This window comes from Cyanobium sp. Maggiore-St4-Cus, assembly GCF_024345615.1.
Lineage (GTDB): Bacteria > Cyanobacteriota > Cyanobacteriia > PCC-6307 > Cyanobiaceae > Cyanobium_A > Cyanobium_A usitatum.
In genome coordinates this window covers 1-57,671 of sequence record NZ_JAGQBL010000008.1, presented here as the reverse complement: position 1 = coordinate 57,671, position 57,671 = coordinate 1, and the positions used below count along the sequence as shown (strand labels likewise).

51 protein-coding genes, 1 tRNA gene and 1 pseudogene (1 of these 53 running past the window's edge) are annotated in these 57,671 nt (G+C 61.4%); 25 read left to right on the top strand and 28 right to left on the bottom strand.

The window, feature by feature from the left end; genetic code table 11:
* Positions 1–831, top strand: partial view of a pyridoxal-phosphate-dependent aminotransferase family protein gene (locus tag KBY99_RS09105; RefSeq protein ID WP_254998789.1) — the 3' portion only. It extends 324 nt beyond the left edge of the window; the window shows 831 of its 1,155 coding nt (coding positions 325–1,155); the start codon falls outside the window, past its left edge; the stop codon is at positions 829–831.
* 70 nt (positions 832–901) lie between these two features.
* Positions 902–973: transfer RNA gene (locus tag KBY99_RS09100), tRNA-Gly, on the top strand.
* A gap of 84 nt (positions 974–1,057) precedes the next feature.
* Here KBY99_RS09100 and KBY99_RS09095 read toward each other — a convergent pair.
* Positions 1,058–1,321, bottom strand: coding sequence for a hypothetical protein (locus KBY99_RS09095; protein ID WP_254998688.1), 264 nt, complete (start codon positions 1,319–1,321; stop codon positions 1,058–1,060).
* Positions 1,322–1,754: 433 nt separating this feature from the next.
* Positions 1,755–2,111 (bottom strand): hypothetical protein, encoded by a 357-nt coding sequence (locus KBY99_RS09090; protein ID WP_315857978.1) that lies wholly within the window; start codon positions 2,109–2,111, stop codon positions 1,755–1,757.
* A gap of 99 nt (positions 2,112–2,210) precedes the next feature.
* Between KBY99_RS09090 and KBY99_RS09085 the strand changes: the two genes are divergently transcribed.
* Both KBY99_RS09085 and KBY99_RS09080 read left to right on the top strand, forming a co-directional pair.
* Complete coding sequence (locus KBY99_RS09085; RefSeq protein ID WP_254998686.1) at positions 2,211–2,636, top strand: DUF6554 family protein; 426 nt, start codon at positions 2,211–2,213, stop codon at positions 2,634–2,636.
* A gap of 58 nt (positions 2,637–2,694) precedes the next feature.
* On the top strand, positions 2,695–3,129 hold the full coding sequence (locus KBY99_RS09080; protein WP_254998684.1) for a hypothetical protein: 435 nt from the start codon (positions 2,695–2,697) through the stop codon (positions 3,127–3,129).
* A gap of 6 nt (positions 3,130–3,135) precedes the next feature.
* Here KBY99_RS09080 and KBY99_RS09075 read toward each other — a convergent pair whose 3' ends face one another.
* Positions 3,136–4,725 (bottom strand): DEAD/DEAH box helicase, encoded by a 1,590-nt coding sequence (locus KBY99_RS09075; RefSeq protein ID WP_254998783.1) that lies wholly within the window; start codon positions 4,723–4,725, stop codon positions 3,136–3,138.
* 74 nt (positions 4,726–4,799) lie between these two features.
* Between KBY99_RS09075 and KBY99_RS09070 the strand changes: the two genes are divergently transcribed.
* Positions 4,800–5,222 carry an HNH endonuclease gene (locus KBY99_RS09070; RefSeq protein ID WP_106632498.1) on the top strand — a complete coding sequence of 141 codons (423 nt, stop codon included), beginning with the start codon at positions 4,800–4,802 and terminating at the stop codon, positions 5,220–5,222.
* Here KBY99_RS09070 and KBY99_RS09065 read toward each other — a convergent pair.
* On the bottom strand, positions 5,168–5,380 hold the full coding sequence (locus KBY99_RS09065; protein ID WP_254998682.1) for a hypothetical protein: 213 nt from the start codon (positions 5,378–5,380) through the stop codon (positions 5,168–5,170). The genes KBY99_RS09070 and KBY99_RS09065 overlap by 55 nt on opposite strands.
* 153 nt (positions 5,381–5,533) lie before the next feature.
* Here KBY99_RS09065 and KBY99_RS09060 point away from each other — a divergent pair, with 153 nt between their 5' ends.
* Both KBY99_RS09060 and pdxA read left to right on the top strand, forming a co-directional pair.
* The gene (locus tag KBY99_RS09060) at positions 5,534–6,460 is read left to right on the top strand and encodes an SDR family oxidoreductase (RefSeq protein ID WP_254998681.1); all 927 of its coding nucleotides are present in this window, start codon (positions 5,534–5,536) and stop codon (positions 6,458–6,460) included.
* A 108-nt stretch (positions 6,461–6,568) separates the two neighbouring features.
* Entirely contained in the window at positions 6,569–7,594 is a 1,026-nt protein-coding gene (gene pdxA / locus KBY99_RS09055; protein ID WP_254998780.1) for a 4-hydroxythreonine-4-phosphate dehydrogenase PdxA, read from the top strand.
* A gap of 18 nt (positions 7,595–7,612) precedes the next feature.
* On the opposite strand, the gene accB is transcribed toward pdxA, so the two are convergent.
* Positions 7,613–8,092: an acetyl-CoA carboxylase biotin carboxyl carrier protein gene (gene accB, locus KBY99_RS09050; RefSeq protein WP_254998680.1), complete on the bottom strand. Its 480-nt coding sequence runs from the start codon at positions 8,090–8,092 to the stop codon at positions 7,613–7,615.
* Between the two features lie 5 nt (positions 8,093–8,097).
* Positions 8,098–8,658, bottom strand: a complete 561-nt coding sequence (efp, locus tag KBY99_RS09045) for an elongation factor P (protein WP_106632504.1) — start codon at positions 8,656–8,658, stop codon at positions 8,098–8,100.
* 186 nt (positions 8,659–8,844) lie between these two features.
* Between efp and KBY99_RS09040 the strand changes: the two genes are divergently transcribed.
* Positions 8,845–9,876 carry a peptidylprolyl isomerase gene (locus KBY99_RS09040; RefSeq protein ID WP_254998679.1) on the top strand — a complete coding sequence of 344 codons (1,032 nt, stop codon included), beginning with the start codon at positions 8,845–8,847 and terminating at the stop codon, positions 9,874–9,876.
* A gap of 65 nt (positions 9,877–9,941) precedes the next feature.
* On the opposite strand, the gene gap is transcribed toward KBY99_RS09040, so the two are convergent.
* A complete protein-coding gene (gene gap / locus KBY99_RS09035; RefSeq protein ID WP_106632506.1) occupies positions 9,942–10,964 on the bottom strand; it encodes a type I glyceraldehyde-3-phosphate dehydrogenase in 1,023 nt (340 codons plus the stop codon).
* Positions 10,965–11,155: 191 nt separating this feature from the next.
* Here gap and murC point away from each other — a divergent pair, with 191 nt between their 5' ends.
* Genes murC through KBY99_RS09020 form a run of 3 tightly spaced genes read left to right on the top strand, consistent with a single transcriptional unit; the run spans position 11,156 to position 13,910 of the window.
* The gene (murC, locus tag KBY99_RS09030) at positions 11,156–12,616 is read left to right on the top strand and encodes a UDP-N-acetylmuramate--L-alanine ligase (protein ID WP_254998779.1); all 1,461 of its coding nucleotides are present in this window, start codon (positions 11,156–11,158) and stop codon (positions 12,614–12,616) included.
* A 5-nt stretch (positions 12,617–12,621) separates the two neighbouring features.
* Positions 12,622–13,533 carry a UDP-N-acetylmuramate dehydrogenase gene (gene murB, locus KBY99_RS09025; protein WP_254998677.1) on the top strand — a complete coding sequence of 304 codons (912 nt, stop codon included), beginning with the start codon at positions 12,622–12,624 and terminating at the stop codon, positions 13,531–13,533.
* A gap of 35 nt (positions 13,534–13,568) precedes the next feature.
* On the top strand, positions 13,569–13,910 hold the full coding sequence (locus KBY99_RS09020) for a YbaB/EbfC family nucleoid-associated protein (protein ID WP_254998675.1): 342 nt from the start codon (positions 13,569–13,571) through the stop codon (positions 13,908–13,910).
* Here KBY99_RS09020 and rsgA read toward each other — a convergent pair.
* From rsgA to grpE, 4 genes are read right to left on the bottom strand one after another with little or no spacing between them, the layout of a single operon-like run.
* On the bottom strand, positions 13,885–14,982 hold the full coding sequence (rsgA, locus tag KBY99_RS09015; protein ID WP_254960572.1) for a ribosome small subunit-dependent GTPase A: 1,098 nt from the start codon (positions 14,980–14,982) through the stop codon (positions 13,885–13,887). The two genes, KBY99_RS09020 and rsgA, sit on opposite strands and share 26 nt — an antisense overlap.
* Positions 14,972–15,232, bottom strand: a complete 261-nt coding sequence (locus tag KBY99_RS09010; RefSeq protein ID WP_254998673.1) for a sulfurtransferase TusA family protein — start codon at positions 15,230–15,232, stop codon at positions 14,972–14,974. Before KBY99_RS09010 ends, rsgA begins: the two co-directional genes overlap by 11 nt.
* Positions 15,229–16,344: a molecular chaperone DnaJ gene (gene dnaJ, locus KBY99_RS09005; RefSeq protein ID WP_106632511.1), complete on the bottom strand. Its 1,116-nt coding sequence runs from the start codon at positions 16,342–16,344 to the stop codon at positions 15,229–15,231. Before dnaJ ends, KBY99_RS09010 begins: the two co-directional genes overlap by 4 nt.
* Positions 16,344–17,018, bottom strand: a complete 675-nt coding sequence (gene grpE / locus KBY99_RS09000; RefSeq protein WP_254941689.1) for a nucleotide exchange factor GrpE — start codon at positions 17,016–17,018, stop codon at positions 16,344–16,346. The genes dnaJ and grpE overlap by 1 nt, the downstream gene beginning before the upstream one ends.
* Before the next feature lie 88 nt (positions 17,019–17,106).
* Between grpE and KBY99_RS08995 the strand changes: the two genes are divergently transcribed.
* Genes KBY99_RS08995 through KBY99_RS08985 form a run of 3 tightly spaced genes read left to right on the top strand, consistent with a single transcriptional unit; the run spans position 17,107 to position 21,307 of the window.
* Positions 17,107–18,936, top strand: a complete 1,830-nt coding sequence (locus KBY99_RS08995) for a GspE/PulE family protein (protein WP_254998671.1) — start codon at positions 17,107–17,109, stop codon at positions 18,934–18,936.
* A gap of 7 nt (positions 18,937–18,943) precedes the next feature.
* Positions 18,944–20,023: a type IV pilus twitching motility protein PilT gene (locus KBY99_RS08990; RefSeq protein ID WP_254941691.1), complete on the top strand. Its 1,080-nt coding sequence runs from the start codon at positions 18,944–18,946 to the stop codon at positions 20,021–20,023.
* Between the two features lie 24 nt (positions 20,024–20,047).
* Positions 20,048–21,307, top strand: coding sequence for a type II secretion system F family protein (locus tag KBY99_RS08985; RefSeq protein WP_254941692.1), 1,260 nt, complete (start codon positions 20,048–20,050; stop codon positions 21,305–21,307).
* Here KBY99_RS08985 and KBY99_RS08980 read toward each other — a convergent pair.
* Entirely contained in the window at positions 21,295–22,563 is a 1,269-nt protein-coding gene (locus tag KBY99_RS08980) for an NAD(P)/FAD-dependent oxidoreductase (protein ID WP_254998670.1), read from the bottom strand. The genes KBY99_RS08985 and KBY99_RS08980 overlap by 13 nt on opposite strands.
* On the opposite strand from KBY99_RS08980, the gene dusA reads away from it, so the two are divergent.
* Entirely contained in the window at positions 22,549–23,595 is a 1,047-nt protein-coding gene (dusA, locus tag KBY99_RS08975; protein ID WP_254998667.1) for a tRNA dihydrouridine(20/20a) synthase DusA, read from the top strand. The two genes, KBY99_RS08980 and dusA, sit on opposite strands and share 15 nt — an antisense overlap.
* Here the strand turns inward: dusA and KBY99_RS08970 are convergent.
* The 7 genes from KBY99_RS08970 to KBY99_RS08940 all read right to left on the bottom strand — a co-directional run bounded on the left by KBY99_RS08970 (position 23,592) and on the right by KBY99_RS08940 (position 30,727).
* Positions 23,592–24,158 carry an RNA recognition motif domain-containing protein gene (locus tag KBY99_RS08970; protein WP_254998666.1) on the bottom strand — a complete coding sequence of 189 codons (567 nt, stop codon included), beginning with the start codon at positions 24,156–24,158 and terminating at the stop codon, positions 23,592–23,594. The two genes, dusA and KBY99_RS08970, sit on opposite strands and share 4 nt — an antisense overlap.
* A gap of 90 nt (positions 24,159–24,248) precedes the next feature.
* Entirely contained in the window at positions 24,249–25,643 is a 1,395-nt protein-coding gene (gene argH, locus KBY99_RS08965) for an argininosuccinate lyase (RefSeq protein ID WP_254998663.1), read from the bottom strand.
* Positions 25,644–25,675: 32 nt separating this feature from the next.
* Positions 25,676–27,067, bottom strand: a complete 1,392-nt coding sequence (locus KBY99_RS08960) for a PP2C family protein-serine/threonine phosphatase (protein WP_254998661.1) — start codon at positions 27,065–27,067, stop codon at positions 25,676–25,678.
* An 84-nt stretch (positions 27,068–27,151) separates the two neighbouring features.
* The gene (ftsY, locus tag KBY99_RS08955; RefSeq protein WP_254998660.1) at positions 27,152–28,633 is read right to left on the bottom strand and encodes a signal recognition particle-docking protein FtsY; all 1,482 of its coding nucleotides are present in this window, start codon (positions 28,631–28,633) and stop codon (positions 27,152–27,154) included.
* A 7-nt stretch (positions 28,634–28,640) separates the two neighbouring features.
* Positions 28,641–29,279: a transcription antitermination factor NusB gene (gene nusB / locus KBY99_RS08950; RefSeq protein ID WP_106632520.1), complete on the bottom strand. Its 639-nt coding sequence runs from the start codon at positions 29,277–29,279 to the stop codon at positions 28,641–28,643.
* 15 nt (positions 29,280–29,294) lie between these two features.
* Positions 29,295–30,020, bottom strand: coding sequence for a DUF502 domain-containing protein (locus KBY99_RS08945; protein WP_106632521.1), 726 nt, complete (start codon positions 30,018–30,020; stop codon positions 29,295–29,297).
* A 56-nt stretch (positions 30,021–30,076) separates the two neighbouring features.
* Positions 30,077–30,727 (bottom strand): HpsJ family protein, encoded by a 651-nt coding sequence (locus KBY99_RS08940; RefSeq protein WP_106632522.1) that lies wholly within the window; start codon positions 30,725–30,727, stop codon positions 30,077–30,079.
* Positions 30,728–30,774: 47 nt separating this feature from the next.
* On the opposite strand from KBY99_RS08940, the gene queG reads away from it, so the two are divergent.
* From queG to KBY99_RS08925, 3 genes are all read left to right on the top strand, one after another.
* A complete protein-coding gene (gene queG, locus KBY99_RS08935) occupies positions 30,775–31,722 on the top strand; it encodes a tRNA epoxyqueuosine(34) reductase QueG (RefSeq protein WP_254998658.1) in 948 nt (315 codons plus the stop codon).
* 24 nt (positions 31,723–31,746) lie between these two features.
* On the top strand, positions 31,747–32,655 hold the full coding sequence (locus KBY99_RS08930) for a tetratricopeptide repeat protein (RefSeq protein WP_254998657.1): 909 nt from the start codon (positions 31,747–31,749) through the stop codon (positions 32,653–32,655).
* Between the two features lie 65 nt (positions 32,656–32,720).
* Entirely contained in the window at positions 32,721–35,249 is a 2,529-nt protein-coding gene (locus KBY99_RS08925; RefSeq protein WP_254998656.1) for a DNA topoisomerase (ATP-hydrolyzing) subunit A, read from the top strand.
* 38 nt (positions 35,250–35,287) lie between these two features.
* Here the strand turns inward: KBY99_RS08925 and purF are convergent, their stop codons facing one another.
* The 7 genes from purF to KBY99_RS08890 form a co-directional block, all read right to left on the bottom strand.
* The gene (gene purF / locus KBY99_RS08920) at positions 35,288–36,748 is read right to left on the bottom strand and encodes an amidophosphoribosyltransferase (protein ID WP_254998654.1); all 1,461 of its coding nucleotides are present in this window, start codon (positions 36,746–36,748) and stop codon (positions 35,288–35,290) included.
* 36 nt (positions 36,749–36,784) lie between these two features.
* Positions 36,785–39,139, bottom strand: coding sequence for a phosphoribosylformylglycinamidine synthase subunit PurL (gene purL, locus KBY99_RS08915; protein WP_254998651.1), 2,355 nt, complete (start codon positions 39,137–39,139; stop codon positions 36,785–36,787).
* A gap of 72 nt (positions 39,140–39,211) precedes the next feature.
* Positions 39,212–39,922 (bottom strand): RNA methyltransferase, encoded by a 711-nt coding sequence (locus KBY99_RS08910; RefSeq protein ID WP_254998649.1) that lies wholly within the window; start codon positions 39,920–39,922, stop codon positions 39,212–39,214.
* Between the two features lie 2 nt (positions 39,923–39,924).
* Positions 39,925–41,070 (bottom strand): DNA polymerase III subunit beta, encoded by a 1,146-nt coding sequence (gene dnaN, locus KBY99_RS08905; RefSeq protein ID WP_254935320.1) that lies wholly within the window; start codon positions 41,068–41,070, stop codon positions 39,925–39,927.
* A 425-nt stretch (positions 41,071–41,495) separates the two neighbouring features.
* Complete coding sequence (gene thrC / locus KBY99_RS08900) at positions 41,496–42,554, bottom strand: threonine synthase (protein WP_106632543.1); 1,059 nt, start codon at positions 42,552–42,554, stop codon at positions 41,496–41,498.
* Positions 42,555–42,639: 85 nt separating this feature from the next.
* Positions 42,640–43,245: an alpha/beta hydrolase gene (locus tag KBY99_RS08895; RefSeq protein ID WP_254998646.1), complete on the bottom strand. Its 606-nt coding sequence runs from the start codon at positions 43,243–43,245 to the stop codon at positions 42,640–42,642.
* A gap of 31 nt (positions 43,246–43,276) precedes the next feature.
* Positions 43,277–45,151: an ABC1 kinase family protein gene (locus KBY99_RS08890; protein ID WP_254942307.1), complete on the bottom strand. Its 1,875-nt coding sequence runs from the start codon at positions 45,149–45,151 to the stop codon at positions 43,277–43,279.
* A 108-nt stretch (positions 45,152–45,259) separates the two neighbouring features.
* On the opposite strand from KBY99_RS08890, the gene recN reads away from it, so the two are divergent.
* From recN to KBY99_RS08865, 5 genes are all read left to right on the top strand, one after another.
* Positions 45,260–46,948, top strand: coding sequence for a DNA repair protein RecN (recN, locus tag KBY99_RS08885; protein WP_254998777.1), 1,689 nt, complete (start codon positions 45,260–45,262; stop codon positions 46,946–46,948).
* A complete protein-coding gene (locus tag KBY99_RS08880) occupies positions 46,945–47,655 on the top strand; it encodes a hypothetical protein (RefSeq protein WP_254998645.1) in 711 nt (236 codons plus the stop codon). The genes recN and KBY99_RS08880 overlap by 4 nt, the downstream gene beginning before the upstream one ends.
* A gap of 49 nt (positions 47,656–47,704) precedes the next feature.
* On the top strand, positions 47,705–50,731 hold the full coding sequence (gene uvrA, locus KBY99_RS08875; protein WP_254998644.1) for an excinuclease ABC subunit UvrA: 3,027 nt from the start codon (positions 47,705–47,707) through the stop codon (positions 50,729–50,731).
* Between the two features lie 143 nt (positions 50,732–50,874).
* On the top strand, positions 50,875–51,069 hold the full coding sequence (locus tag KBY99_RS08870) for a hypothetical protein (RefSeq protein ID WP_254998642.1): 195 nt from the start codon (positions 50,875–50,877) through the stop codon (positions 51,067–51,069).
* Positions 51,066–52,958: an autotransporter outer membrane beta-barrel domain-containing protein gene (locus tag KBY99_RS08865; RefSeq protein ID WP_254998640.1), complete on the top strand. Its 1,893-nt coding sequence runs from the start codon at positions 51,066–51,068 to the stop codon at positions 52,956–52,958. Before KBY99_RS08870 ends, KBY99_RS08865 begins: the two co-directional genes overlap by 4 nt.
* A 15-nt stretch (positions 52,959–52,973) precedes the next feature.
* On the opposite strand, the gene KBY99_RS08860 is transcribed toward KBY99_RS08865, so the two are convergent.
* On the bottom strand, positions 52,974–53,168 hold the full coding sequence (locus KBY99_RS08860; protein WP_254998639.1) for a hypothetical protein: 195 nt from the start codon (positions 53,166–53,168) through the stop codon (positions 52,974–52,976).
* A gap of 227 nt (positions 53,169–53,395) precedes the next feature.
* On the opposite strand from KBY99_RS08860, the gene KBY99_RS08855 reads away from it, so the two are divergent.
* On the top strand, positions 53,396–53,566 hold the full coding sequence (locus KBY99_RS08855) for a hypothetical protein (protein WP_254998636.1): 171 nt from the start codon (positions 53,396–53,398) through the stop codon (positions 53,564–53,566).
* A gap of 867 nt (positions 53,567–54,433) precedes the next feature.
* Here KBY99_RS08855 and KBY99_RS14940 read toward each other — a convergent pair.
* Positions 54,434–54,769, bottom strand: a pseudogene (locus KBY99_RS14940) (hypothetical protein); the annotation flags it as partial.
* Positions 54,770–55,120: 351 nt separating this feature from the next.
* On the opposite strand from KBY99_RS14940, the gene KBY99_RS08845 reads away from it, so the two are divergent.
* Positions 55,121–57,671, top strand: a 2,551-nt coding sequence (locus tag KBY99_RS08845) for a calcium-binding protein (protein ID WP_315857977.1), incomplete at its 3' end; no start/stop codon positions are given.

The window sequence follows — 57,671 nt, the reverse complement described above, 5'->3', positions numbered from 1 at the left end:
GCCGAATGGGGCCAGCCCCTGGACCCCGAGGCCTTCCGCGTCGCCCTTGAAGCCGACACGGCCAAAGCGATCAAGGCCGTGATCCTCACCCACTCGGAAACCTCCACTGGGGTAATCAACGATTTGCAGACCATCGCCTCGCACGTCAAGGCCCACGGCACCGCCCTCTGCATCGCCGACTGCGTCACCAGCCTGGGTGCCTGCAATGTGCCCATGGAGGAATGGGGCATCGACGTGATCGGCTCCGGCTCCCAGAAGGGCTACATGATGCCGCCGGGGTTGGCTTTCGTGGCCATGAGCGACCGGGCCTGGGAAGCCTGCAAGCACTCCGATCTGCCGAAGTTTTATCTGGATCTGGCCAAATACCGCAAATCGGCCCATGCCGACAGCAACCCCTTCACCCCGGCCATCAACCTCTACTTCGCCCTCGAAGCAGCCCTGGAAATGATGCAGGCAGAAGGTCTTGAAAAGATCTTCGCCCGCCATGCCCGTCACCGGGCCGCGGCCCAAGCAGGTATGAAGGCGATTGGTCTGCCCCTCTATGCCGCGGAGGGCTGTGGCAGCCCAGCCATCACCGCCGTGGCGCCAGAAGGCATCGACGCCGAAGCGATGCGCAAAGCCGTGAAAGAAAAGTTCGACATCCTGCTGGCTGGCGGCCAGGATCACCTCAAGGGCAAGGTGTTCCGCATCGGCCACCTGGGCTTTGTTTGTGATCGCGACGTGCTCACAGCCGTAGCTGCAATCGAAGCAACCCTGCAGGATCTGGGCTTACACAAAGGCAGCGCCGGTGCTGGCGTAGCCGCCTGTGCAGCAGCCCTAGCCAAGGGCTGAGCAAGCGTCCGGGGAGAGCAGGCTTTGCGCCGTTCTCCCCAAGACTCTGCTAATTTAATTTATACACCTTGCGGGTGTAATTCAGTGGTAGAATGTCAGCTTCCCAAGCTGAACGTCGCCGGTTCGAGTCCGGTCACCCGCTTTATTCTCAGGCCATCAGATTGGGCAAGAGACGAATTGGCCCAGCAGACGAATTAGCGAATTAGGCCAGCGGAATTAGCCTGATTCAGCCCCGAGGCTTGATCAGCTGCAAAACCTGAGGGCCGGTGGCCGCCATCCGGCGCTCGCCATCCAAAGCTGCAATGATGAAGCGTGCGGCTTGGGGCAAATCTCCTTGCTCAGCAGCAAGGCGCGCCCGAGCCTCATCGGCCCGAATCGAAACAAGGAATTGTTCGCGCGCGTCAGCCGAGGGTGCGGCCAATGAAGAAGTACGCGCAGGACTAGTAAAAATGGCAGTCATCTCAACGGTATCTGAACGGGAATGGCCCATGCAAAATCGGCTTTAACCATCCTGGAAAGGGTTGATATATCCCTTGCAAGATTAAAGCATTCATTTTGATCATACGCCAGGCTGAACATACCCAGTGAAAACATCACCTAGCTCACCCAGGCCCCCGCTCATCATGTTCCTGGCTCTTCCCGATTGCCACCCAACGCGGCAATTTGATCACGCAAAGACTGGGATCTCTGTTCATCACCCCGGGTGAGAGCCACTGCAAGTGCAAACTCCAGCTTCTCCAACTGATGCTCCCCCTCTCCAGAGGTAGGTGGGTAGCCGCTGCGGCCAGAAGGAGCCTGGTTGGTAACTGACGGGGCTAAGCCCGAGGCTTGCGAGCAGCGATTGGTGGAACCGTTTTGGGAGGGAGTGGGGTATGCCATAACTACTTTCTTCCCATTCTGACACCGCTGACCAGCCCCCGGGATCAGGCCGCTGCCGCCATTTCATCGTTTTGGTCGTTGAGCTCGTTTTGGTCGGTGAGCTCATCTTGATCAGTGAGCTCGTTGTTGTCGGTGATCTCGAGCAAGGCGCGACAGTCGACCAGCAGTCGTTCAACGTTGTCGAGACTGGTGATCTCCTGGGGATCATGCTCTCCCTGGCGATCAAGTTGCAGCTCCGTGGCTTCCAAACGCTGCTCCAGCCTCACCAACCGCTGGGAGAGGGCGTGCACGGTTTGGGCCAAATCTTCAGCATTACGGCTGATGCGGAAGGAAACCGACTCGTAAGCCATGGCAATCAGGGCATGGGAGCCGATCACAACACACAAACCAGCACCAGCCAAGGCCAGAGCTCTTCCCTGCCCCAGACTCGACTTAGGCCAAAGAGATCGATACGTTGGGCCCCGGTATCCCCGTTGACGCCCCAGGCCATGGCACTAAAAATGACTTTGCGGCAGATTCCCGGGCTGCGCCGTGCCCTGCTGGTCCTTGTTGGCAGCGCTGCTGGATTCGGCCTCGCCCTACCCGGCCAGGCCCAGACAGCTGAGGCCAATACCGCCGCCGCCAACGCCGGCTCAGGGGGCAAGGGGGCTCAGATCTATTGCTTTATGCGCAGCAGCGGCAACAGCCACCAGGTGAGCTGGGATGCCGCCTACGCGGTGATCAAACGCCAAAACGACAAACTGTTCAAGACCTCCCCGGAACACGCCGCGGTGATGATCACAGAAGCTGTGGTGCAGAACCCCAGCGTGTTTCCCGACTGCGGCCGCTACCTAGGTGACCTGTTCGCAAAACCCGAAGCCAAGCCAGAAGCCAGCACCAGCTCAGCGCCTAGTGGCGCCTCCCGCAGTGAGCGGCTGGGTCAATAGGGCTCGCCAATATTTATGCCGAGCCGGCTGCCGAAGCGGCTGCCGAGCGGGGGGCAGCTTGGCCGCCCTGGCAGGGCTGCTGCTGCTTGCCGGTGGCTGCGCTGAAGAGCCCTTACCCCAGCGCCAGGTACGCAGCGACGACTGCCTGCAAACCGTGCAGCTCGACCAGCTAACGGAACAGATCGGCCGCTGCGACGCCGTAGTGGCGGCATTTCCAACCAACCCAAGCCCTCTCAACGATCGCTACCTGCTGCACAGCCTGGCGGGCAACGAGGCAGCTGCCTGCGCTGATATCAACCGGGCTGCAGACCTTGCCCGCTCTAAACCACCAGCCAGCCTGGATCCCCAACTGCGCACCGATCTGAACCTGCGTCAACAGCTCTGCAGGGAAGGCAGTGGCAAAGCTATGGGCAGTGGCAAAGCCATGGGCAGTGGCAAAGCCATGGGCAGTGGCAAAGGCATGGGCGCAAACCAAGGCCGCCCCCAACCCTGAGCAGCCTCACCAGCGACCCATCAGGTCTCTCATCATGGCCGGCAAACTGCGGCGCTCCAGCAGCTGGGAGCGCCGCTGCAACAACACGGCGATGCGCTCGGCCTTACTGGCCAGTAAGCCGTCCACCAACTGGTCGGCAACGCCCAGCTGCAGCCAATGGCTGGTCAAGCAGGCCCCCATACCGATGCGGTGACAGCGATCTTCTGCCTGTTCCGCATCCCCTGGAGTCCAGGGGCGCTCAACTAGCACCACATGCCGCGCCCGGTGCAGGGTGAAGCCCAAGCCCCCGGTGCCATAGGTAGCGATCAGCAGGGAATGCTCACCGCGCTGAAACGCATCAACCTGCGCCTGGCGCTGGGCCGGCGGCAGGGCGCCGGTGAGAACACAACTGTCTTCAAAACTGCGGTGCAACATCTCAGCCGTAGCCACGAAGGCCGTAAACACAACCACCGCCTCGCCCTTGGCCAGCAACGGAGCCACCAAGGCCCGGGTGGCTGGGAGTTTGTAATCGGAGCCGATCTGGCGCAGGGCCGTGAGCACTGCCAGCACCTCGGCATCGCGGCGCACCTCACCGAGGGCAGCCCGACGGCGATAGTCGTCGACCTTGAGCTGAAGGCGGTGCTGAAAACCGCGGGCCGAGGGCTCGTCCAGCTCAACTGGCCACAGCTGGCGCAGCTTGGGGGGCAGGTCGAGGCAATCCTGCTTACGGCGATGCAGCACCAGGGGCCGCACCAGCCGCTGCAGGTCTTCCAGATGGCTGGCCCCATTCGCCTGCCAGAGGCGCCGTCCGCCCTGCTCGCGCCAATGGCCCTGGCAGAAGAGTTCCTCAAAGGCCCGTTGGTCGCGGGCGAGGGGGTGGCCGATCGCCGCCAGCAGGGGAAATAACTGGGCTGGGCGGCCATTTTTCATCGGCGTGCCGGTCAGTAGCCAGATGGCTCGCAGCCGGGGGTGGCGGGCCAGGCGCAGCAGCCCCTGGCTGCGGCGGGTATGGCCGTTTTGGGCGAAGTGGGCCTCATCGGCGATCAGCACGGTGCCGGCGGGCGGCAAGGCGTCGGGCAACCGGGCCCAGCTATGCAGCTCCAGATGCAGGCCAAGGCTGGCCGCCTCACCCTGCCAATGGTCGTGCAGACCAACCGGAGCAATCACCAAGATGCGGCAATCGGCTTGGCGCACCATGGCCCGAGCCGCCATCAGGGCTGTGAGCGTCTTACCCAACCCCATGGCATCCGCGAGCACGGCACCGCGGCGGGCCAGTAGCCAGCGCACTGCGGCCCGCTGATGGGCAAACAGGCGGCGGCCATCCAGCAGGGGCTGCTCCAAATCTGCCGACGCCACCAACTGCCGATGGGGGGGCAGGGGGGGCAGGGGCTGCTCCAGCCAGGCGAGCCACTGGGCCAGCTCGGGCTGCACAGGAAACCGGCCTGCCAGGGCTTGCTGCAAGGCGGCGGCAGCTTCTAGGGGAAATGACCAGCAACGCTGCCGACCCGACCAACTCCCCCGGGGGCGGATCGCCCGCAACTGGGCCTGGGTGACCGCGTCGTAGGGGCTAACTACCTCAATCAAACCCGTCGCCCCCAGCCGCAGCAGACAGCGCATCCGCGGAAGTGCAATCGTCGACACATTGACACCCCAGGTGGTGGGGGCAAACTTTGCTCAACCGAGTCGCGCTGATGCAGGCCAGGGATGGGGTGTTCCTTGAGGATCTCTGTCCCAAATTGCGCGTCAGACGCTGGCGCCAATCCCTTCATCTAATCACCGACCAACACTGCATTTATTGCGGTGAGCGCTCGGAATCAATCGACCACGTGCATCCCCAGAGCCGGGGCGGGCTAAGTGTCACCGAGAACTGCGTGCCCGCCTGTCTGGCCTGTAATGGCGACAAGGGAGATGCGGATGCCTTTGCCTGGTACCGGCGACAGCCCTTCTACGACCCCCGCCGCTCCATGGCGATTCGTGCCTGGACCGATGGAGACCTGCGTCTAGCAATGCGGCTGCTGCAGTGGGTACATCCCGGCCAATTGGAAGAACTGGTGGAACCTCACCAGACCCGGCAGGCCTCGGCGCCGTTGTGGCGCTGGCAGATGGCCTCCTGAACCTGGGGTCCCTCGGGGGCAACCACCAAAGCCAGCAGCAGCAGCACCCCCGCCAACACCGCCGGCACGGTGATCTCATGACCACTGGAGCGGGACCGCTGCCTTGAAGAGACCGGCGTCTTAGAAATTGGTACCGGGAAGTCAAAAGCCGCCCGCAAGCCTGGCGCAATGGAGCTTGAAACACGGGAACCAGTAACAGGAAAGGCTGAGACCGGCAAGGCTGAGACAGTGAAAACTGGGACCGCGAAAACTGGGACCGTGAAAACTGAGACCGTCATGGCGATCAATTCAGGGGTAATACAGGTGTACTCATGATCCAGGCACTTGTCAAGCCCGCCCGCCAGCTGCTGGTGATCGGCGGCGGCTTCACGGGCTTGCGGCTTGCCCAGGCCGCCCAACGCAGCGGCATGGCGGTTCGCCTCACCAGCCGCCAAACACGCTCCAGCGGCGAGGGCCTGGAATGGCTCCCCTTCAACAGCTCTCCAGACGGCGCCTCCCTGCCAGCCCCTGGCGCCCTGGCTGGCATCACGGATGTGGTGGTATGCGTGCCCCCGGATCCAAGCCAGGGCGATCCGGCGCTGCGCTTACTAGGACCAAGCCTGCGAGAGCTGCCCCTGCAATGGCTGGGCTATCTCTCCACCACCGGCGTCTATGGCGACACCTCTGGGGCCTGGGTTGACGAAACCGCCCCAACCCCAGCCCGAGCCGGCCGCAGCCAGGCCCGGGTTGCGGCGGAGCAGGCGTGGCTAGCCACAGGACTACCCGTGCAGATTTTCCGGCTGCCAGCCATCTACGGACCCAACCGCTCGCCATTTGCGGCCCTGCAAGCGGGGCAAAGCCGTCTCATCCACAAGCCTGGCCAGATGTTTTGCCGAGTACACGTCGACGACATCGTCGGTTGCCTGCTGCACTGCCTGGCCCGGCCGCAGCAGGAGCGCCCGACCGTGGTCAATGTGACAGACAACTGCCCCTGCCCCTCCAGCGAGACCCTGGGCTATGCGGCCCACCTGCTGGGGCACAAACTGCCACCAATGGAGCACTACGCCGAGGTCGCCGGCAGCATGAGCCCCATGGCCCGCAGCTTCTGGAGCGAAAACCGGCGGGTCAGCAACCAGCTGCTGACCCAACAGCTGGGCTACAAGCTGCGCTATCCCAACTACCGGGAGGGCTACCGGGCCTGCTTAGCGGAGGAGCTAGGTGGCGGGCAGTCCCGCAGATCCCCGGGATCAACCACGTAGGGCAGGCCCAAATCAGCCAGCAAGCGCCCCCAACGCAACTCGATCCAGCCCTTGCTGAGCCCCGTGCCCAGACCCAGCAACAGACCCCCCAGCAACAACCAGCGCAACATGGGCTCCACCAAAAGCGGCCAAGCCCCATCCAACCCCACCCCAGCCCGGCTTGCCATTGCCCTAGGGGATCCTGCCGGCATAGGCGCTGAGGTAACTCTCAAGGCCCTGGCCAGGGCGGAATGGCGCTCACAGCAGCCCCTGCTGGTGGGTTGCCGCCGCTGGCTGGAAACCAGCTACCAAATGCTCAAGCCCAGCAGCGGCGAACGGCTGCGGGATCCGGCAGAGCTGGAGATTCTCGATCAGCCCTTAGTGGAGAGCTGCCAGCCAGGACGCAGCACCCCGGCCTGCGGAGCAGCAAGCTTCAACTGGCTCACCGCCGCCGTCGAGCTGGTACAAAGCGGCCGCTGCCGGGCCCTGGTGACAGCGCCAATCGCCAAGGCCAGCTGGCACGCTGCCGGCCACCCCTACCCAGGCCAAACAGAGCGGCTGGCGGAACTCAGCGGCAGCCCCGAAGCCTCGATGCTGTTTACCGCGCTAGCACCCGCGGGCCACTGGCGCCTCAACACCCTGCTGGCCACCACCCACATTCCCCTGGCCGCGGTACCCCAACATCTCAATGGAGCCTTGGTGCAACGCAAGCTGGATACGCTCCTGGCCTTCTGCCAGCGCTTCAACCCAGCCCCCCACCTAGTGGTGGCAGGACTCAATCCCCATGCCGGCGAGGCGGGGCGCCTGGGGCAGGAGGAGAGCACCTGGTTGGAAGCAACCCTGGAGGCCTGGCGCCGGCAGCATCCAGAGGTGCAGCTCGAAGGCCCATTGCCGCCGGACACCTGCTGGCTAAGCGCGGCCGCCGCCTGGCCGGGCCCCAGACCAGGCCCCGATGGCTACCTGGCGCTGTATCACGACCAGGGACTAATCCCGGTGAAATTGCTGGCCTTTGATGCCGCAGTCAACACCACCTTGGGGTTGCCGTTTATGCGCACCTCACCAGATCACGGCACAGGCTTCGCGATCGCTGGCCAAGGCCTAGCCAGGGCCGACAGCATGGCGGCTGCCCTAATTACTGCAACGGATCTGGGCTGAGGATTCCAGCGCAACCGCTCAGGCCGGCCGCACCCGCATCAACACCTGACCGAATTCCACGGGGGTGCCGTTTTCCACCAGGATTTCAACCACCTCACCGCCCACCTCAGACTCCAGCTCATTCATCAGCTTCATCGCCTCAAGAATGCAAACGGTCTGGCCGACTTTGATGCGGGCACCCACTTCCACAAAGGGGGCTTCGCCCGGAGCTGCAGCTCGATAGAAGGTGGCGACCATGGGTGCTGTGACCTCAAGCAGGTCGCCGCGGCTGGCAGCAGCCGGTGGCGGTGGAGCCGAGGGGGCAACGGGCAGGGGGGCCGCTGCCTGCAGCATCTGGGCCGGAGCGGCACTGGCCTGGAAAACAGTTGTAGGAGCTGCACTGGGAAGGTTGCGACGCACCTCCAAGCGGAAGTCGTCTCCTTCGAGCTTCAACTCCTGGATGTCGCTCTCGCCAAGCAGGGCGAGAAGGTGCTGAAGCTGGTCGTGGTTGAGCTGCATGGCGATCAGTTCTCCCTGCCCAAATAGCTGTCGGTACGAGTATCTATCTTGATTTTCTCGCCAATCGACAGGAACAGGGGCACCATCACCTGGGCTCCCGTTTCAACGATCGCAGGCTTGGTGCCGCCAGTGGCCGTATCGCCCTTGACGCCCGGATCGGTCTGGGTGATCGCCAGCACCACCGAGTTGGGTAGTTCCACCTCCAAGGGTTTGCCGTTCCAGGCCACCACGTTCACCTCCATGCCCTCCTTGAGGTACTTGCGGCTGTCACCAATCTGTTTGGCCGTCAGCCGGGTTTCCTCGTAGCTGCCCATATCCATGAACACGTAGTCGTCACCCTCCATGTAGGTGTGCTGGAGGGTGCTCTTTTCGAGAATGGCTTGGGGCAGCATCTCGCCTGCCCGAAAGGTCTTCTCCACGACGTTGCCGCTCTGCACCGCCTTGAGCTTGGTGCGCACGAACGCCGATCCCTTGCCGGGCTTGACGTGCAAAAACTCAACGACCCTCCAGACCTGGCCATCCAGCTCAATTGAGGTACCGGTTCGAAAGTCGTTGCTGGAGATCATTCCGGCGGTTCAGATCTGGGGGATTGTAAGGCTGGCTACCGGAACGGGCCTCTGGGGGGTCATTCCGGAGGCCCTGAAGTTGTGCCAAAGTCCGCTCAACGACAGGGTGTTGCCATGGCACGGGGCCAATCCAGCTGGGCGAATCGCTCAACGTGGGCGCGCTGGTTTGCTGGCGTAACCAGCTTGATGCTGGTTGTACTGCTAGCTGCCCCCACCGCCTGGGCTGCCCTGCCCCAGGGCAATGCCGTCACCGACCCTGCAGCGCTGCTGCGCAATGCCTTGCCAATCAAGGCCCCCGACCTGCAGGAACTTCAGCATCGCCTCGAGGCCACCAGCGACGACCTGCGCGCTAAGCGCTGGCCAGCCCTAGCCAGCTCCGTGCGGCGTTGCATTTCCTTACTGGGCAGCCGCAATGCAGCCATGCTCGAAGGCTTCGATGCCCCAGCGAAAACCGAGGCTGCAACTCTGCTGGACCAGGTGGGAGAGCAACTGCAAGTGCTCGCCGCCGCCGCCGAAGGCCAGGAGCGCGACCCCTTCCTGGCAGCCCGCCGTGAGGCCCTCAACAGCATCGGCAAAGCCGAAGACCTGCTGGTGGGGCCGTTCCCCTATCAAATTCCGGCTGAATTTGCCGATTTGCCCAGGCTGCTGGGCCGGGCGACCGTGCAGCTCACCACCACTAAAGGCGACCTAACTGCGGTTGTAGACGGTTACAACGCGCCCCTCACTGCCGGCGCCTTTGTTGATCTGGTGCAACGCGGCTTCTACGACGGACTGCCCTTCATTCGAGCCGAAGATTTTTACGTGCTGCAAACCGGCGATCCGGAAGGCCCAAATGATGGATACATCGACCCGAAAACCAAAACGGAGCGCAAGGTGCCGCTAGAGATCAAGGTGCCAGGCCAGAGCGAGCCCTTCTACAACCAAACCTTCGAAGACCTCGGCATGTTCAAGGCCGCACCAGAACTACCCTTCTCCACCAAGGGCACCCTGGGCTGGGCCCACTCCGATGAAGTGCTAGACGACGGCTCCTCCCAGTTCTTCCTCTTCCTGTTCGAACCTGAACTGACCCCTGCCGGCCTAAACCTGATCGACGGCCGCTACGCCGCTTTCGGTTATGTGGTGGATGGCTTCGATGTTCTCGAAGAACTCACCGCTGACGACGGCATCGTCAAAGCACGAGTGCTTTCGGGATCCGAAAATCTCCAACCCCACAGCTGAATTTCTAAAGTAAGCATTAAAAAGCCGCCCTTCAGGGCGGCTTAAAAGTTGGCGATTAGCTCAGCTTATTTCCATTGCTTGGCAACAATTTCAGCCAAATCAACAACGCGCTGGCTGTAGCCCCACTCGTTGTCGTACCAAGCGATAACCTTCAACATGTTGCCACCCATCACCAAGGTGAGCTCCGAATCAATGATCGTCGATTCGTCGGTGCCGGCATGATCGCTGGAAACCAAAGGTAGATCGCAATACTTGATGATGCCCTTCATGGCATTCTCAGATGAGGCCTTGAGCAAGGCATTCACCTCTTCCTTGGTGGTGTCGCGACTGATATCAAGCACCATATCAACCACCGAGACATTCGGTGTGGGCACTCGCATAGCGATACCGCTGAGCTTGCCCTTCATCGGCGGATAGACCAACGCCACAGCCTGGGCAGCTCCGGTGCTGGTGGGAACAATGTTTACCGCAGCGGCCCTGGCACGGCGCAGGTCGCGGTGGGCCGCATCCAAGATTCGCTGGTCACCGGTGTAGCTGTGGGTGGTCGTCATCGTGCCCTTGACGATGCCGAATGCTTGATCCAGCACCTTCACCACAGGAGCCATGCAATTGGTGGTGCAGCTGGCGTTGCTGAGAATGTCCCAATCTTCGTGGCGGTACTGATCGGCGTTAACGCCCACCACAAAAGTGCCAACCTTCGCGCCCTTGCCAGGTGCCGTGAGAATTACCTTTTTGGCACCAGCTTCAAAGTGCTTGCTGGCACCCACATCGTCGTTGAACACTCCGGTGGATTCGATCACCAGATCGACGCCCCATTCCTTCCAGGGAAGGTTGGCGGGATTGCGGTCGTAGAAGGTTTTGATCGTCTTGCCGTTGAGGACGATCGTGTCCTCGGTGGTGGTGACGTCCACGCCCCGCAGGGGGCCGAGCATGGAGTCGTACTTGAGCAGGTGGGCCATGGTGTTGGTGTCACCGGAGCCATTGATGCCCACTAGTTCGATGCCAGTGTTGGCCCCACGGCTCAGCCAGCAGCGGGTGAAGTTGCGACCAATCCGGCCAAATCCATTGATCGCAACGCGCAAAGTCATGGCCGATTGCGGCAAAAGCCGCTAGCGAAGGTGGTTTTGGCTGCCGATCATACAGAAATTGATCCGGTCTCCCCTCTTGCAGGAAGGGCGCACGCCGAGGACCATGCGCAAACGCGCAGCAACTCGTAAAGGTTTTCGGGCTGTTGTCAGCTTAATTTTGTGCTCACCTGAACCCTGATTTGGAGTTGCGTTTGGCGCCCCTGCTCGATCGTCACCAGCCACTCCACTTCATTGGCGTTGGCGGCATCGGCATGTCTGCCCTGGCAGGGATCCTGGCGGAACGGGGCTACGCGGTAAGTGGCTCCGACCCCCGGGACAACGCCGTGCTCAACCGCTTACGGCGGCTGGGGGTGCGGGTGTTTTTGGAGCAGAACGCCGCCACGGTTGCTGCTATCCGCAGCGGCACCTCGGTCTCACCTCAAGTAGTGATCAGCTCCGCGGTGCCAGAGACCAACCCGGAGCTACTGGAGGCCCGTCGCATGGGTCTGGCGATCTGCCACCGCTCCGACGTGCTGGCCGCCTTGATCAATAGCCAGGACTCCATCGCCGTAGCCGGGAGCCATGGCAAAACCACTACCAGCACCCTGATCGCCACCCTGCTGGCTGCTACCAAACACGACCCCACCGCAGTGATTGGCGGCATCGTGCCCGCCTTTGGCAGCAACGGTCGCCATGGCGAAGGCAGGCTGCTGGTTGCGGAGGCGGATGAATCGGACGGCTCCTTGGTGAAGTTCCGCGCATCCCTCGGCGTGCTCACCAACGTCGAACTCGACCACACGGACCATTACCCCGACCTCGAAGCCCTGATCACCACCCTGCAAAGGTTCGCCGGCAACACATCAAGGCTCCTGGCAAACCACGACGACCCGGTGCTGCGCGAGCGGTTCAAAGCCAGTCATTGGTGGTCGATCGAAAGCGCCGCAGGCGTCTCCTTTGCAGCGATTGCCCAAGAGCAAAGGGGTGACGGCACCGTTGCCGACTTCTTTGAAGACGGTGAGCTGGTGGGCCGCTTTGAACTGCCCTTGCCCGGTCGTCACAACCTCAGCAACGCGGTTGCGGCCATGGCCGCCTGCCGGCTGGAGGGGGTTTCATTTGCCGAGCTGGGCGAGGCTGTAGCCGCCCTTCAGGCCCCAGGACGGCGCTTTGATTTCCGCGGTTTATGGCAGGGCCGGCTGGTGGTCGACGACTACGCCCACCACCCCAGCGAGGTGGCCGCAACCCTGGCCATGGCCAAGCTGATGGTGGACAGCGGCCGCAGCGCCCTGCCCGTGGCGCCACGGCGCTTGGTAGCAGTGTTTCAGCCCCATCGCTACAGCCGCACAGCCCAATTTCTGGACGGCTTTGCATCGGCCCTATCGGAAGCCGATTCCGTGCTGATCGCGCCCCTCTACGCCGCTGGTGAAGCGCCGATTCCAGGTATCTCCAGCGCCGCCATGGCCGAGGCGGTGCGGCAGCTGGCACCCAACCTGCCGGTGGCGGTAGCCAACACTCTCGACGAGCTCGCCGCCCAGGTGGCCGCTAAGAGTCAAGAGGGTGATCTGGTGATCGCCATGGGTGCTGGAGACGTCAACAGCCTCTGGGAACGCCTCGAGCAGCGCCAACAAGCAATTGACAGCGCCATCGCTGCCTCTGCAACCCCCCTGGCGGCCTGAGCCTGATGATTGCGGCCCCCAGCTGCCACCCTGCCCTACGCCAAGGGGTAGGGCTTCAGCCCTTCACCACCTGGAAGGTGGGAGGTCCAGCGGAGTGGTTTGCCGAGCCTGGAGAAGGCGAAGAGCTGATTTCTCTGGCGGCCTGGGCCCGGGCCCAAGGCCTGTCCTTGCGCTGCATCGGCGCAGGCTCCAACCTGCTGATCGCCGATAGCGGCCTGCCCGGCCTCACCATCTGCAACAGGCGGCTGCAGGGGAGCCGGCTCGACGCCGCCAGCGGCCTGGTGGAAGCGGAAGCCGGAGAACCGATCCCCACCCTGGCCCGCAAAGCAGCCCGGCTTGGCCTGAGCGGGCTGGAGTGGGCCGTGGGCATCCCAGGCACCGTAGGGGGCGCGGTGGTGATGAATGCGGGCGCTCAGGGCGGCTGCACGGCCGAATGGTTGCACTCGGTGCGGGTGCTGGACCCGGCCAATCCCGCAACGCCCTTAGAGATGGAAGCCCGGGAACTGGACTTCGCCTATCGCCACAGCCGCCTCCAGGCGGAGAGCTGGATCGTGCTGGCAGCCACCTTCCAGCTGGAGGCCGGCCACGACCCCGCAGCCATCACCTCGCGCACCAGCGCCAATCTGCACAGCCGCACCAGCACCCAGCCCTACCAACAGCCCAGCTGCGGCAGTGTTTTTCGCAACCCAGAACCACAGAAAGCAGGGCAGCTGATCGAAGCGCTGGGCCTGAAGGGATTGCAAATCGGTGATGCCCAAGTCTCGCCAATCCACGCGAATTTCATCGTCAACATTGGCCAGGCCAGCGCCAGCGACATCGATGCCCTAATCGCAGAAGTGCAACGCCGGGTGCTGGCCAACCACGGCCTGACCCTCCACCCTGAGGTAAAGCGGCTGGGCTTCGGCCCGGAGCACTAGCTGCCCCTTAGCCTGAGCCGAGCAACTTCTAGGGCATGGCTGGCTTCGGACTCCCCAACTTCGGTCAGCTCACCGAGGCCTTCAAGAAGGCCCAGGAGCTGCAGCAAAACGCCCAAAAGCTCCAGGAAGAACTTGATGCAATGGAACTGGAGGGCCGCAGCGACGACGGCCGGGCCAGCATCTGGCTCACGGGCAACCAGCAACCGCTGCGAGTGCAACTGGCCCCAGAACTGATCGCCGAAGGGGCTGCCGCCAGCGAGGCCGCCGTGCTGGAAGCGTTGCAAGCCGCCTACGAGCTGTCCACGGGCACGATGAAAGGCCGCATGGAAGAACTCACCGGTGGCCTAAATCTCAATCTGCCAGGTCTGGGCGGCTGAAATCCGTCACTTTTCCAGTGCCAGCCTGGCCATCCTCTTCCCCATCCAGCAGCTGCTGACGCTGGCGACGCCGGGAGAGCTGCCGCAATCCGGGCGCCAGGCGGGGCTCTAGACCCTGACCGCGGCGTCGCAGCCCCGACCCGTCAGGGGAGTCCGCAACCCGGCCCGTTCGCTCGCCATCCAGCAGCAGATCGCTAAGGCACTGGGCATAAAGGGGGTAACGCTCCCAGTCGGAGCCAACGGCACAGCCGGGATCGCCCTGGTGCAGGCAATTGCTGAAGCGGCAGCAGCCCAAGCCCAGTCGTTGCCGAATCTCCGGAAACAGGGGGCCTAGGGCAACGGGATCGGCGGGCAGCCGCGGCCTGTTGAATCCAGGCGTGTCGGCCAGCAGGGCTCCGGGCGCCAAGGGGAAAAGCTCAACATGGCGGGTGGTGTGGCGGCCCCGCTGCAGCCGCCCTGACACCGCCGCCACCCGCAGGCCGAGCTCCGGGCAAAGACGGTTGAGCACGCTGCTCTTCCCCACCCCAGAAGGTCCACAAAGCACGGCGATACCTGGCTGGGCCAGCCGCTGCAGCAAAGGCTCCATGCCCTCGCCACTACTGGTAGAAACCGCCAGGGCGTCGTAACCCCAGGCAGCAGCTCGCTGGCACCAACTAGCCACCTCGTCAGGCGAAACCAGATCCGCCTTGGAGAAAACCAACTGCACCGGCCGCCCCGTCGCCTCAGCCGTCAACAAAAAGCGTGTGAGCTGGAGCAGATCCAGCTCTGGCTCCGCCAGCGCCACCACCACCACCACGAGGGCCACATTTGCCACGGCGGGACGCTCAAGCAGGCTCTGACGCGGCTCCAGGGCCGCCACAGCCGCCCGGCCAGCAGGCCAGTCGATGCCATCCACCCAGACGCGATCCCCAACGGCGATGGTTTGGCCGCTTTTGCCAAGGCGGGTGCGCCGGGTGCACAAAAGTCGACTCAGGCCAGTGGGCCCTAGCTGATCCAGTTCCACCCAGCAGTAATTGGCCAGCAGGGCCACCACCTGCCCAATTAGGCGCAATGGCCCAGGCTCAACCCCCATGACAACGAACCTGCAGCCGCACGGCCCCTTGTTGCTCCGGGTGATCGCAGCAGGTAACCCCATGACCTGCGCTCTCCAGCCCCTGGGTCACCTGCTGCTGGGGCTCTCCCCGATCTAGGTCCACCTGCAGGATCTGGCCAGGAACCAAACGCTCCAGGGCCAGCTTGGTGCGAATGAAGTTGAGCGGACAAGCGATGCCACGCAGATCGAGCTGGGCATCTGGTTTGCCGTCTGCCCAACTGGCGCTCAACCGAAGAGGCCCCCAAACAAGCCGCTTTTATGGGGATGCTTGTGGCCCTTGTTGGTGTGGTGGCCGGCCAGCTGCTCCAGCAACTCCCGCTCCTCAGCATTGAGCTTGGTGGGCAGCTGCACCTTGATGCTGACCAGGTGGTTGCCTCGGGCTACCGGATTGCCCAACTTGGGCACCCCCTTGCTCTGCAGGGTGAGCACCGCTCCGGGCTGGGTACCGGCTGGAATCTCCAACGACTCCTGGCCGTCCACCGTGTCTACCTCGATGGTGTCGCCCAAAATGGCCTGGAGGTAATTGAGCGTCACCTCCGAGTGGATGTTGATGCCATCACGGCGCAAGCCAGCAGCCGATTGAACGCTCAAGAACACATAGAGATCGCCGGCGGGACCACCCCGCTGGCCGGCATTGCCCTCATTTGCCACCCGCAGCCGGGTGCCGGAATCAACCCCAGCTGGGATGTTGATCCGCAGCTTTTTACGCACCTGCTGCAGACCTTGGCCACCGCAGGCGCCGCAGGGGTCGGCAATCACCTGGCCGCTGCCCTCACAGGTAGGACAAGCCGCCACCTGGGTAAAACTGCCGAATGGGGTGCGGGTGGCCCGACGCACCTGGCCGGCGCCACCACAGGTGCCGCAGCTTGTGGGTCCACTGCCCGCCTTGGCCCCGGACCCCTGGCAGGTGCTGCAGGTTTCGAGATGGCGAATCTGCACCTCCTTCTCGATACCAAACACCGCCTCTTGGAAGTTGATGGTGAGGTCGAGGCGCAGGTCATCGCCTTGACGGGGACCACGCCGCCGCGGACCCGCTCCAGCACCCGCCCCCCCAAAGCCACTGAAGAAGGTCTCAAACAGGTCGGCAAAGCCGCCCATGTCGCCCATATCAGGCGCCCCGCCGCCGCCTAGGCCCGCCTCACCAAACTGGTCGTAACGGGCGCGAGTCTGGGGATCGCTGAGCACCTCGTAGGCCCGGCCGATCTCCTTGAATTTGTCTTCAGCCCCAGGATCTTTGTTGACATCCGGGTGGTACTGACGGGCCATCCGCCGGTAGGCCCGCTTCAAAGTGTCTGGATCGGCGTCGCGGGCAGTGCCGAGCAGGTCGTAGTAGTCGGCCATCAGCCGTCCTGCTCCTCAGCCTGGCCATTCTCAGCTGCTTGGGGGCCAGCGGGGACGGCGCCGGAACCAGGCCCCATCGACACCTTGACCAGGGCGTGGCGCAGCACCCGACCGTTTAGGTGGTAGCCGCGCTGCAACTCCTCGATCACCACATCTTCGGCATGGGCCTCGCTGGGTTCACGCAAGACCGCCTCATGCAAGCTGGGATCGAAGGGTTCACCCTCTACCCGCATCGGTGAAACCCCCAGCTGCTTGAACACATCCACTAGCTGCTTGTACAGGCCCTGATAGCTGCGATGCAGCGCCTGGGCTTCCTCATGCTGGGGATTCAGCTGCTGCCTTGCCCGGTCGAAGTTATCGACCACCGGCAAAATCTCACCCAAGGTGGAGCAGGTGATCTGTAGGCGCAGGTCTTCGCTGTCGCGGCTCTGGCGCTTGCGGAAGTTGTCGAAGTCGGCAGCCAGACGCATGTATTGGCCGTTGAGGGCCTCATGCTCTGCCTTGAGTGCCGCCAGCTGGCCAGCCAGATCGGAACCCTGATCAGAAATCTGGTGAGAGCCGGCCTCCTGTCCAGCCTCCATCTCCGGAGTAGCCGGAATCTCGCTGGGATCAGCTGCCTGGGGGGCCCCAGCTCCCAGGTTGCTGTCACCGCTCATCGAGGTGTCACCGCTCATGGCTGACAAGGTCGGACTTTGGTTCTAGACATGTTGAAGCGCCGGGCCTACCTCCCACAAGCGGCGGAAGCCCGCACCTTCTGGCTCCATGACCCTCATCCCTTCCCGCCCCGTCCCTGAAGCCAGCAGCGAAGAGCAGCAGCGTCTGGAGGTGGAGCTACTGGTTGGTGAACCGGTGCTGCAAGCCACCGAGTTGCAGGCCCTTGGTCAAGACTTACTTTTTACGGGCAAAGGGCTGCCAGAGGCCCGCTGGCGCGAATTTGGCGCCTTGCCCCTTCAAGAAAGCAAAGGGAGATTGGTAGTTGCCGTACCTAGCCACTGGGGGCCCCAGCAGCGCCAGAACTTAATTGAGGAATTGCAACGTGCCGGCTTCAACGCGGAGCTGAAGTTGGCGTTGGCGACAAATCTCACATCTGCGCTCTCGGCAAAAGCACCAACTCCCGCTACCGCAGCCTCCAAGCCAGCCCAACCGCGACCACCTGCAAGCTTTACCCCCCCCCGCTCCCTAACCAAAGACCTAGGAATCCCTGGAACCTCCGAAGGGCAGCTGCAGGAGGTTGCCGATGTCGAAGATCTGGAGGGCACTGCTGCTGCTGCCAACAGCAGTGCCAATGCGTCACCAATCATCAGCCTGGTGGACAGAATCCTGATCGAGGCCCTCACCCTGGGGGCCAGTGATATTCACGTGGAACCCCAGGAAAACACCCTGGAAATTCGCTTTCGCCTCGACGGTGTGCTGCAGAAGCACTTCGAGGACCTGCCAAAGAGCCTGACGCCTGCCGTCACATCACGCATCAAAATCATGGCGGATCTGGACATCGCCGAGCGACGATTGCCTCAAGACGGCCGCATCAGGCGCATGTTCCGCGGCCGCAAAATGGATTTTCGGGTAAGCACTTTACCCAGCCGTAATGGTGAAAAGATATGCCTGCGCCTACTTGACAGCGGCGCTACTCAGCTCGGCCTAGAAACCCTAATCACCGATGCGGATGCCAGAAAAACCCTGCGAGAGCTGGGATCTAAACCCTACGGAATGATTCTGGTGACGGGCCCAACCGGCTCGGGCAAGTCAACCACCCTCTACGCCCTACTAGCTGAGCGCAACGATCCAGGTATCAACATTTCCACGGTTGAAGACCCGATCGAATACACCCTGCATGGCATCACCCAAACCCAAGTAAATCGAGAGAAGGGGCTCGATTTCAGTATGGCGCTACGTGCCTTTATGCGACAGGACCCTGACGTTTTGCTGGTGGGAGAAACCCGCGACTTGGAGACGGCCAAAACGGCGATCGAGGCCGCACTTACTGGCCACCTAGTGATGACCACCCTGCACTGCAACGACGCGGCCAGCGCCATCGCCCGCCTCGATGAAATGGGTGTGGAGCCCTTCATGGTGAGCGCATCACTGCTGGGCATCGTGTCCCAACGGCTGCTGCGAAGGGTGTGTTCGGCTTGCCGAATTAGTTACACCCCCAATCCGGAAGAACTGGCCCGTTTTGGTCTGTTGAGTAGCCACGAAACCACGGTGACCTTCTTCAAGGCCAACACCCAGAACCGCAACCAGGAAGGCTGCTGCCCTGCATGCAACGGTGCCGGCTACAAAGGAAGAATCGGTGTCTACGAAATCCTACGGATGACGGATACCTTGGCAGCAGCTGTCGCCAAAAGGGAACCCACAGATGTGCTGCGGCGAATGGCGCTTGAAAACGGCATGAAAACCCTTTTGGGCTACGGGCTGCAGCTAGTGCGCGAAGGTCACACAACCCTGGCCGAGGTCGAACGGATGCTGCTCACTGATTCAGGCCTGGAAGCTGAACGCCGCTCTAAGTCACTAAGCACCCTCACCTGCAGCAACTGCGGAGCTGGGCTCCATGACGACTGGCTCGAATGTCCCTACTGTCTAACCAGCCGCTGAGGGTCCCATGGCCGTGATGATTGAAGACTTGATGACCCAACTTGTGAAGGATGGCGGCAGTGATCTCCATATCAGTGCAGGCATACCTCCCTATGGCAGGTTCAGCGGTCAACTAAGGCCCATACACGATGATTCCCTAGACGAAGAAAGCTGCAATAAACTAATCTTCTCCATGCTAAATAATGCCCAGCGCAAGCAGCTAGAGCAAACCTGGGAATTAGATTGTGCCTATGGCCTTAAAGGGATCGCCCGCTTCAGGGTCAATGTTTATCGCCAGAGGGGTACCTACGCCGCCTGCCTGCGAGCGCTTTCCAACACCGTGCCCACTCTGGAAAGCCTAGGGCTACCGCCGATTGTGGAGGAAATGAGCCACATGCCCAAAGGGCTGATTCTCGTAACAGGCCCCACCGGCTCTGGCAAAACCACAACCCTGGCGGCAATGATCGAGCATATAAATCAAACCCGGGCAGAACATATATTGACCATTGAAGACCCGATTGAATTCACATACAGACCAGTAAAAAGTGTCATCCACCAGCGCCAGCTCAACGAAGACACCCGCAGCTTTGCCAATGCCCTAAAGGCAGCCCTTCGAGAAGATCCCGACGTAATCCTGGTGGGCGAGCTTCGAGACCTCGACACCATCCAGTTAGCAATTACGGCAGCAGAGACCGGTCACCTGGTATTGGGCACCCTGCACACCAGTTCGGCCGCCCAAACCGTGGACCGCATGGTGGATGTTTTCCCCCCCAGCCAACAGAATCAGATTCGGGTGCAGCTAAGCAGCAGCCTTGTGGCCGTTTTTGCCCAAACGCTGTGCAAGCGCCACAATCCAAGCCCCGGCCAATCTGGTCGAGTCATGGCCCAGGAGATAATGATCAATACACCAGCCACCGCAAACCTGATCCGGGAAGGTAAAACCGCCCAGCTTTACTCTGCAATTCAGACAGGTGGTCAACTATCAATGCAAACGCTAGAAAAAGCCCTTGGGGATCTAGTGCTCAGCAACCAAGTCATGATGGATGAAGCCCTTTTGAAAACCTCAAAGCCTGACGAGCTCATACGTTTAGTCAAGCAACTGAGCTGATTCACCACTAGGTACTCCTAAACCATGCCTGCCTTCGTTGCCACCTGCATCAATCCCCGAGGCAAGTCATTCCTTGTAGATATCGAGGCAACCGATCCCGCCCACGCTAAGCGCAGCTTGAGGCTGCGAGGCATCCGAGCCACCGAAATCAAGGCCAAGCCGAAAACCACGGCGACGGGATCTAGTGCCGCAGCCCAACTAAGTGAAAAACTCAAATTCTCCAAACTCAATGAACTGCTAGAGGCAAAACCTGGCATCAAAGATAAAGCTGTATTTGCCAGCAAGATGTCGGCCCTTGTCAATGCTGGCGTACCAATTGTGCGCAGCATCGACCTAATGGCATCTCAACAAAAGATGCCCCTGTTTAAACGGGCCCTGCAATCGATCAGCCTGGAGGTAAACCAGGGGATCTCCCTAGGCGAAGCCCTACGGCGCTGGCCCAAAGTATTTGACAAGCTCAGCATCGCCATGGTGGAGGCGGGGGAAGCCGGCGGCGTGCTGGATGAATCCCTAAAGAGACTGGCCAAACTGCTTGAGGACAACGCCAAGTTGCAAAACCAGCTCAAAGGGGCCATGGGCTATCCGGTGGCTGTGTTGTTCATCGCCATCTCAGTCTTTCTGGGAATGACAATCTTCATCATTCCCACCTTTGCCGGTATTTTTGATGGCCTAGGCGCCGAACTCCCCTGGTTCACTCAGATGATGGTGGACCTCAGCAGCCTACTGCGCTCAACCTTTTCTCTGTATCTGGTTTTAGGACTTATTGCCGGGGTCTTTCTATTTGGCAAGTTTTATGCCACACCAATTGGCAGGCGGCGAGTAGACGCCCTTGTACTCAAGCTCCCCCTGTTTGGCGAATTGATTCAAAAAACAGCAACGGCGCAGTTCTCCCGAACCTTTAGCTCCCTAACGCGAGCGGGGGTGCCAATTTTGATGTCACTTGATATAGTTAGAGAAATCACAAGTAATTCCATTATCTCAGATGCAATTAGCAATAGTCGCCAAGACGTGTTGCAGGGAATTCCGTTAAGTGTGGCGCTTGGACGCATGAACGTATTTCCTGATATGTCTATCAGTATGCTCTCCATCGGCGAGGAAACCGGCGAAATGGACGCCATGCTCTCCAAGGTGGCTGACTTTTATGAAGACGAAGTGGAAGCCACCGTCAAGGCACTCACCTCCATGCTGGAGCCGGCCATGATCGTGCTTGTCGGCGGCATTGTGGCCTCAATCCTGCTGGCTATGTATCTACCGATGTTCTCGGTGTTTGATCAGATCAAATAACTCTCAGCCAAAGCCTGGCCAGCCAGCCAGCCGCTGCTCCAGCAGTGCTGGAAGTTGAACCCCCCCGTCACCCCGTCCACATCCAAAAGTTCACCCACCAAATAAAGACCAGGCTGCTGGCGGCTCTCCATCGTCGCCAGGTTCACCTCACCTAGAGGAATGCCCCCTGCTGTCACGAATTCTTCGCCGAAGGGGCCCCGCCCGGTAATGGCCAGCCGGGTATCACGCAAGGCCGATACCAACAGCTGCTGGTGCCGCTTAGCAAGGTCAGCCCAGCGCTGCTGAGGGTCTAGGCCATGGCGCTGCAACAGGGCCAGCCATAGGCGCCGGCTAAGGGCGGGCCAGGGGCGCCAGTTGGCTAGTTGCCGCTTGGCCTGGTCTCGCTTGGCCTCGGCAAACAAGCCCTCAAGATCCTGCTGGGACAGGCCGCCACTCCAATCAAGGCGCAGCTCACCCCGATAGCCACTGGCCTTGAGGGCGCGGGCAGCAAAAGCCGTGAGCCGCAGGGTGGCTGGACCGGACAGACCCCAATGGGTGATCAGCACCGGGCCCCGCTGGCGAAAAGGCTGGGCAGCCCGAGCGGCCTGGGGCTCCTGCGGCAGGTGCAAAGCCAGCTCCACCGGATCCATCACCACTCCGGCCAGCTCCAGCAGGGGATCGCCAGCCAGGGCCAAGGTGAATAGGGAGGGCACAGGCGCCACCAGCCCATGGCCTAGGGCCGCCGCCAGCTGGCGGCCGCTGGGATGGCTGCCGGTGGCAAGCACCAACCGATCGGCTCTGATCGCTCCGCCGCCCCGCACCAGCAGGTCAAAACCACCGGCAGCTGCTGCCGCGGCGCGCTGCAGGCTCACCCCCGTGTGCAGCTGCACCCCGGCCTGGAGGGCCGCTCGGCGCAAGGTGGCTGCCACCGATTCAGCACGGTTTGAGCGGGGAAACAGGCGGCCGTCCGGCTCCTCCACCAGCTCGAGGCCATGGTCAGCAAACCAGGCGACGGCATCGCCGGGAGCAAAGCGCGAAAAGGGACCCCGCAGGGCTTGGCCGCCCCGGGGATAGTGCCCCACCAACGCCCGAGGATCCCAGCAGGCATGGGTGACATTGCAGCGCCCACCGCCACTGATCAACACCTTGTTCAACGGCTCGTTGGTGGCTTCCAGCAGTGCGATATCGCCAAGGCCGGCCTCAGCAGCACAGATGGCGGCCATGAAGCCGGCGGCACCGCCACCGGCCACGACAACGGCAGCATGAATTGGCAGCATGGGGAGATGGGCCAGATCGATCCAGCCAGTTATCGCTTCAGTGTGGCCCCGATGATGGACTACACCGATCGGCACTTCCGGGTGCTGATGCGGCAGATCAGCAGGCGCAGCCTGCTTTACACCGAAATGGTGGTAGCCCAGGCCCTGCACCACGCCAGGCAAGCACCTGATGCCAGCGCACCGGGGGGGCGGCTGGAGCGCCTACTGGGCTTCGATCCAATCGAAAAACCCCTAGCCCTGCAAGTGGGCGGCGACGATCCTGGCTTGCTGGCTGAGGCCGCTGCCCTGGCGGCTGAATGGGGCTACGACGAAATCAACCTGAATGTGGGCTGCCCCAGCGAGAAGGTACAAAAAGGCCGCTTTGGGGCCTGTCTGATGGCCGATCCTGACCAGGTGGCCCGCTGCGTTGCCGCCATGGCCGCCGCCTGCCCCTTGCCGGTAACGGTGAAACACCGCATCGGCATTGATGAGCGCGACTCATACGCCGAGTTGCTGGCCTTCGTGGATGCGGTGGCGGCAGCGGGGGCCCAGCGATTTGCAGTACACGCGCGTAAAGCCTGGCTGGAGGGGCTCGATCCCAAACAGAACCGCACTATCCCGCCCTTGCGCTACGACGTGGTGCACGCCCTCAAGCGCGATCGACCGCAACTGAGCATCGAGTTAAACGGCGGTCTGGAAAGCCTGGACGACTGCGTGCAGCAGCTCGAATTGGTTGACGGGGCCATGGTGGGTCGGGCTGCTTATGCCCATCCCCTCCAGTGGAGGCAGGTGGACCAGCAGATCTACGCCGACGACAGCCAGCCGCTGGCCACAGCCTCCAGCGTGGTGGGGGGTTTGGTTGCCTACGCCGAGCAATGGCGCAGTCGAGGCGGGCGGCTGTGGCCTATCGCCCGCCACCTAGTACATGTGGTGGAGGGGGTAGGCGGCGCCAAACGCTGGCGCCAGCAACTCACCGAAAAAGCAGGGGCAAGGGACGCGGATGCTGGCGTGCTGGCAGCCGCGGCCCTATCCCTGGCAGAGCGGGGCTACTAGCCCTCGGCACCACCGTAGAAGTCGCCACCACCGCTATCGCCACCGCCACTGCGGCGGCGGCGGGTGCGCCCAGCGTCGAAGCTGTCGCCACCAGCAGGATTGCCAGCGCCATAGCTCCGATCTTCCCAGCCGCGGGCACCAGATCCCCGATCGCCACCACCCGCATAACCACCACCACCGCCTGCTCCACCACCACTGCCGCGGTTGTAGCCACCACCGCCGCCGCCGTAACCGCCACCACCACCTGCGTAGCCGCCGCCACCGCCGCCGCCATAACCACCCCGGCGCGGACCACCACCGCCAGCTCCGCCGCCGCCGCCGGTGCGGGGCTCGGCTTTGTTGATGCGCAGGGGACGACCCATCAGCTCAGCACCCTGCAATGCCTCAACGGCCTTTGCCTCTGCTGCTTCATCGCCCATCTCAACAAAGGCGAAACCACGCTTGCGCCCGGTATCCCGTTCAAGGGGTAGGGAACAGCTAGACACCTCACCGAAGGGTGCAAACAATTCCGCCACGTCTTCCTGCTCAGCGCGGAAGGGAAGGTTGCCGACAAAAATACTCACGAACTGAAGATCGGCCGCGGGACCGATGCATGTGGGCCAATGGGCCACTAACCGATCCACCCTAAGACGACTGACGAAAGCTGGCTGCTCTCAGCAGGCAAGTCGCATCCGAATTTGCTGCAACTGCTGCTCAACCTGGTCAAAGCCCGTGCCCCCCTCGCTGCGCCTGGCCGCCACCACCTGCTGGGGAGTAATGGCCTCATAAATGTCGGCTTCAAAGGCAGGGTGCAGGTGCTGCCAGCGCCCCAGGGGCAGGTCGCGCAGCAGGATTCCCTCAGCCAGGCAGCCCTTCACCAGGCCGCCCACCAACTGGTAAGCCTCGCGGAAGGGCACCCCCTTAGCCACCAGGTAGTCGGCCACATCGGTGGCGTTGGAGAAATCCGCCGCCACTGCCGCCTCCAGGCGCTGGGGCCGAAACTCGAGCCCCTCTTCAAACAGAATCGCCATCGCCTCCAGGCAATCGAGGCAGGTACGCACCCCGTCAAACAGGGCCTCCTTGTCTTCCTGGAAGTCCTTGTTGTACGCAAGGGGCAGGCCCTTGATCATGGTTAGCAAGCCCATCAGGTGGCCAAACACCCGGCCGCTCTTGCCCCGCACCAGCTCGGGCACATCAGGGTTCTTTTTCTGGGGCATCAAGCTGCTGCCAGTCGCACAGCGGTCGGTGAGGCCAATAAAGCCAAACTCTTCGCTGGCCCAGAGAATCACCTCCTCACTGAGCCGGCTTAGGTGCACCAGCACCAAGCTGGCGGCAGCCATGAACTCGACCGCAAAGTCCCGATCACTGACCGCATCGAGACTGTTGGCGTAGATGGTGTCAAAGCCCAACTCAGCGGCGGTCTGGCGCCGATCGATGGGCACCGGCGTCCCCGCCAGGGCCGCGGCCCCCAGGGGACAGATATTCACCCGGCCGCGCACATCTGCCAAACGGGCCCTGTCCCGCTCGGCCATCTCGATGTAAGCCAGTAGGTGGTGGGCCAGACACACCGGCTGGGCCCGCTGCAGGTGGGTGTAGCCGGGGATTAAGACCGTGCTGTGCAGCTCAGCCTGAGCCAGCAGGGCCCGCTCAAAGCGCAACAAGCCCCCGTCAATGGCATCAATTTGGCCGCGTAGCCACAGACGCAGGTCGGTGCCCACCTGGTCGTTGCGACTGCGGCCGGTGTGCAGTTTCTTGCCCAGGGGGCCTAGTAACTCAATCAGACGCCGCTCAACGGCGAAGTGCACATCTTCAGCCTCCAGGCCGGGGTTGAACTCGCCCCTGGCTGCCTCAGCTCTCACATTCTCCAGGCCCTCGATCAACTGGGCCGCCTCGCTCTCGCTGATCACAGCGCAACTACCCAACATGCGGGCATGGGCGATGGAGCCGTCCAGGTCTTGCTGCAGCAGGGTGATGTCAAAACCGATCGAAGCGTTGAAGCGCTCGATCGCCGGATGCAGGCCCTGCTCGAAACGCTGGCTCCAGGTAGACGCGGTGGAATCAACAGCCATTCGGGGCTCGGCGGGCGGCGCTAGGCAGGGAATCAGCTTGGCAGGGAGGGCAGCATCAGCTCCTCCTTCACCTTGAGCACCACCATCGAAGCGTCATCGTCGAGCTGCCGGTCTGCCCCCACGAAGCGATCCAGCCGGGCAAACAGCTGGTCGAGAATCCCCTGAGCGCCGATGCCGGAGCGGCAGGCCGCCTGCAGCTGAAACACCAACCGCTCCTCGTCGAAGCGCTCGCCGCTGAAGCCGGTGGCCTCAGTCACCCCATCTGTGTAATAGAGCAGCACATCACCTGGATCCAGCACGATCTGCTCAAGACCGTAATCGGCTTCGCTCTGCAAACCAATCAGCAGACCTGGGGCATCAAGGCGCTCCACCTGGTTGCGCTGGCGCCGCCAGATCAAGGGCGGATTGTGGGCCGCATTGGCGTAGCGCAGCAGGTGGGTGCGGGGGTCGTAATCGGAATAAAAGAGGGTCACAAACCGGTGCGACTGGGCCAGGTCTTCCTGGGCCAGCTGGTTGAGGTCGTGAAGGATGCGCTCGGGGGAGTGGCCGCTCAGCACCTCGGCCCGCAACATGCCGCGCAGCATGGTCATCAGCAGACTTGCCGGCACACCCTTACCCATCACATCGCCCATCACCAGCGCCCAGCGGGCCTGTTCGCGGCGGCGGCCCAGCAGCTGGGGCCGGGTGGGGATGAAGTCGTAATAGTCACCGCCCACCTGGAAGGCGGGGCGGCAGCGGGCGGCCAGCTCAACGCCATCGATCACCGGACAGCGGTCCGGCAGCAGCTGGGCCTGGATTTCAGCACCGATGCTGAGCTGGCGATCGAGCCGCTCATGGCGCCGCATGGTCTGGAGCAGGGCCTCGTTTTCCAGAGCCACGGCGGCAAGGTCGGCCACCAGCTGCAGGTGGCGGCGATGCACCTCGCTCCAGGCAAAGCCCTGCCGATTGCTGAAGATGTATAGGCGGCCTCGCTGGAGGCTGCGGGAAACCACCGATGTAGCAACCACCTGGGCTTCGCCCAGCAACCGGCCCACCCGCTGATCAAGCAAGGCCGCCACAGCCGCATCACCGCTGAGAGCTGCCAAATCCCCATCCGCCAACGCCGCCAGCTGGCGCAACAGCTCGGCGCAGGGCTCGGCAGGCGTGGCCTGCAGATACTCGCGCCAGAGGCGGCCATCCTCGTGGAATACCACCAGCACTGCCCCCTCGGCTTCCACCAGCCGGGCCGCCACCAGAGGCACCAGCTCCAGAAAGCGACCTAGATTAGTGAAACTGCGCAGGGCAAAAGTCAGGGAAGCCAGCAGCTCCTGGTTGCGCCGCTGCTCCCGGCTGAGGCTGTCGAGCAGTTGCCGCAACGAGGCTGCAGCCGACAACAGGGCCGGACCCTGGGGAGAAACCGGATGGGGGGGCGGCTTGTTGCTCACCGATTGGGCACGGTGCGGCCGCGGCGGTTTCGCAAGATAGCGGCGACACGGGCAAGTGCCCTACCGGCCAAGGCAAGCAGGACCTCAGCGAGCCAGCAAGGCCTCAACAAACTCAAAGCTGTTGAAGGGCCGCAGGTCGCGAATACCCTCACCAGCGCCAATGAAACGGATTGGCAGCCCGGCTTCAGAGGCGACGGCCAGGGCCACACCACCACGGGCGCTGCCATCGAGCTTGGTGAGCACCACCCCAGTTAGTCCGGCGGCCTTGGCAAAAGCCATGGCCTGACGCAGGCCGTTCTGACCCTGGCTGGCATCCAGCACCAAAAGCGACTCCACCACCGCCTCCGGCGCCAGCTTGTCGACAATCCTGCGCACCTTGCTGAGCTCTTCCATCAAGTTGTGCTTGGTCTGCAGCCGGCCAGCCGTGTCCACCAACACCAACTCAGTGCCCTTGGCCTGGGCAGCACCGATGGCGTCATAGACGACGGCCGCTGGATCCGCATTGGCGCTGGGATTGGAGATCACCGGCACCTTGCTGCGCTCACCCCACACCTGCACCTGCTGCACCGCCGCGGCCCGGAAAGTATCAGCAGCAGCGATCAAGCAGCTGTAGCCGCTGCGCACCGCCAAGTTGGCCAGCTTGCCGAGCGTGGTCGTCTTGCCCACGCCGTTTACCCCCACCAACAGCCATACGTTGAGCTGCTCGCGGCGGGGGGCTAGCAGGGGCTGGCCACTGGCCTCGATCGGTTGGTCGAGGATGGCGCGCAGCTGCTCCTTAAGGAAGCGCAGGCCCTCGGCGGGATCCACCACCTCCTGGTTGAGCCGCTGGCGCAGGGCACCAAGGGCCCGGTCGGTGGCCTCCACCCCAACGTCTGCCCGCAGCAGGGTGGTTTCCAGACCGTCAACCACCTCTGGGGTGAGCGGATCATCACCGAGGTTGTCGAGCAGCTGGGTGACCAAGCCCTGGCGAGTTTTCTCGAGGCCCTGGCGCAAACGAGTGAGCCAGTCGATCTCCTCAAGCGAAACCTGATCAACCCGCTTGCCCTGGGCCGCGAGTACCTCAGCCGACCAGGTGAAGGTGGCGTCGAAAGCTCCCAAGCTGGGCTCAGCTAGTTCGGGCGCTGCAGGGGCTTCAAGGGCGGGAGCCTCTGGCGCCGTGATCGCCTGTTGGCGTTCGGCCCGCTGGGCCGCTGCCTGCTCCAGCAGGGAAAGGGGCGCGGCCACTGGAGTAGCCGGTTGGGCAACCTGCTGAGGATCCTGCTCAAGACCCTGTTCGGGCTGCTGGGTATTGGTCTGTACAGGCTGTACAGAATCTGGAAGAGGAGGCTCAGTGGCAGATTCGGGCTCAAGCTGCCGCCGCTTTTGCTCCTCCTGCTGAGCCTTGAGGCGGGCGTAGGCCTGGCGGGCCCATTCCAGCGCCTCAGCGTTGGGATCGGAGGAAACCTCAACAGGCTGTTCTTGAGCCTGCTCTGGACCCTGACCCGAAACCTGTTCAGAAGCTGGCGGCGGGGTTGCTGATGGATCAGCTGGGGATGGGCCGGTGCGATTAAACCAGTCGTAAACCATGGCTTGCTCAGGCCTCCGCCGCGGAGCGAGCTGCCGTAAAGCGCCGCAGCACCCCGTTGATCATGCGGCGGCCCTGCTCATCGCTATAGCGATTGGCTAACTCCACAGCTTCGTTACAGGCCACGGCAGGGGGGGTGCGGAAGCTCTCGAGGTCTACGGCTGCGAGCCGCAGGATGTCCCGATCGATGCGGGGCAGGCGAGTAAGACGCCATCCCTCCATTACCCGATCCAGTCGCTCATCGATCGCCTGACGGTCGCGCAGCACGGCCTCGACCCGGGCGATGGCACCGAGGCGCACCTCTTCTTGGTCGGCCAGCATCAGCAGCCGGGGCAACTCCAGGCTTGCGGAAAGGCGATTAAGGGCCTGTTCAGCCGCGACCAGGCCGGCGTTGAGGTGCTGGCGCACCCGGGGCAACTGCTGCTCACCCTGCTCCTGCAACTCGCTATCAAGCAGTTGCTGCTGGGCGGCCTGCAAGTCTTCGGCGGAGCGATCCAGGGACTCACGCACGTCCTGGCTGAGGGTGGCGAGCACCTGCTGCAACAGGCCCTCCATGCCAGTTGGCAAGGCCGGGGCAGACGAGCCGCGATCACTGGTCTGACCAAGCATCAGCAGGGCCAGTTCACGGGAGAGGGTGCGGCTCTGCATCAGGTGGGTTCTGCCTCAGGAAAGTTGGGGGGTGCGCAGCTGGGCCAGCAGGCTGGAGAAGCTGCGATTGGGGGTGGAGCGCTCGTCGGGGTTGACGATGCCGGCGGAAATGATTGTGCGGAAAGCATCCTCCACCGAGATCTCGAGATCCTTAACAGAACCCTCTGGCACAACGGTGTACCAGCCGGTGGTTGGATTCGGCGCAGTGGGAATGAACACACTCAGCATGGGCTCAGTGAAGCCTGCCTGCAGGGCAGAGCCGATCGCGCCAGTCACAAAGCCCAGGGCGTAGAGACCCTCGCGGGGATACTCCACCAGCACAACCCGACGAAACTTGCTGGAATTGCCCTGGAGGAATGTTTCCAGCAGCTGCTTGAGGGTTTTGTAAACCGAGCCAGCTAGGGGGATGCGCAGCAGGGTCCCTTCGCCAAACTCAAGCAGCCAGCGACCAACAATGTTGCGGGCCATCAGGCCGATCAACAGGATGCCGAGCAGGGGCACCAGTAGACCAACGCCCAGGTTGATCAGCTCCTGCAACACCGGATTGAGGGTATTGAAGGGATTGAACTGCTTAGGGATAGAAGTGAGAAACGCCAGCACGAAACGGCTCACCGTGGTGCCCAACCAGATCGTGGTTGCCAGTGGAATCACCACAAGCAAACCAGCGATCAAATCGTTCTTGAGATCGGATTGAAGCCGATCCCCTAGGGGCTGATCCGATCTGGGGCTGGATTGAACCAAGTGACAATCCGGAGATCCGGCCTGCAGCAATCTGCTTTCAACTTAGCCAGCCGGCCTCACAGCAGGGCCACTAAGGCCAAAAGCACGAAGCCAATAGCCAGTACCACTGCTGTGCCGGTGCCGCCGTAGCGACGCTGGTTGACCGTGAGATCGCGAGCGCGCTGTTGCTGCTGAAGCTGATCTTCAGCCTGCTGCAACTGGCGCTGCATGAAACTCTTAGCAGCCGCCTGCTGCTGCTCCGGAGTGGCATCAGCGGGGATCTGACCAGCCTGGGCCGCCTGGGCAATCAATTGGTCGATGACCTGGGGATTGTCCATTTGGGCGCGGGCCATAGCCAGTTGACCCTTGCGCGCAGCCAGCTGCTGGTCTGCCTGTTCGGAGAGGCTGCGGTCGCCGCTGATTGAAACCGGCACCGCCACGACCAAGGCAAGGGCCAGCAGGATGCTCACTACAGCCACAAGCCAGCGCAGCGGGGTGCGGCCAGCGGCTGGATGGTCGAGGCGACTGCCGAATAACATCAGCAGCAGACCAACTAAAGCCATCGGCGACTGGCTGACCAGTCGATCCATCAACAGCTGGCGATATCCCTCTTCAGCCCAGTTCCAAGAGCCCAGGAGCACCAGCAACTGCAGGGCAAGCAACACGACCAAGGTGAGGCCGAGCCAACGCAACAGGTGGCCCAGGCGGCCGAAGGAAGCAGTGCTCACAGAAGGGTCTCGCGGCAGATTTAGACAACGGCGCAACTGTACGGGCGATGACGCTGCACGCCCACCACGACCTTGCACTCCGTTTAAAACAGCAGGCCCAGCAGCTTGGGTTTGACCCGGTGGGCCTCGCCGCCGTGCCAGCCGGAGAGCGCCTAGGCCTGCGAACGGCGGCCCTGGAGCGCTGGCTTGCAGCGGGCTATCAAGCCGACATGGCCTGGATGGCCGACCCGCGCCGGCGCGCGGTGGAGCAGCTACTGCCCGGGGTGCGCAGCCTGCTGGCGGTGGGCCTCAACTACTACGTGGAGGCCGATCGGGCTCCGGGGGCTCTCAAGGTGGCCCGCTACGGCTGGGGGCGGGACTACCACCGGGTGATCGATGGCCGCCTGCGCCAGCTGGGTCGCTGGTTGGAGCAGCAGGTGCCTGGGGTGGGTTGGCGGGCCTGCGTCGACAGTGCACCGCTGATGGATAAGGCCTGGGCCGAACAGGCCGGCCTGGGCTGGATTGGCAAAAACGGCAACCTGATCAATCGCGAGCGTGGCTCCTGGCTACTGCTGGGCCACCTGCTCACCACCTTGGAGCTGCCTGCCGATGCTGCCGCCACACCCCTTTGCGGCAGCTGCAGCCGCTGCTTGCCTGCCTGTCCCACCAGCGCCATCACCGAGCCCTTCGTGGTGGACAGCCGCCGCTGCCTGGCCTTTCACACCATCGAAAACCGCGATCCCGAGCTGCCGCAAGCGATCACCAGCAAATTGGAGGGCTGGGTCGCCGGCTGCGACATCTGCCAAGACGTGTGTCCCTGGAATCAACAGCCGCTGCGAAGCAGTGAAGATGCGGATCTGCAGCCCCGGCCCTGGCTGCTGAACCTGCAGGCCGAGGAAGCCCTGGGGTGGAGCGACGCCGACTGGGATACCAAGCTGCGAGCCTCGGCCCTGCGCCGACTCAAACCCTGGATGTGGCGGCGCAACCTGCGGGCCAGCCGGAGCGGCACTGCCTAGGCTGGCCAAACCCGTCTCCCCGTAATGGCTCCGCGCTGGTCGCGCCCTGATTTCAGAACTGCCCTGCTGCCCGCTGCCCTCGGGCTGTTGCTGACAGCGGGGCTGCCCGCCCGGGCGTTGGTGCCCTACGTGTACGTACCCCAACGGCAGGAACTCGAAGCTGCCGGTCTAGGGATCGCCCAGGCGGCGGCGCGGCTGCTGCGACTTGGTCAAGCCAGGGACGCCGCCAGGCTGGCTGCCCTGACGGTGCAGCTGCTGCCAGAAGATCCCCGCGGCTGGGTGTTGCTGGCCGAAGCCCAGCTGCGCAGCAACCAGCTTGAACAGGCCGGCACATCATTGGCCAAGGCCAAGAAACTCGATCCAAGCAACCCCGGAATCTGGTTTGCCGAGGGTTCCCTAGCCCTACGGGCCGGCAAACCCAATGAGGCCATCGGCCTTTTGGAGCAGGGCCTGAAACTGGACAAGCGCAACGCCGGCGCCTATTTCGACCTGGGCAACGCCCGCATCCTGCTAGGCCAGAGCGGCCAAGCCTTGGCTGCCTTTGAGCGGGCCTCTTCCCTGCGCAAAGGCTTCTGGGAAGCCCTCAACAACCAGGGGCTGGTGTTGTTCGAGCAGGGCAATAAAAAGGCGGCCATCAGCCGCTGGCGCGAGGTGTTGAAGATCAAGCCAGATGCGGCTGAACCAACCCTGGCCCTGGCCGCCAGTCTGTTTGCCATCGGTCCGGAAAATCGCAGCGAAGCTGTCGAATTGGTTGGCAAGGCCCTCGACACCGAACCCAACTACGTGCTCGACAGCCACCAGAAGGACCAGCTCTGGGGACCGAAGCTGCGCAGCACCACCGCCGAACTCTTCAAGCTGGCCGAACTCAAACCCGTGGTGGATCGGGCCCTTGCCAATGCCAGCCCGGAGGGCGAAAGCAGCGACGAGGAGTAGAGAGGGAGGCCTGGACATCATCTGTAGGCTGAGCCCCAGCTTGCTGCCCCAGACCCCAACACCGGATGGCCGAGGAGCGATCAGGCGAATCAATCGGACCGGGCAACGACGCCCGCATTGAACCGATTGCGCTGCACCTAGAGATGCAGCGGTCCTACCTCGAATACGCCATGAGCGTGATCGTTGGCAGGGCCCTGCCGGATGCACGCGACGGCCTCAAGCCAGTGCAGCGCCGCATCCTGTTTGCGATGCACGAGCTGGGGCTCACCCCGGATCGCCCCTACCGGAAATGCGCCCGGGTCGTCGGCGACGTACTCGGCAAGTACCACCCCCATGGTGATCAGGCCGTCTACGACGCCCTGGTGCGCCAGGTGCAAACCTTCGCCAGCCGCCATCCCCTGCTGGATGGCCACGGCAACTTCGGCTCCGTGGACGACGACCCGCCGGCGGCGATGCGCTACACCGAAACCCGCCTGGCTCCGATCGCCAACGAAGCGCTGCTGGATGAAATCGGCGCCGACACCGTTGACTTCGCAGCCAACTTCGATGGCTCCCAGCAGGAGCCGACGGTGCTGCCAGCCCAGCTGCCCTTCCTGCTGCTAAATGGCTGCACCGGTATCGCCGTGGGCATGGCCACCAACATCCCGCCCCACAACCTGGGCGAGGTGGTGGATGCCCTGATCGCCTTGGTTCACAAACCGGAGCTAAGCGACGAAAGGTTGCTGGAGCTAGTGCCCGGCCCGGACTTTCCCACCGGCGGCGAGGTGCTGGTGGGTCAAGGGGTCCGCGATACCTACCTCGTGGGCCGCGGCAGCATCCCGATGCGGGGCGTCGCCCACATCGAGGAGGTACAGCCCGGAAAGGGACGCCATCGCCGCGGCGCCGTGGTGATCACCGAGCTGCCTTACCAGCTCAGCAAAGCCGGCTGGATCGAGAAACTGGCTGAGCAGGTAAACGACGGCAAGATCGGCGGCATCGCCGATATCCGCGACGAAAGCGACCGTGAAGGCATGCGGGTGGTTATTGAACTCCGCCGCGACGCCAACGCCGAAACCGTGCTGGCCGACCTGCAGCGCCGTACCGCCCTGCAAAGCAACTTCGGCGCCATCATGCTGGCCCTGGTAAATGGCCAGCCGGTGCAGCTGAACCTGCGGCGCCTGCTGCAGGAATTCCTGGACTACCGGGAACTGACCCTGATCCGCCGCACTCGCCACGCCCTCAAGCGCTGCGAAGACCGCCTAGAGGTGGTGGAGGGCCTGATCAAGGCGCTCCATGCTCTGCAGCAGGTGATCGCCCTGATCACCGCGGCGCCCGATGCCGCCAGTGCCCGGGCTGCCCTGCAAGTGCAACTCGACCTGAGCGAGCGTCAGGCCGATGCGGTGTTGTCGATGCCGCTGCGGCGCCTCACGGGCCTTGAACAGGAAAGCCTGCGCAAGGAAGCTGCCGAATTGGCCGTGGAACGCGAGCGGCTGCGCCACCTGCTGGACGACCGCACCGTGCTGCTCGACACCCTGGTGGCCGAACTCAAAGCCCTGCGCAAGCGCTTTGCCACGCCCAGGCGCACCCGGCTGGTGGAGGGCGGCGATGCCCTGGTGGCCCAGCGAGCTGCAGCCATCCGCCCCAACGCCGAACTGCAGCGCCAGCAAGCCTTTGGCGCCCTGGCCCCCGAAAGCCGACTACTGATCCAGGCCGATGGAGCCGTGAAAATCCTCAGCGCCCAGATGCTGGGGCGCCTGCACCTCGATGAACCCATCCAACTAGGAGAGCATCCGGCACCAGCCCGGCTGATCCTGCCGATCGCCGAGCAACCGCTGCTGCTTGCCTTCACCGGTAGTGGCCGGGTGGCCTTACTGCGCTGGGAATTCGCTGGCCAGCAGCCGGGGAAGCTGGAACGCTTCCTACCCGACAGCATCGAAGGCGAAGCGGTGGTGCAGGTGCTTCCCCTACCCCGCCAAGGCAGCCTGGGACTCCTAAGCAGCGACGGGCGCTTCAAACGGCTGCCGATTGAGGAGTTTCAGGAACTGTCTGGCCGGGCCACCACCGTGCTCAAGCTCAAGGAAAGCGTGACCCTGCGGCGGGTGGTGGCCGGCCAGGAAGGAGACACCTTGGTAGTGGCTACCAGCACTGGCCGCGTGCTGCGGCTAAGCCTGGACGAAACCCAGCTGCCCCTGATGGGGCGCGCTGCCCAAGGCCCCCTATTAATGCGCCTGTTGCCCGGTGAGCAGCTGGTGGGTGCCGCCTGCCTACCTGCAGCGGAAGCAGAAACCACCGACGCAAACCAAAGCGCAGTGGTGCTGGCCACCGCCAGTGGGCAACTGAAGCGGCTGCTGGTGTCGAGCCTGCGGCCCTGTCAGCGAGGCGACATGGGGCAGATCGGCCTGCGGCTGCAAGAGCGGGGCGATTACCTGGTCGACCTGCAAAGCCCAACCGGTGCTGCGGTTGGAAGCGCCGTGCTGGGACTAATGACTGATAAGGGCTGGAGCTGCCGCATCGACTTAAACGAGCTGGAGGGCGAAGACACCAGCGGCACTGGAATCAACCTGAAGCTGCCCCAAGGACAGCAAATTCAAGAACTGATTCCTCTTATCAACTAACTGCCAATCAATTAACTGCCAAGGGCACCAGGCAGCCCTTAGATCTCTTGCAGCACCTTGGCAGCGATGCCAGCCGGCTCAAGCATCAGCTTGCTGGAGCTCACCTGCTCATCCATTTCGATCGGATAGGCGCCGTCAAAGCAGGCGGTGCAGAAGTGGGAGGAATTGGCATGGGCAGCATCCACCATGCCCTGCTTGCTCAGGTAAGCGAGTGAATCGACGCCAAGGTGAGCGGCGATTTCTTCCAAAGTGAGGCGCGCAGCAATCAACTGGTCCTGGGTATCGGTATCGATGCCGTAAAAGCAGGGATGGGTAACCGGCGGCGAACTAATCCGCATATGCACCTCGGTGGCCCCGGCATCCCGCAGGGCTTGCACCAACTTGCGACTGGTGGTGCCCCGCACGATTGAATCGTCGATCACCACAACGCGCTTGCCGGCGAGCACATCTGGTAGGGGGTTGAGCTTCACCCTGATGCCGGCCTCCCGCATCGCCTGGGTGGGCTGGATGAAGGTGCGGCCCACATAGCGGTTCTTGATCAGGCCGTCAGCAAACGGGATACCGCTGAGCTGGGAGTAGCCAATCGCCGCCGGAATACCGGAATCGGGAACGCCGATGACGATGTCGGCTTCTACCGGTGTTTCACGGGCCAGGGCCTCGCCGATTCGCACCCTGTAGCTGTAGAGGGATTCGCCGAAAAAGCGGCTATCTGGCCGGGCGAAATAGATCATCTCGAAGACGCACAGCTTGGTGGGCTGCTCGCACCAACGGCTGCGGCTGGGTTCGGCTTGGCCTGGACGGAAATGGATGATTTCGCCGGGCTCCACATCGCCATCAAAGGCGGCGCCAATGATGTCTAGCCCGCACGACTCACTGCTCACCACCCACTGGGCTTGCTGCGTTTCACCGATATGGCCAAACACCAAAGGCCGGATGCCATGGCCATCCCGGAGGGCGAAAAGCCCATCAGGAGTGCCGATCACCAGGCTGAAGGCACCGCGGCAGCACTCGGCAGCTGCCCTAATCGCCCCATCCCAATCCAGGCCCCGGTTCACGGCCTGCTGAATCGCAAAAGCGATCAGTTCGGAGTCGGTGGTGGAGGTGAGCTCACTGGCAATGGCCGCCAGGTCGTGGCGGAGCTCGGCTGCGTTGACCAAATTGCCGTTATGGGCAAGGGCGAAAGGACCAATGCGGGTATTGAGCACCACCGGCTGGGCGTTGCAAACCTTGCTGCTGCCGGTGGTGGAATAGCGGTTGTGGCCGATAGCTAGATCGCCAGTGAGGCGCTCCAGCACGGCCTGATCAAACACCTGGCTCACCAGGCCCATGTCCTTGTGCAAGCGCACCTTGCGCTCTGCATCAAACACGGCGATACCGGCTGATTCCTGGCCCCGATGCTGCAGGGCGTATAGGCCGAAATAGGTGAGGTTGGCCACCGGTTGCCCCGGCGCCAGCACGGCATAGACGCCGCAGGCTTCCTCGGGCTTGTCCGGACGCATCACCAGCACAGGCCCATCAACAATCACGGTGAAATTTCATTCTGCACGAGCGCCCTCGCCCATTCGCCGCGGGATGGCCTGCTCGTAGCAGGCCTCCAATGCGGCCAGGCTCTGCTCAAGCAAAGGTTGGCCTGCTTGGCGAATTACAAGGCTGGCAGAAGCTGTAATCGCGCCAAGCCGCTCTGCCGGCACTGCAGCCACCGCCAGAGCCTCCTGCCAGGCGGCATCCTGGTCGGCGGGCACGCTCACCAGGATGCGGGCACCACCCTCGGCAAACAGCAGCCGATCCAGCCGGGTGCTGCTGGCCGGGATCTCCAGCTCAGCCCCCAGAGGTTTTAAAGCCATGGTGGCGATGCAGCACTCGGCCGCAGCCACCGCCAGGCCGCCATCGCTGAGGTCGTGGGCGGAGGCCACCAAGCCCTGGGCAATCGCTTGGCGCAGGAAGCCCTGAACCGAACGCTCCAGAACCAAATCAATCTCGGGCGGGCGCCCCGTGACGGCTCCATGCAGCCGCTCCAGATAGCTGCTGCCGGCCAGGCTCAAGCGGGGATCGGCGGGAGCATCACCTGTTTCCAACGGGACCCCCAGCAGCCAGATGGCGTCGCCGGCCTGGCGCCATGCCTGGCCGCGCACGTGCTGAAGGTTGTGCACCAGGCCCACCATGCCCACCACGGGGGTGGGGTGGATCGGCTGCATGCGGCCATCGGGCAGGCGCGTCTCGTTGTAGAGGGAGACGTTGCCGCCGGTGACAGGGGTATCCAGGGCGCTGCAAGCAGCCGAAAGGCCGCGGCAGGCCATCGCCAACTGCCAGTAGCCGGTGGGGGTTTCCGGCGAGGGGAAATTGAGGTTGTCCGTCACGGCCAGGGGCTCGGCGCCCACGCAGCTCAGGTTGCGGGCCGCCTCAGCCACCGCCGCCATGCCGCCGCGCTCAGGATCGAGGGATACCCAGCGGTTAGGGCAGTCCACCACCGCAGCCACCCCACGGGTGGCCGCCGCCATGGCGCCCTCGCCCTGCTGGGGGCGCAGGCGCACCACGGCCGCGTCAGCACCGCCGGGAGGCACCACGGTGTTGGCTTGCACCTGGTGGTCGTACTGGCGGTATACCCAGCGCTTGGAGGCGATGGTGGGGTCATCGAGCAGGGCCAGCAGGGCCCCATCCCAGCTGAAAGGCAACTCAGCTGGCAATTCGGCCTCGCTCCAGCGCCAGTGGGCCTGGATCTCAGCCGGCGGCTCACTCAGCAATGTGTGGTGGTTGATCGGCGTGTCGTCCGCCAGGGCGCTGGCGGGCACCTCGGCCGCCACCTGGCCGTGCTGCATCACCCGCACGATGTTGTCTTCCAACACCCGGCCCACCACTGCTGCCTGCAGCCCCCAGCGCGTAAAGCGCGCCATCAGCGCCTGCTCCGTGCCGGGCTTGACCACAAACAACATCCGCTCCTGGGATTCGCTCAGCAAAAACTCGTAGGCGGTCATGCCGGTCTCGCGGGCGGGCACGCGGTCGAGATCCAGCTCAATGCCCAGACCCCCCTTAGCGGCCATCTCCGAGCAGCTGCAGGTGAGGCCGGCGGCGCCCATGTCCTGGGCGGCCACCACATCACCGCTTTGGAAGGCCTCCAGACAGGCCTCGATCAGGCCCTTCTCCAAAAAGGGATCACCCACCTGCACGGCGGGGCGATCGTCGAGGGAGGCCTCGGTGAGCTCGGCAGAAGCGAAGCTGGCGCCGCCCATGCCATCGCGGCCGGTGGTGCTGCCCACGTAGATCACCGGATAACCCACCCCCTCGGCGCCGGAGCAGACGATCTCCTCGGTTTCCATCAGCCCCAGGGCCATGGCGTTCACCAAGGGGTTGCCGGAGTAGCTGGGATCAAACGCCACCTCCCCACCCACGGTGGGCACGCCCACGCAGTTGCCATAGTGGGCGATGCCGGCCACCACGCCCTCCATCAGGCCCACGTTGCGCTCGTCCTCCAAGGGACCGAAGCGCAGGGCATTGAGCAGGGCGATCGGGCGGGCGCCCATGGTGAAGATGTCGCGCAGGATGCCGCCGACACCCGTTGCCGCCCCCTGGAACGGCTCCACCGCAGAGGGGTGGTTGTGGCTCTCGATCTTGAAGGCCAGCCGCTGGCCCTCACCCAGATCCACCACGCCGGCGTTCTCGCCGGGGCCCACCAGGATGCGCGGGCCGGTGGTCGGGAAGCCCTGCAACAGCGGCCGCGAATTGCGATAGCAGCAGTGCTCAGACCACATCACCCCGAACATGCCGAGCTCGGCACGGTTGGGGGCGCGGCCGAGGCGGCGACAGATCTCGTCGTAGTCGGCCTGGCTGAGGTTCTCCTTCTTGAGGGCATCGGGAACCGAATAGGCCGGTGCTTCGAAAGAGGCGGCAACCACGTGCAGCTGGGCAAGATCACTCCAGTCTCGCCGAGCGGGCCTCACAGCAACTGGAACTGGTCTACGCGAGGTTCAAATCCAGGGATCTTCATCATCAGCAGGCGGTCCAGAACGGCGGCGGCGAGGGGGGGCATCGGTTTCGTAGGGCTGATCAAACCCCTCCGGCTCCTGCCAGGGCGGCTCCTCAAGCCAGCCCTCCAACCTCTCCTCAAATCGGTTGCCCGCCTCCTGCACCTGATCGCGCCACCGCCTTGAACGACGCAAAAACTCTTGCCGCACACTTGCCCGGGCTAGGGGCAGGTCGTCGATGCTCTCCAGGGCGGTGAGCACCTGGCCGGGCTGCTGATCCAGCAGGCGATCCAAGCTCAATCGCCAACGGCTACTGCCCGGCAGGCGTGGATCACTGCGACTCACCAAATAGTGGCGAATACGGCCACTACGCAACTCAATGGCGGCATCAGCCAAGGTGCCGATCGGTTGCTGGCGGCGGTCCAGCACAGCCGCATCGATCAAGGTCGGCAGCTTCTCCAACACACCAAGGTCGGTTTCAGCTGGTTCACCCTGCACAAGTGCTTCCAGCTCAGAAATGCCTCGCAACTGGTTGAGACGCCACACCTCGCGGCGATTGCCAAAAGCCGACGGTTTTGAAACCCAACCCAGCACCCGATGCAAAGGGGGATGCATCCACACCTGCACGCCCGCACCGTGATCGAGCCCCTGGTCACAGCGGACATGCCGGCGCAGCAAATCACTCAGCAGCACCTGCTCCGGAAGGGGAGCCACCGTCAGCTGCGGATCTGAACGGGCATCACCAAGTAGGTGAATTGATCCCCTTCCGCAGGAGTCAAAATCGCCGGCGTGGTGGGGGCGTTGCACTGCAACAGCACCCGATCACAGGCCATGGCCTTGAGACCATCGAGCAAGTAGCGCACGTTGAAGGCAATCTGAATCGCTTCACCCTCGATGGTGGCAGCGAGTCCTTCAGAACCACTACCCACGTCCTGGGCATCGGCCTGAATCAATATTTGACCGGTGGCGGGCTCGGCACTGAGCTTGACGACATTGTTGTGCTGGTCAGCAAGCACAGCCACTCGCTCAAGAGCCGAAACCAGGGCGCGGCGCTCGAGGTTGATCGTGCGCGTGAAGCTCTCTGGAATCAGCTGGCGGTAGTTGGGGTAGGTGCCATCAAGGCTGCGGCTGGTGAGCACCTGGTCGGCCCAAAGGAACACCACCTGGCCGCGATCACAGAACAGGCTCAAGGGCTCTTCAGATTGACGTCCTGAGAGCAGACGCTCCAGCTCCCGCAACGAGCGAGCTGGCACGGTGACGGCAAAAGGCTCCTCGGCTTCGTTTTGCCCAGAGGCGGTCGCATGGGCAAGCCGGAGCACGGCCAGGCGATGGCCATCGGTTGCCGCACATTCCAGCCCGGCAGGATCAAGTCCCAGGTGCACACCAGTGAGCAGTTGCTTGGCTTCATCGCCACTGCTGGCAAAAAGGGTGGCGCGCAGCCCCTTAACCAGGGCTTCCGCTTCCAGACGAATCGGCGTACCGCTCTGGACTAGGGGCAGGTCAGGAAAATCATCGGCAGGCATGCCCCGCATCTGGTAGCTGCCCGAAAGGCTGGTGAGCTCCACCTGCTCGGAACCCTCAGCGCAGTTCAGCGTGATCGGGCTATCACTCGAGAGGCGCGAAACAATTTCGCCAAACAACCGGGCGGGCAGGGTGATGGCGCCGCTGGTCTCAACGCTGGCGCTGATGCTCGTCTGGATACCCAGGCTGAGATCAAAACCGGTGAGGCTGAGTCGACCCGTGCCCGCATCAGCGGTGAGCAGCACGTTTGCCAGCACCGGATGGGTGGGACGACTGGCCACGGCCCGGCTCACCAGCTGCAGGCTGGAGCTGAGTTCAGACTGGGAGCAGACCAGCTTCATGGCGTTTGTGCTGGGGAGCCTGACGGCTTGATCAAGGGTGACCCCACGCTTCCACAGGGCGGCTGATTTCGCAACGCCGGTGATCCGTCTTGCTGCGCTCTTCTAAGGGTTTGATTGATCAAGTTCAAGAAAGAAATTAAAACCGTTTTAGTAGGGGTTGAGGAAACCGGGGAAAACCGAAAAACTCTCCGCTGCAGCTGGGTTTGATCTGGATCAGCCCTGGGGTTTGACCTAGGCCAGCTGGGGTAAAAATCAGCTTTTCCGCTGTTTCCAGCAGGTGTGGAAAAAATTGGGATTGAGGAGCTTGGCTAAGGCGAGAGCTTCTCCGCGGTTTCTAGGGCCTTTTCCCCAGCTGTTCAGCAGACGCTTTGCTGATTGGTTGAAGGTTTTGGTTGGGTCTGGGCTTGGGCTAGGTCTGGGCTTGTTTAAAAACCCATCACTTCGGCCACCTTGGCGGTGTCCGCCTCCAGACCGGTATGGAAGCGGGCGTCATTGTTTTCGATGGCGGTAGTTGGATCCTTGAGGCCGTTGCCGGTGAGCACACAAACCACCGTGGCTCCCTGGGGCACCTCCTGGTGGTGCTTGAGCAGGCCTGCGACCGAGGCGGCACTAGCTGGCTCGCAGAACACGCCCTCGCCGCTGCCCAGCAGCTTGTAGGCATCGATGATTTCAGCGTCAGTGACGGCCATGAAGTTGCCACCGCTTTCGCTGCGCACGTTTAGGGCCTTTTCGCGATTCACCGGGTTGCCGATGCGGATCGCCGTGGCGATGGTGTCTGGTTGCTCAACTGTGTGGCCCAGCACCAAAGGAGCAGAACCCGCCGCTTGAAAGCCCATCATTCGGGGCAGTTTGCGGCAATGGCCCTCTTTTAGGTACTCGTTGAATCCCATCCAGTAGGCGCTGATGTTGCCCGCGTTACCAACCGGGATGCAAAGCCAGTCCGGCGCTTCACCAAGGGCATCCACCACCTCGAAGGCGGCGGTTTTTTGCCCCTGCAATCGGTAGGGGTTCACCGAATTCACCAGGGTGACCGGGTATTTGTTGGCAACTTCCTGCACGATCGCCAGGGCTTTGTCGAAGTTGCCCTGGATGGCGATCACCTCGGCTCCGTAGAGCAGGGCTTGGGCCAGTTTTCCCTGGGCCACATAGCCATCTGGGATCAGCACGAAGGCCCGCATGCCGCCGCGGCGGGCGTAGGCGGCCGCGGCGGCCGAGGTGTTGCCCGTGCTGGCGCAGATCACTGCTTCAGAACCGGCTTCCTTGGCTTTGGAAATCGCCATGGTCATGCCCCGGTCTTTAAAGGAGCCGGTGGGGTTGAGGCCGTCGTATTTCAGATAGACCTTGACGCCGCGGCCGATTCTTTCGGCGATCACCGGGGCTGGGATCAGGGGTGTGGAACCTTCCCGCAGGGTGATTACGGGTGTGCGCTCTGAAACTGGCAGCCAGCGGCGATAGGCCTCGATCAGTCCAGGCCAGTCCTGCATGGTGGGACGGGCAGCAAAGGGGCCCTTGCTCAAACGCTGCAGAGAACGGAGCAAGGACACGATTTGGACAGTGACTTCAGTGAATCTACGGCGCAGCAGCTGGCGCGTCGCCGCGCAACCCATCCAGCGGTGATTCGGAGAAGAAGCGCACCAGCTCGGTGATCGAGCTGGTTTTGCTGATCAGGTTCATCAAGGCGGGGATGCTCACTTCCATCTGCTGGGCTGGATAAGCGCGTAAGAAAGAAATTGCAGATATCGAACCGTTGCCTTCAACGACCCCCAGCACCATGGCGGAGCGCATGGCTGGAATCCCGGCCTGGGATGCCTTGAGCGGAAACACGATTACAGACAGGCGCTGCAGGATTGCCTCGCCGATTCGGGTGTTGAGCAGCCTGCTCACCAGGGTTACAGGCAGGCTTATCGATTGGTTGAGCAGCTTGGCGATTTCCTGGGGATTTTGGCGGCTGAAGCTCAAAACATCGGCTAGCAGGCCTCGGGCTTGGCCGGTCTTAGCCAGATGCTCCAGATCTGCAACGGCGATGGAGCGGCGAAAGGCACCGCTCACAAACACCAGATTTTCAGCAGCACTAGCTGGCGGCAGGCTGACCGCAGGCCAGGGAACGACCAGGCTCAGGCCCAGGGCGATGGCAACAAGGGCCTGACGCTTACGGCCTAACGACGCTATTTGCATGGCGATAAGCCTACGGCGATTGCTTTCAAATTCAGGCGGCGACGAGCACATCTCGCACCAGGCGAACCATGCTGCGCTCGGCCAGACCCTTGGCTAGTTGAACTCCCATCTGGCGTAGTTCCGGTTCTCCCACAAGGCGTGGCAGGCGGCGCAGCAGCATCTGGGGTTCGAAGCCGGGCAGGGCTTTGAGTATGCCCATTAACTGGCGCACCGGCTCGAGGTCGAGCAGCGGTTCAGCCGCCTCGCTTAGCCGGTGACGGCGCAAACCTGGAGGTTGGAACCGCTCTGGCAGGCGCTTGCCGATGCGCAGGGTGGTTTGCCAGGCCATGGCGTCCATGCGGCCCACCATGGCGTCTACCAGCTGTTGGCGTAGCAGCCCGCCGTTGGCTGAGAAAAGAAAGCTCAGCACTTGATCCAGTAGCCCTTCGAGATCGAGCTGGGCTCCTTGGGAGGCGCTAGCGATCAGGTTGTCGAGCCGTTGCCAGCGGAAGATGTCGCCGTCGAAGAGCATCTCCTTGAGGCTCTGGCGCAGGGTGGGATCGGGGTCTTCCATCAGCCGCCGGGCGAAGTAGGGGTAGGCGGCGCCAAGGATCTTGAACTCGGGATCAACGCTGAGGGCGATTCCCTCCAGGGTCACCAGCGAGCGGATGATTAGGGCGTAGTAGGGCGGCACCTGGAAGGGGAAGCGATACATCACGCCGGAAAGGTCATCCGTGACCGCTTTGAAATCCATGCGGCTGACTCCCTGCTCGATCGCTTGACCGAACACCTTTTCAAAAGCTGGCACTATCGGCTCGAGATTTACGTCTTCGGCCAGGAAGCCCAGGCTGACGAAATCCTTACTCAGCTTGCCGAAACTGCGATTTACCAGGTGCACAACCGCCTGAATCAGGCCGGTGCGCGATTCGCGGCTCACCTCGCTCATCATGCCGAAGTCGAGGTAGGCGAGCCGGCCATCTGCCATAGCCAACAGGTTGCCGGGGTGGGGGTCGGCGTGGAAAAAGCCGTGCTCTAGTAATTGCTGCAGGCTGCAGTTAACACCGACGTTCACCATGTCGTCGGGGTCTACGCCGATGCCGCGCACCGCTTCGAGATTGGTGAGCTTCACCCCCTCCATCCATTCCATCGTGAGCACCCGGCGGCTAGTGGCCTGGTGGTAGATGCGGGGAACGGTGATACGGGGATTGTGGGCGTGTAATTCGGCGAAGCGCTCGGCGTTGGCGGCTTCGTTGAAGTAGTCCATCTCCTCAAACACCCGCTTGCCCAGTTCATCGATCAGGGCCACCAGGTCGGAGCGGATTAGGCCGACGTTTTGGTTAAGCCAGGAAGCGATGTTGCGCACGATGTAAAGGTCGAGCGTGATTTGCTCCCGCAGGCCCGGGCGCTGCACCTTTACGGCCACCGCCTGACCCCCCTTGAGCACGCCCTTGTGCACCTGGCCCAGCGAAGCGGCCGAGATCGGCTCGGCGTCAAGTTGCTCGTAGATGTCGAGTACTGCAGCGCCCAGGTCCTCTTCGATGCAGGCCATCGCCAGGGCGGAGTCGAAGCCCGGCAGCTGGTCTTGCAGCTGGGCAAGTTCCTCCAGCAGCAGCGGTGGCACGATGTCGGGCCGGGTGGAGAGGGCCTGGCCGGCTTTGATGAAAGCGGGGCCGAGCGAAGCCACTAGATCCGCTGCCTCCTTGGCGCGGGACCTGGCTACCTCCGCAGCCTTGAGCCGCCCGGTGAGCCAGTCAAAGCCCACCCCAAGTAGATAGAGCCCGATTGGCACCAGGGTTTGCCACAGGCGCCGGAATAGCCGTTGCGGGTGGCCGGTGTAAATCCGGGTGATGGCGGCTGGGTCGTAGCTCAGCAGGCCGGCGGCCTCCAGAAAATCACCCAACTCGGCTTGGTTGTTGTCGGGATCCATGGGAGTTGGGCGGGCAAAGCACCGCTAAGGCGCACCAAACCCCTTCTAAACGAATCCCACTACCGCTACGGTCTGGCCGGTACCCCAGTCCGGTTAGCGGAGGCCGACGTGCTCACGGGACTGCGCCTCAGCAACATCGCCCTGATCGAGCGGCTGGAGCTCAGCTTCAGCGAGGGCTTCACGGTGCTGACCGGTGAGACGGGAGCAGGTAAATCGATCCTGCTTGATGCCCTCGATGCCCTTTTGGGTGGGGCCCAGGGCAGCGCCGGCGCCCGGCTGCTGCGGCGCGGCGCTGAGCGCGGCACGATCGAGGCCAGCTTCAGCCTTTCGCCCCCTTTGCAGGCCTGGTTGCAGCAGCAGGAGCTGGAGGTTGAGGAGGGCGAACTGCTGCTTTCGCGCGAGTGGCGCCTCACGGAGGAGCGCTTGAGCAGCCGCAATCGGCTTAATGGCGTGGTGGTGAGCCGGGCCCAGATCCAGGAGCTGCGCCCCCTGCTGCTCGATCTCACGGTTCAGGGCCAAACCCAGCAGCTGGCGCGGCCCGGTCAGCAGCGCCGCTGGCTGGATCGTTTTGGTGGCGAAGGCCTTCCGCTTTTGCTGGCGCCGGTCGCGGCGGCCTGGCGCCAGTGGAAACAGGCGGCGGCGGCGTTGGAGCAGGCCCGCAGCGACTGGGACCAGCTACAGCAGCAGCGCGCGGCCCAGGAGCAACTGCTGGCCGACCTGGAGGCGGCCCAGCTGCAAGATCCCCAGGAGCGTCAGCAGCTCCAAAACGAGGAAAACCGCCTCGCCCATGGGGTGCGGCTGCAGGAGGGGGTGATGGTTTTGCTGGGCCGCTTGCTGGAGGGGGCAGAGCAGGCGCCATCGGTGCTGGATCACCTGGCCGCCTGCGAACAGGAGCTGCTGCAGATGGAGGCCTTAGATGGCGGCGTCAGTGAGCTGCGCAGTTGCTGTAGCGATGGTTTGGTGGCTTTGCAGGATCTGGCCCGCGATCTGGATCGCTACGGATCTGGTCTTGATAGTGACCCAGAAAGCTTGGCGGAGCTGCAGGAGCGCATGGCCCAGCTCAAGGCCCTGGAGCGGCGCCATGGCCAGGATTTGGCTGGCTTGATCGCCCTGCGCGATCGCCTGCGCCAGCAACTGGCCCCCGGCGGTGGCGAAGCTTCCCTGGAGGCCCTGGAGCTGGCGGAGCAGCGAGCCCGCCAGCTTCGCGATCAGGCCAATGCCTCGCTCAGCGCCGCCCGCCGTCAGGCCGCCGCTGCCCTGGAGCAGCAACTGATGCAGGCGCTGCGGCCGATGGGATTGGCCAATGTGCGCTTCGCGGTGGCGATTGCACCCGCGCCAGCGGGGGAGGAGGGAGCCGATGCGGTGCAGTTTCAGTTTTCCGCCAACCCGGGTGTGCCCCTGGCGCCCCTGGCTGAGGTGGCTTCAGGCGGTGAGATGTCGCGCTTTCTGCTGGCTCTGAAAACCTGTCTGGCCGCGGCAGACCAGCACGTCACCCTGCTTTTCGATGAGATCGACACGGGCGTGAGTGGCCGGGTGAGCGGCGCCATGGCCGAGTTGCTGGCTCGCCTGGCTAAGCAGCGCCAGGTGTTTTGCGTCACCCACCAACCCCTGGTGGCCGCGGCGGCAGACCACCACTTCCGCGTTTCCAAGCAGGTGTTGGAGGGTGTTACCCATACGCGGGTGTCCCAGCTGCGGGACACCCAGGACCGTCAGGCGGAGCTGGCCGAACTGGCGGGTGGCGATTCCGGCGAGGCCCGCAGTTATGCCGCCAGCCTGCTGGAGGCCCATGGTTCATGAGTAGCGCCCGCGCCGCGTTGCCCTATGTGAGCGCGTTGCTGGCGTCCGTGCTGATCGGAGCGCTGATCCGCTGGCAGCTGCTGCAGCATTTTCTGCACCGGCAGATCGCCTTACCCAGTTGGCTTGTGGCATGCCTCTACGGGCTGATGCTGGCCTACGCCCTCAGCCTGGTGCTGTTCCTGGCTTTGTTGTTGTGGGCCTATCTACCCAGGCTGCGCCGAAACGCAGCCTGTTCGCGCCGGCTGCTGGCACTGTTGGGAGCCCTCGGCTCGGCTGAGGTGATAGCAAATCTGTCTTCACTGAACTTTGGCATCGTGCGCCTGGGAATCGCTTCCTATGCGCTGTTGCTGGATGGTCTGCTGTTGTATATCTCGGTGAATCTGAGTTTCTTTTTCTGGTACTGGTATTTCGATCACCCCTTGCGCCTGATTAGCGCTGATGCTCACTCCGCCAAGAAGCCCAGGCTACCGCTGGGTATTCTGTTTCCGGAAGAGGCGATCGAGGATGTGCGTTTCCATTCGGCCGACTGGATCCCCGGGCCGATCGATTATCTCTATTTCACAGCAGTATCCAGCAACTGTTTTGCAGCACCTGAGGGGCATCTGTTAATCGGATCCAAACTCAAGACCCTGCAGCTGATCCATAGCTCTTCAATGATTCTCGTGTTCATCGTGATCCTGGCTCGTGCCATCAACACCCTCGGCTGACAGTTAGCCTGGCACTGCTCCTAGAGTGCGTCGTTGCTGAACCTGCAGGATGCCCCGCGCCAAGAGCTCTGCAGCCTCTAGCTCTGCCACCAACGGTGCAGCCGCTAGCAGAACCCTCGCCCAGACCGTTCACGAAAAGGCCCTTGACCCGAGCCGTGTGCTCAGCGGCGGCTCTTTTGAGGATGTGATCCGGGTGCGGGGCGCCCGTCAGCACAATCTCAAAAACGTAGACCTCACCATCCCGCGCAATCGCCTGGTGGTGTTTACCGGTGTGAGCGGCAGCGGTAAGAGCTCGCTGGCTTTTGACACGATCTTTGCCGAGGGCCAGCGCCGCTACGTCGAGAGCTTGTCGGCCTATGCGCGCCAGTTTCTGGGCCAGGTGGATAAGCCCGATGTGGATGCGATCGAGGGGCTCTCACCGGCCATCTCGATCGACCAGAAGTCCACCAGCCACAATCCCCGCTCCACCGTTGGCACGGTGACGGAGATCCAGGACTACCTGCGCCTGCTGTTCGGCCGGGCTGGGGAACCCCATTGTCCCCAGTGCGATCGCTCGATTCGGCCCCAGACCATCGACGAGATGGTGGACCAGATCCTGGCCTTGCCCGAGGGCACCCGCTACCAACTACTGGCGCCGGTGGTGCGCGGCAAGAAAGGTAGCCACGTCAAGCTGCTGGGCGGTCTGGTGGCCGAGGGCTTTGCGCGGGTGCGCATCAATGGCGAAGTGCGCGAGCTCGCCGACAACATCGAGCTAGATAAAAACCACGCCCACAACATTGAGGTGGTGGTGGACCGGCTGGTGGCGAGGGAAGGGGTGCAGGAGCGGCTCACCGATTCGCTGCGCACCGCTCTTAAAAGGGGTGATGGTCTGGCGCTGGTGGAGGTGGTGCCCAAGGCCGATGAGGAGCTGCCCGATGGGGTGGAGCGGGAGCGGCTCTATTCGGAAAATTTCGCCTGCCCGGTGCACGGCGCCGTGATGGAAGAGCTGTCGCCGCGGCTGTTCTCCTTCAACAGCCCCTACGGCGCCTGCCCCGACTGCCACGGCATCGGCCACCTGCGCAAGTTCACCGCCGAGCGGGTGTTGCCCGATCCCTCCCTGCCCGTTTATGCGGCGATTGCGCCTTGGGCTGATAAGGACAATTCCTATTACTTCTCCCTGCTTTATTCGGTTGGGGAGGCCTACAAGTTTGAGATCAAGACGCCTTGGAATCAGCTCAGCGCTGAGCAGCAGGCGGTGCTGCTGCATGGCAGCCAGGAGCCGATCACCATTCAGGCCGACAGCCGCTATCGCAAGAGCCCCGGCTACGAGCGTCCGTTTGAAGGTATTTTGCCAATCCTGGAGCGCCAGTTGCGCGACGCCAGCGGCGAATCTGTGCGCCAAAAGCTGGAGAAGTTTCTCGAGCTGGTGCCCTGCGCCACCTGCCACGGCCTGCGATTACGGCCGGAAGCGCTGGCGGTGCGGGTGGGCCCCTATGCCATCCACGAACTAACGGCGGTGAGCGTGGGCGAAACCCTGCGCCGGATTGAGTCGCTGATGGGGGTGGGCGAGAGCGAGGGTGCTGATCCGTTGCTCAATCCACGCCAGATCCAGATCGGTGATCTGGTGTTGCGGGAAATCAGGCTGCGCCTGAAGTTTCTGCTGGATGTGGGGCTCGATTATCTGAGCCTGGATCGGCCCGCCATGACCCTCAGCGGTGGCGAAGCCCAGCGGATTCGGTTGGCGACCCAGATCGGCGCTGGCCTCACCGGAGTGCTCTACGTGCTGGATGAGCCGAGCATTGGTTTGCACCAGCGTGACAACGACCGACTGCTTAATACCCTGCTGAAGTTGCGGGATCTAGGCAACACCTTGATCGTGGTGGAGCACGACGAAGACACGATTCGTGCTGCCGACTACGTGGTGGATATCGGCCCGGGGGCGGGGGTGCACGGCGGCCACATTGTGGCTGAGGGCAGCTTTGAGGATCTGCTGGCCGCAGAGGATTCCCTTACTGGCGCATACCTCAGTGGCCGCCTCTCGATTCCAACTCCAGCTGAGCGGCGCAGTACCGGTAGCCGCCGGCTCACGATGGTGGACTGCGAGCGCAACAACCTGGCCGGCTTCGATGTGGAGATTCCACTGGGGCGGCTGGTGTGCGTCACCGGGGTGAGTGGCAGTGGCAAGAGCACCCTGGTGAATGAGCTGCTGCATCCGGCCTTGGAGCACCAGCTGGGCCTGAAGGTGCCATTTCCACCTGGCTTAGGTGAGCTGCGCGGTATCAAGGCGATCGACAAGGTGATCGTGATCGATCAATCACCGATCGGTCGTACGCCCCGCTCCAATCCCGCCACCTATACGGGCGCTTTTGACCCGATCCGTCAGGTGTTTGCGGCCACGGTGGAGGCCAAGGCTCGCGGTTATCAGGTGGGTCAGTTCAGTTTCAACGTGAAGGGTGGCCGCTGTGAGGCGTGCAGTGGCCAGGGCGTCAATGTGATTGAGATGAACTTCCTGCCGGATGTATATGTGCAGTGCGATGTATGTAAGGGTGCCCGCTACAACCGCGAAACGTTGCAGGTGACCTACAAGGGTCATACGATTGCTGATGTGCTGGAAATGACGGTGGAGCAGGCCGCCGATGTGTTTTCGGCTATCCCGCAGGCTGCCGATCGGTTGCGCACCTTGGTGGATGTGGGCTTGGGCTACGTGAAGCTCGGCCAGCCGGCGCCCACCCTCTCAGGCGGTGAGGCCCAGCGGGTGAAATTGGCCACCGAACTTTCCAAGCGCGCCACCGGAAAAACGCTCTATTTGATCGACGAACCCACCACCGGACTCAGCTTCTTTGATGTGCATAAGTTGATGGATGTGATGCAGCGCCTTGTGGATAAGGGCAATTCCATCCTGGTGATCGAGCACAACCTCGATGTGATCCGCTGTGCCGACTGGATTATTGATCTCGGTCCTGATGGGGGCGATAAGGGCGGTGAGATCGTGGTGACGGGCACCCCTGAGGAGGTGGCTGAGCATCCCACCAGTCACACGGGCAGGTATCTCAAGCAGGTGCTGGCTCAGCATCCTCCTGAGGTGGTGGCGGTCTGAGTAGTGGTTTGAGGGTTGTCTTGGAGGCGTAGGGAAAGGCCTGGGAGTGGCTTGGGTGGTGGCTACTGGGAGGAAGTACTGAGGGTTGTTGACAGGGAATGGAGGGTGGGCTAGAAGTTAATGGATCTTATTTGCTTCTTCTGATGTCAGAGGAGCAACTCAAAGCAGCTCCTGCAGAAACCTCAGGGCTGCTGAAAGAGAAAGTGAATCCATCTCATATCGTTCTTTCAGGGGGATATGGTGAGGATCTTAAAGTTAAAATCTCAATTTCAATTTTAATAAATTCCCTTAAGACGCTATCAATTTTGAAATTGATGTTTATTAAATTCTTGCAATGAATTCTTCAAGACAATCTAATAAGCGTTCTTTTTCAGCAAGGAGCGGGTCTAATTTATTTTTCACTTCTATTGCTGTACTATTTGTAGGTGCGATGGGAATATTTTCGAGCAAAGATGCTTCTGCTCAACAATATACTTCTACCAATTGGGACAGCATTCTATCCAATAAAAATTATTATGATCCAACTCCAAATTTAGTGGCCTGGCAGGTAGATACCACGAGCTCGGGTGGGTTGAGTAACCCTATTTCTGTTGGAGATTCCACTACTTGGGCATTTGGTGCTGTTGTCAACGGCCAGTGGACAGGGACGGCTGTTGGCAATATATCCTATAACAATGGCGCTTCCACACAGCAAAACCTCACTTTGAGTGGAAGCATTAATACTGAGGGTTTGTGGAAAATCTTGTTTACAGACACTTCTTCTGGGAACGTTACTATCGGCGTCGGCAGGATGGTGCTTGTCAATGGTGTTTGGTCTCCACTTGCTCAAACTATTGGTAATCCAACTTTAACCCTTGCTCACTGGGCTTATAACGTTCCCTATGACCCAGCTGTAACTACTCCACCAGCTGCAAATTTATACCAAACATACCCCAGTGTTACATCGCCAGCCTATCAATGGATTGGTGGAACTACCTGGCAAATGCAAAATGCTTCTTTATTTGGATCTACCAATTCGGGCGCCTTAACTTTTTCTAGTTTTAACAACGGCTTTATATGGGGGTCTGGTGCTGGTCCAGCCAATAGCTCTGTCTCAAGTTTTACAACATTAGGAAACGTCACTCCTAACGGTGATGTTCTTCTTGGTTTCTTGAGTAATGGGGAGATGTCAGCAATGTGGGGAACAATTGTCTCAAATCCTTTCTATTCAGAGATGAACTTAGCGGATTATGGTTATGGCACCTCTACTGGAATTGCCAATGGCAATACTGCCAAATTGACCTACTACACTCAGTTAGGTATTGACACCAATAACTCTTTACTACAAACAGCAAATGCATTGCAGGGTCAATTTGGCAATCAACAGAATGCTGTTATTACTGGATTAACTTACGACTGCAATTTGTTCGGAAAAAATAATGTTTGTATGTCTACTGGGGGAAGAAATACACTCAATAGCGATCCCACTATCAATACTGTAAGCGCTTTATTAATTGGAGGCTATCGAATAAACAATGCTTTTAGGGTAGGCGCCTATTTAGATCAAAATCTTTCAGCTACTAACCCTAACGGTATTACCAAAATCAGTAATAGCACCCCTATGGGCGGTTTGTTTGGGGTGTGGAACGATAAGGCTGATGGGACAGGATTGGAAGTGAAGACTTCGCTTGGATACAACTCAAAAGGTATGACAGTCACCCGTCCTGTTATAGGCACAAGCGAAGCTGGTAGTGGATCAACTAACTTAACTAGCCAAGGTGCTGCTATTAACTTTAAATATGGCATTAAGTCAGGTAATAAAGCTATTGTTTCTCCTTATGCAGGCTTGCGTTACACAACAACGAAGATGGCTGAATATACAGAGGGCGCTAGCTCTAGCGTACTGAATCCACTAGCATACTCAGGCTTAAGTATGAATGCGACTACTGCATTAGCAGGCATTGGCGCGACTTATAAACTCGATGAGCAATGGAGCTTGATGGGAAGTGGCGGAGTAGAAGCAGATATCCAAACATCAGTTGGTAGCTATACAGCAACGAATTACGCAGGTTTAAATCCAGTTGCATTAAATCCAACCCCTAATAATGTACGACCAGCCGCAACCTTGGCCGCATATTATGCTATTGATAAAAAAAGTCGTATAGGCTTTACTGGTATGTATCGTCAAGATTCATTTAATGGTATGTCAAGTATTACAGGTCTGATTACTTATGCGATAAGCTTTTAAGGGTTGTTTCCCGCTCTATGCAAGCATTGCCTTTGCAATTTTCGAGATTCCTAATTGTTGCTTTGCCTGAGCAAGAAGTTGGCCTGCCGCTAGGCTTAACTTGGCTCCCCAATTAAGAGAATCCAAATAATTTAAGTCCTTATTGACCTTCTGCACTTCAACCAACATCGCCGTCTCCACATCAGGCAGGCGAATGGTGATGGTCTTCATTTGAGTGCCTCTAGTCGCTCCAGCTTCTCAGCAATCGGTTCTCTGCAAAACGCTGAGATATTCAGGCAACGGCTTCTCTTTAGTATCAGCAGTGCCTGGTGGAGTAGTGGCATCGGAAACGCTGGAATCGGCATCCAAGGCACCTGCTGCTGAGGTTGCTGCTTCTTCGTGCCTGAGGAGAGCAGCGGCATTGGCAGGATTGGGTCTGGAGTTGTGGGGTTGATCTGATGATCATCAACATTGAATGGCAAGACCAAATTGGCAACTGGCATCGCTACCAGAGCAAGCAGAACCAGGCGGATGCCTATCGGGTTGCTCAGCGTCGTGCTGAATCAACAAAAAAGCGCCATCGCCTGGTGGATAGCGATTGGCGCTTATTGGATGTGATAGATTTTTAACGTTCAGTTTGAAGGATTTCTGTGTAGATAAAACGCTTCAACATTGTCTTGGCTATGTATTTCCATTTGCAATCGTTGGGAGACGTTGCCATTGGAAATGAACGAGTGCCAGACGGATAGTTGCCTTTGATTTTGAGGTGACCGTTGTTAATGACAGTCACCTCTCCATCAATGGTGTATGGGCGAATCGTATTAACTACTTCCGATCCTGCCTGCAAACTCCTGTCTCACCAGGCAGACACCGCTGCGCTGATGGGGCAGAGTGGAAGGACTCCAATCCTTTGACAAGAGGTCTTCGTGCCCCGCTTCAACCGCCTCAGCCTTTCCCTGGCAAGCACTGCCGCTGTGGCACTGGCATCACTGCCCCTTTCCATTAGTCCTGCAAGTGCTGCCAGGGTCTCTGAGGGAACCACCTCAAGCATCAGTGTGGTGGAAACTTCGCCTAATGACCAGCAGTTCAACCTGAAGAGTCAGGGTGCATCAACTGGCTTGGTGGCAAGCCGTGGACGGAACGACGACGGTGGGAGGAAATTTGTAGTGCCAGCATTCCTGCGAAACCTACTGGAGCTATTCGGAATCCAGACAACCCAGTGCCGTGATAGGGAGGAATGCTGAACCAACAACACATCAATTTAAGACTGAACTCTCACAAACCTACCAAGCTCCTGCCAACACAGGGGTTTTTATTGTTCAGCATACTCAACCCCAGCCTCAATAAGCCTCCAATGCCTGGCAGAATCTCCTGCCTCCGGTGACAAGCTTGATCCGATTTGCCTCCCTAAAAATAATCTCATATGTTTCCACCGGCACCGAAGCCAGTCGTCTCCATTCCGGACCTCTAATGATACATTTATTTCTCCAACGCAACTACCAAATACTTCGCTCCCTATCGCCATCACGGATGCCGTTGGCTCTTCTAAATCTCACTGCTATTTTATGCCAATCAGCAGAGATTTGATTGAAGCGCAAATCAAAAGCAAAAGGTAGATGTTGCTGCCCTGGTGATATTCGCTTGATCTTACTACTTTTATGGCAACTTGTCTCTAACGATCGATTCAGCATCCTTGAGCCCCAGTGGCACTTGGGCGCTCCATTCAGGAAGCTTGGGTGCCATTCACTGAGACAATCGCATTCCAACCTGTCGTAGTGCCCGTAGTTGAAGAAGGGGTCATAAAATCACTTTCTCACGCCTGCTGCTGAAGTTGCTGCGTCCTCGTGCTTTAGATGGCAGCGGCATTGGCGGGTCTTGGCTTGGAGTTATGGGGGTAGAGGCGCAACCATTGCGCCGCTAGTCCTGCCAAGACATAAATGGGTGACTACCACTGAGCGAACCTAAGGGTTGGGGTTGAACGAGGCGGCAAAGACCGCTCAAGATTTATGCAGGATTTGCATAAAGCAAGGTGACTACTCAAGCAGTGTGCGCATAAGCACCCGTTCCAAGTCCGCAGAGCCACTCCTGGGTCGCAAGGGGGAGGGTAAGATTTGAAGAAAATATGAAGAGAGTCGGAATTGGTTCTGGGTCTCTTCCCTAATCCACTGCAGGGAGAGGACTGAATGGCAATTTCTAATGCCGCGACGAACCTCCTTAGTGCCCTTCTGCCCGAGTGGCACCTGCTGCTTCAGAGCTGGTCTGCCAGTGGCCGCCTAACTACCGCAGCCCAAGAGGCACTGCTACTGAACGGGGAACCTCAGGCACTTACTGACCTGACTACCCAGTGGTCTGCGGGGGATTTCAGCGGTCTGCCGCCGATCGTGCTGCTCTCCTCAGCGGACATCAACGGCGCACTAGGGGCTTATGCCATCTCCACGGGCACCATCTATATCAATGCCGACTGGTTAGCGGAGGCGAGCAAGGAGCAGGTGATTGCGGTTCTTACGGAAGAGCTGGGGCATCACCTGGATGGTCTACTGAATGCGGTGGATACTCCTGGGGATGAGGGGGAGCATTTCGCGGGTTTGCTGGGGCAACTTCTGGCTAACGCGGATCAGCAGACTTTGGTGAAGCAGAGCGATCAGATCCTGATCCAGGTCGGCAGCACCACGCTGCTGGCGGAAGCAGCAATGCTCACCGGCACCGCCCTTGCCGACACGCTGATCGGTGGCTTTGGCGATGACACCATCGACGGCCTTGGCGGCAACGACACCATCGATGGACAGGCTGGTTCTGATCTCATCCGCGGTGGCGATGGCAATGACACCATCCAGGGCAATTTCGGTAACGACACTCTCTACGGAGATGCCGGTGATGATGCCATCACCGACGATCAGGGCTCGAACATCCTTGATGGCGGCACCGGCAACGATTCCCTCACCTCACGGTCGCTCTCTGGCAACCACAGCCTCATCGGTGGCACCGGCAACGACAACCTCAATGCCACCGGCCTACTCCTCAATCTCGATGGTGGTGATGGCAATGACAACCTATCTATCACCGGTGAGCTGTATGTTGGTGGCTCCAGCAGCTATGTGCAGGGCGGCAACGCCACACTCAGCGGTGGCATCGGCGGTGACTATCTTGGTGCATCTAACTACTCCACGGCGGAACTGCGTGGTGGCGGCGATAACGATAACCTCTCTACCTCCGGAGTTAAAGATTCCAGCCTCTACGGCGAGGCCGGAGATGATAACCTGAATGTAAATATCAATGGCGGCTATACTCAAGTTGCCGATGGCAACAATCGCCTACCCAAATCTTCTCTCCTCGATGGGGGTGATGGCAACGACAGCCTGACCATCAGCGGCTCCAGTTATCTTTATTATGGCCGCACCAGCGCAACTGCCATCGGCGGCATTGGTGATGACACCATTTCCGTCACCGATTCCAACTCGGGCTCCAACTCCGGTTTCACCTCAGTCACCGTCGATGGCGGGACCGGCAACGACCGCATCACCGTTGCTGGTTCCTTCTCCACCTCCATCAGTACAGGCACAGGCGTTGACACCATCGTCCTCACCGCTGCCCAGTACCGCAAACTTCTCGTTGGCGCCCAGTTCCTCTCCAACCCCGATGGCACCTCAACCGCCATCACACCAGAACCCTTCTTGATCACTGATTTCACCACCGGCACTGGCGGTGATGTCATCGATTACGGCGATCTCCTACGCAACGCCACCACCTCCTACGACGGCTCTAATCCCTTCTCCACTGGCTTCCTCTCGCTCCAGCAAAACGGCGCCGATACTCTCCTCTCCTTTGATCCCGATGGCACGGCCGGTCTCACAGGGTCCGCCACCGTTCTTGCCATCTTCCGCAATACCACCGCAACAGCCTTTACTGCTGCCAATTTCAATCCTAATTTCCCCACCGACGGATCCCCGGCCACAGCTCAGACCATCAGTGGAACGGCCCTTGCCGACACGCTGATCGGCGGTTTTGGCGATGACACCATCGACGGCCTTGGCGGCAACGACACCATCGATGGACAGGCCGGCTCTGATCTCATCCGCGGTGGCGATGGCAATGACACCATCCAGGGCAATTTCGGTAACGACACTCTCTACGGAGATGCCGGTGATGATGCCATCACCGACGATCAGGGCTCGAACATCCTTGATGGCGGCACCGGCAACGACAACCTCACCTCACGGTCGCTCTCTGGCAACCACAGCCTCATCGGTGGTACCGGCAACGACAACCTCAATGCCACCGGCCTACTCCTCAATCTCGATGGTGGTGATGGCAATGACAACCTGAGTATTAGCGGCCAGCTCCAGGTCGGTGGTTCCAGCAGCTATGTACAGGGCGGCAGCGCCACATTGAGCGGTGGCATCGGCACTGACAACCTTTATGCCAATGACTACTCCACGGCCGAACTGCGCGGTGGCGGAGACAACGATAATCTCACTACCTACTCAGTTAAAGACGCCAGCCTCTACGGCGAGGCCGGTGATGACAACCTGTCTGCATATATCAATGGCTACAGCACTGCGAATACCAATGGCAACTCTCGCCTACCCAAATCTTCTCTCCTCGATGGTGGTGATGGCAACGACAGCCTGACCATCAGCGGCTCCAGTTATCTTTATTATGGCCGCACCAGCGCAACTGCCATCGGCGGCATTGGTGATGACACCATTTCCGTCACCGATTCCAACTCGGGCTCCA

Coding starts and splice junctions, on each gene's coding strand:
- efp (WP_106632504.1), bottom strand. CDS start 8,658: ATGATCTCCAGCAACGACTTTCGAACCGGTACCTCAATTGAGCTGGAT.
- KBY99_RS09095 (WP_254998688.1), bottom strand. CDS start 1,321: ATGGGCCATTCCCGTTCAGATACCGTTGAGATGACTGCCATTTTTACT.
- KBY99_RS08930 (WP_254998657.1), top strand. CDS start 31,747: ATGGCTCCGCGCTGGTCGCGCCCTGATTTCAGAACTGCCCTGCTGCCC.
- murB (WP_254998677.1), top strand. CDS start 12,622: ATGATTGCGGCCCCCAGCTGCCACCCTGCCCTACGCCAAGGGGTAGGG.
- KBY99_RS08985 (WP_254941692.1), top strand. CDS start 20,048: ATGCCTGCCTTCGTTGCCACCTGCATCAATCCCCGAGGCAAGTCATTC.
- nusB (WP_106632520.1), bottom strand. CDS start 29,279: ATGCAGAGCCGCACCCTCTCCCGTGAACTGGCCCTGCTGATGCTTGGT.
- KBY99_RS08925 (WP_254998656.1), top strand. CDS start 32,721: ATGGCCGAGGAGCGATCAGGCGAATCAATCGGACCGGGCAACGACGCC.
- KBY99_RS09070 (WP_106632498.1), top strand. CDS start 4,800: ATGCAGGCCAGGGATGGGGTGTTCCTTGAGGATCTCTGTCCCAAATTG.
- KBY99_RS08860 (WP_254998639.1), bottom strand. CDS start 53,168: ATGAAGACCATCACCATTCGCCTGCCTGATGTGGAGACGGCGATGTTG.
- KBY99_RS08880 (WP_254998645.1), top strand. CDS start 46,945: ATGAGTAGCGCCCGCGCCGCGTTGCCCTATGTGAGCGCGTTGCTGGCG.
- KBY99_RS08855 (WP_254998636.1), top strand. CDS start 53,396: ATGATCATCAACATTGAATGGCAAGACCAAATTGGCAACTGGCATCGC.
- thrC (WP_106632543.1), bottom strand. CDS start 42,554: ATGCAGGACTGGCCTGGACTGATCGAGGCCTATCGCCGCTGGCTGCCA.
- KBY99_RS08870 (WP_254998642.1), top strand. CDS start 50,875: ATGTCAGAGGAGCAACTCAAAGCAGCTCCTGCAGAAACCTCAGGGCTG.
- pdxA (WP_254998780.1), top strand. CDS start 6,569: ATGGGCTCCACCAAAAGCGGCCAAGCCCCATCCAACCCCACCCCAGCC.
- queG (WP_254998658.1), top strand. CDS start 30,775: ATGACGCTGCACGCCCACCACGACCTTGCACTCCGTTTAAAACAGCAG.
- KBY99_RS08890 (WP_254942307.1), bottom strand. CDS start 45,151: ATGGATCCCGACAACAACCAAGCCGAGTTGGGTGATTTTCTGGAGGCC.
- KBY99_RS09075 (WP_254998783.1), bottom strand. CDS start 4,725: ATGCGCTGTCTGCTGCGGCTGGGGGCGACGGGTTTGATTGAGGTAGTT.
- uvrA (WP_254998644.1), top strand. CDS start 47,705: ATGCCCCGCGCCAAGAGCTCTGCAGCCTCTAGCTCTGCCACCAACGGT.
- purF (WP_254998654.1), bottom strand. CDS start 36,748: ATGCGTCCGGACAAGCCCGAGGAAGCCTGCGGCGTCTATGCCGTGCTG.
- KBY99_RS09085 (WP_254998686.1), top strand. CDS start 2,211: ATGACTTTGCGGCAGATTCCCGGGCTGCGCCGTGCCCTGCTGGTCCTT.
- KBY99_RS08995 (WP_254998671.1), top strand. CDS start 17,107: ATGACCCTCATCCCTTCCCGCCCCGTCCCTGAAGCCAGCAGCGAAGAG.
- dnaJ (WP_106632511.1), bottom strand. CDS start 16,344: ATGGCCGACTACTACGACCTGCTCGGCACTGCCCGCGACGCCGATCCA.
- KBY99_RS09020 (WP_254998675.1), top strand. CDS start 13,569: ATGGCTGGCTTCGGACTCCCCAACTTCGGTCAGCTCACCGAGGCCTTC.
- KBY99_RS08980 (WP_254998670.1), bottom strand. CDS start 22,563: ATGCTGCCAATTCATGCTGCCGTTGTCGTGGCCGGTGGCGGTGCCGCC.
- dnaN (WP_254935320.1), bottom strand. CDS start 41,070: ATGAAGCTGGTCTGCTCCCAGTCTGAACTCAGCTCCAGCCTGCAGCTG.
- KBY99_RS08865 (WP_254998640.1), top strand. CDS start 51,066: ATGAATTCTTCAAGACAATCTAATAAGCGTTCTTTTTCAGCAAGGAGC.
- KBY99_RS08990 (WP_254941691.1), top strand. CDS start 18,944: ATGGCCGTGATGATTGAAGACTTGATGACCCAACTTGTGAAGGATGGC.
- rsgA (WP_254960572.1), bottom strand. CDS start 14,982: ATGGGGGTTGAGCCTGGGCCATTGCGCCTAATTGGGCAGGTGGTGGCC.
- KBY99_RS09040 (WP_254998679.1), top strand. CDS start 8,845: ATGCTGGTTGTACTGCTAGCTGCCCCCACCGCCTGGGCTGCCCTGCCC.
- grpE (WP_254941689.1), bottom strand. CDS start 17,018: ATGAGCGGTGACACCTCGATGAGCGGTGACAGCAACCTGGGAGCTGGG.
- accB (WP_254998680.1), bottom strand. CDS start 8,092: ATGCAGCTCAACCACGACCAGCTTCAGCACCTTCTCGCCCTGCTTGGC.
- dusA (WP_254998667.1), top strand. CDS start 22,549: ATGAATTGGCAGCATGGGGAGATGGGCCAGATCGATCCAGCCAGTTAT.
- KBY99_RS09060 (WP_254998681.1), top strand. CDS start 5,534: ATGATCCAGGCACTTGTCAAGCCCGCCCGCCAGCTGCTGGTGATCGGC.
- KBY99_RS08895 (WP_254998646.1), bottom strand. CDS start 43,245: ATGCAAATAGCGTCGTTAGGCCGTAAGCGTCAGGCCCTTGTTGCCATC.
- argH (WP_254998663.1), bottom strand. CDS start 25,643: ATGGCTGTTGATTCCACCGCGTCTACCTGGAGCCAGCGTTTCGAGCAG.
- ftsY (WP_254998660.1), bottom strand. CDS start 28,633: ATGGTTTACGACTGGTTTAATCGCACCGGCCCATCCCCAGCTGATCCA.
- gap (WP_106632506.1), bottom strand. CDS start 10,964: ATGACTTTGCGCGTTGCGATCAATGGATTTGGCCGGATTGGTCGCAAC.